Source organism: Streptomyces sp. AC512_CC834, from assembly GCF_019049325.1.
Classification (GTDB): domain Bacteria; phylum Actinomycetota; class Actinomycetes; order Streptomycetales; family Streptomycetaceae; genus Streptomyces.
The window spans coordinates 1-57,671 of record NZ_JAGMUO010000035.1 but is presented as its reverse complement, the minus strand read 5'-3'; the positions used below and the strand labels follow the sequence as shown (position 1 = coordinate 57,671).

Below are 57,671 nucleotides of genomic sequence, written 5' to 3'. Positions count from 1 at the left end.
CGCTGCGGCCGTGGCTGAGGCCGCACTGCGGCAGCAGCGTCCAGTGGTCATGCTGACATCCGACATCGACGACATGACCAAGCTTTGCGGGGACCGGGTCCGGCTCGTGGCCGTGTGAGGCGGCCATCGTGTGCACTTTCACCTGACGACTTCGGGTTCCGGTATCGAAAGGCGAGACGGGGCTGACCGGCATGTGACCGGCCGGTAAGGTCTATTGCCGTGTCCAAGCCCCTCAGCCTCTCCTTCGACCCCATCGCCCGTGCCGACGAGCACTGGCAGCAGCGCTGGGGCGGCGTGCCCTCCATGGCCGCCATCACCTCGATCATGCGGGCGCAACAGATCCTGCTGGCCGAGGTCGACGCGGTCGTCAAGCCGTACGGGCTGACGTTCGCGCGGTACGAGGCGCTGGTGCTGCTCACCTTCTCCAAGGCGGGCGAACTGCCGATGTCCAAGATCGGCGAGCGCCTCATGGTGCACCCCACCTCGGTGACGAACACCGTCGACCGCCTGGTGCGGTCCGGCCTGGTGGACAAGCGCCCCAATCCCAACGACGGGCGCGGCACGCTCGCCTCCATCACCGACAAGGGCCGCGAGGTCGTCGAGGCGGCCACCCGTGACCTGATGGGGATGGACTTCGGCCTGGGCGCGTACGACGCCGAGGAGTGCGGCGAGATCTTCGCGATGCTCAGGCCGCTGCGGGTGGCCGCGGGGGACTTCGAGGAGGACTAGACCGGCTGCTCGGAGCGTCCTAGTCGAAGAAGGACGTCAGCCGCTCGGCCGCGTCGGGCGCGAGGCCCATCTTCTCCATCCGCGCCGACCCTTCCGCGATCTCCGCCGTACGGTCGAACATCTCTGCCTCGTAGGCGGTGACGGCCGCAGCAGGATCGTCGTTGTTCTCCGTGATGGCCCGGGCCAGCAGGATGCCGTCCAGCATCGCCTGATTGGCGCCGTCACCCACCGGGGGCATCAGGTGTGCGGCGTCTCCCAGGAGAGTGACATCCGGGCGTGACTGCCACCGGGTGCCGACCGGCAGGGCGTCGATGTTTCGCCCGATGAGCGATCCGGGGTCGCAGGCGTCGATCAGTCCGGTCAACTCAGGGGCCCAGTCGGGGAACAGGCCGTGCAGACGCGCCACGGTGTCGGCCCATTCGGCGTTGCCGAAGTGCTGCCGGTCGATCCAGCCGGCGTCGGTGCGGATCGTCACCGAGACGCGGATGCTGCCGTCGCCGGACCGCTGCGCTCCCAGGTTCAGGTTGTTGCCCAGGGCCATGAGGCTGCCCGGTCCGACGAACTCCGCCACGTGCGGCTGACGCCGATCGGCGTCAAGGATCGTCAGTTGGAGGTAGGCCGACAGGTGGGCCGGCTGCGCGTCCGTGAGAAGGGCGCGGATGCGGGAGCGCCCGCCGTCCGCGCCGACGAGGAGATCGCAGTCGGTCCGGCTGCCGTCGGCGAAGAACAGCCGGTGGCCGCCGGCGGACAGCTCCTCGGTGCCGGTCAGTTGACGTCCCCAGCTCATGGCGCTGTCCGGCACCCTGGACATCAGCAGCTTCCGCAGAGCGCCACGGTCGATCTCCGGCCGGCTGCCGCTGCCCGGCTCGGGGGCGTGTTCCATCACGGTGTTGCCGGCCGGGTCGAGAATCCGCAGGGCCTCGCCCTCGGGCCGGGCCTCGGCCTGAAACGCGTCGGCCAACCCCAGCTCCTCCAGAGCGCGCTGCCCCGACTCGGGGTGCAGATCGAGTGAGCCGCCTTGCGCGCGGGCGTCGATGCCGGTGTCCCGCTCGTACACGGTGGCCGCTGTCCCCTGCCGGTCGAGCATCCCCGCCAGCACCAGTCCGCCGATCCCGCCGCCGACGACAGCGATCCGCGGCTTCTTGTTCACATCGTTCACATCGTTCACATCGATCGCGTCCATGTGTCCTCCAGTCATCCGGTTTCCGTACAGCGTACGGAAATTACCGTACACCGTACGGAACGATCACCGCGTACGGTGGGGCTGTGGAGCTGATCTGGGAGCGCCCCGAACCGCGCGGCCGCACGGCAGCCCCCGTCGACCGGCGCCGGATCGTGGCGACCGCTGTCGCCCTGGCCGACGCCGAGGGACTGTCCGGGCTGTCGATGCGCAAGGTCGGCGCCGAACTACAGGTCAGCCCGATGCGGCTGTACGGCTACGTCGCCACCAAGGACGAACTGCTCGATCTGATGGCCGACGCCGTCTACGGCGAGATCGCGGCCGCACTCGACGACTCCCCCGAGTGGGAGGAGGCTCTCCTCGCGATCGCCGTCACCACCCGGGACCGCGCCCTGCGGCACGAGTGGTTCGTCGAGCTGATCGGCGGCAGACCACACCTGGGCCCGAACGCCCTGACGGTGATGGAGGCCACCGCCGCCGCCCTGGCTCGCGCCCTGGGACCGGACGGCGCCGACCGTGTCATGGTGGCCCTCGGTGTCTTCAACGCCTATCTCGTCGGCGCAGTCCGCAACGAGGTCAGCGAACGGCGCGTCAGCCGGGAGAGCGGCGCGGAAAAGACGCAGTGGCAGGCGTCGGTCGGGGCCTACCTCGGTCGTCAGCTCGCGACCGGGCGCTATCCGACGACGGAGCGGATTCTCCACGGGAAACCGCAGGGCGACCCCGCCGAGACGTTCGCCGAGGAAGTCGCCGTCATCGTCCGCGGCGTAACCCACACCGGGTGACCTCGGAGTCCGCCTGATACCGCCTCCGCCTCCGCCTCCGCCTCCGTCTTCGACTGCGTGCAGGTCGAAGTCATCGCTGTCACAGGTGCCGGCAGCGGCGGCATCGATGACAGGGCAGAGGGATCGGGCGGCGGTGCCTCGGCCTCCACCACCGCCTGGTCGACCATCGCGAGACCGTCGGCGAAGTCTCCACCGTTGAGGAGCGTGCCGGCCTGATCCCGGGCGGCGAGAGCACGGGCCAACGCGTTCGCCCGCTCCGCCGCCTGCTGCTGCTTGACCACCGCCAATTCCGCCGGCGTCATCCACCGGTGCCGCGCGGCAAGCCAGCAGATGGCGCTGTAGACGTCGGCGACCCGCGCCCAGTGCTCCGGGAGGCCCGTCGCATGCGCGCGGTTCTGCACCCCATGCAGCAGACCGGGCAACCGCTGCGTCACTCGGGCCAGGTCGGCCCGAAAGCGTTGGACAATGCCGCGCCCATGCCCTGTGTCAGCGGGCGGTCGCCTCGCTCGATCTTTCCGAGCACGCCCGGCCCAGGGGTGGCGCTCTTTACCCACGCGATGCCCTTGTGCACTTCCTGTGCGCCTTCGCCCACTCACTGTGTCGTTGACTGCCGGAGGGTGCCACTCGCTGATCACCCACTGGTCACCACCGGTTACTAGCGCACCGCTGCCGCTCGACGGGTGACCCGGGGCAAGATCTCCCGGAACGGACGGTTACGCTCGGACGCATGAAAAAGAGCGTGCTGACCCGCTACCGGGTCATGGCGTATGTCACTGGTGTGCTGCTGATCGCGCTGTGCCTCGGCATGATCGCCAAGTATGTCCTGGATCTGGGCGGCGCCGCCGACTTCACCCAGGTCGTCAGCATCGCCCACGGCTGGCTGTACGTGATCTATCTGGTCTTCGCCTTCGACCTGGGGTCCAAGGCGAAGTGGCCGGTGAAGAAGCAGCTCTGGGTGCTGCTCGCCGGGACCGTTCCGACGGCCGCCTTCTTCGTGGAGCGCCGGATCAGCCGGGAGCTGGAGGTCAAGGTCGCCGCCACCGAGGCGCCCGCCGCCGTCAAGGCGTAACCAGGAGCTCACCGGTTCTCTCACCGCCGTACGGGCACCCGTACGGCGGCCCCCCATCGACATTTACTTGGACGTCCTAGTAAATTGGGGGTATGGACGCTCACGCCATAGAGGAGGGCCGCCTTCGCTGGCAGGCCCGGTACGACGCGGCGCGCAAGCGCGACGCGGACTTCACCACGCTCTCCGGAGACCCCGTGGCGCCGGTGTACGGTCCCCGGCCGGGGGACGAGTACGAGGGCTTCGAGCGGATCGGCTGGCCGGGGGAGTACCCCTTCACCCGGGGCCTGCATCCGACCGGGTACCGAGGGCGTACGTGGACCATCCGGCAGTTCGCCGGCTTCGGCAACGCCGAGCAGACCAACGAGCGCTACAAGATGATCCTCCGGAACGGGGGAGGCGGTCTGTCCGTCGCCTTCGACATGCCGACCCTGATGGGCCGCGACTCCGACGACCCGCGCTCGCTCGGCGAGGTCGGGCACTGCGGGGTGGCCATCGACTCGGCCGCCGACATGGAGGTGCTGTTCCAGGACATCCCGCTCGGCGACGTGACGACCTCCATGACGATCAGCGGGCCCGCCGTGCCCGTGTTCTGCATGTACCTGGTCGCCGCCGAACGGCAGGGCGTCGACGCGTCCGTCCTCAACGGCACGCTGCAGACCGACATCTTCAAGGAGTACATCGCCCAGAAGGAGTGGCTCTTCCAGCCCGAGCCGCACCTGCGGCTCATCGGCGACCTCATGGAGTACTGCGCGGCCGGCATCCCCGCCTACAAGCCGCTCTCCGTCTCCGGGTACCACATCCGCGAGGCCGGTTCGACGGCCGCGCAGGAGCTGGCGTACACGCTGGCGGACGGCTTCGGGTACGTGGAGCTGGGGCTCAGCCGCGGCCTTGACGTGGACGTCTTCGCGCCCGGCCTCTCCTTCTTCTTCGACGCGCACCTCGACTTCTTCGAGGAGATCGCCAAGTTCCGCGCGGCGCGCAGGATCTGGGCACGGTGGATGCGCGACGTGTACGGGGCGCAGACCGACAAGGCGCAGTGGCTGCGGTTCCACACCCAGACCGCCGGCGTCTCGCTCACCGCCCAGCAGCCGTACAACAACGTCGTGCGCACCGCCGTGGAGGCGCTGGCTGCCGTGCTCGGCGGCACCAACTCCCTGCACACCAACGCACTCGACGAGACCCTCGCCCTGCCCAGCGAGCAGGCCGCGGAGATCGCCCTGCGCACCCAGCAGGTGCTGATGGAGGAGACCGGCGTCGGCAATGTCGCCGACCCGCTGGGCGGTTCCTGGTTCATCGAGCAGTTGACGGACCGCATCGAGGCCGACGCCGAGAAGATCTTCGAGCAGATCAAGGAGCGCGGGCTGCGCGCCCACCCCGACGGGCAGCACCCCGTCGGGCCGATCACCTCCGGTCTCCTGCGCGGCATCGAGGACGGCTGGTTCACCGGCGAGATCGCCGAGTCCGCGTTCCGCTACCAGCAGGCGCTTGAGAAGGACGACAAGAGGGTCGTCGGCGTCAACGTCCACACCGGCTCCGTCACCGGCGACCTGGAGATCCTGCGGGTCAGCCACGAGGTCGAGCGCGAGCAGGTGCGGGCCCTGGGCGAGCGCAAGACCGCCCGCGACGACGCGGCCGTACGCACCGCCCTGGACGGCATGCTCGCCGCGGCCCGCTCCGGCGGCAACATGATCGGACCGATGCTGGACGCGGTGCGCGCCGAGGCGACGCTGGGCGAGATCTGCGGCGTGCTGCGCGACGAGTGGGGGGTGTACACGGAGCCGGCGGGGTTCTGAGGGGGGGGGAGGGGGTCGACGCCGGGGGTGCCCCCCTACGGACCGCCTGATACGCCTCGCCCTCTACGCACCCGAGGCGCGGAACGTGCGCCGGTACGCCGACGGGGCGACCCCGGCCTCCGCCGCCAGGTGCCGTCGCAGCGAGGTGGCGGTGGCGAAGCCGACCTCGTGGGCGACCCGTTCCACCGGCAGGTCGCTGGACTCCAGCAGGTGCCGCGCCCGCCGCAGCCGCTGCTGCGTCAGCCAGCGGCCGGGGCTCAGGCCGGTCTCCTCCCGGAAGCGCCGGGCGAAGGTGCGAGTGCTCATCGCCGCGTGTGCGGCCAGCTCGGCCAGCGAGAGGGGCTGTGCCAGCCGGTGCAGCGCCCAGTCGCGGGTCGGACCGGTGCCGGTCGCGCTTGCCGGTGGCAGCGGCCGCTCGATGTACTGCGCCTGCCCGCCGTCCCGGTACGGCGGCACGACGCAGCGACGCGCGACCTCGCCCGCCACCTCGCTGCCGTGATCCTGGCGCACCAGATGCAGGCAGACGTCGACGCCGCTCGCCGCGCCCGCGGAGGTCAGCAGGTCGCCGTGGTCGACGAAGAGCACGTCGGCGTCCAGCTCGACCCGGGGGAACAGCTCCCGGAAGTGGTCGGCGAGCGCCCAGTGGGTGGTGGCCCGGCGCCCGTCCAGCAGACCGGCGGCGGCCAGCAGGAAGGCGCCGGTGCAGATGGACACCAGCCGGGTGCCGGGGCGGACGCGGGACAGAGCGGCGAGGGCCCGCGGGTCCGGGGTGGCGGCCGAGGCGGCGGTGACGGCGTACGGGGGGACGACCACGGTGTCCGCCCCGGCCAGCACCTCGGGACCGTGTCCGGGCGTGACGGTCAGGTCCGAGTCGGTGCGCACGGGCCGACCGTCCACGCTCGCGGACAGCACCTCGTAGCGGCCGTCGGCCGACCCCAGGACCCGGTGTGGGATGCCGAGTTCGAAGGGGTAGACGCCGTCCAGGGCGAGGACGACGACCCGGTGGGCGCCGGGCCGCGGGTCCGGGCGCATGCAGCGCTCCAGTTCGGCCGCGCGGGCGGCGGAGTCGATGAGCATGGCAGAAATGTATCGGAAGATGACCTTCTTGCCATCGCCCCGGGCTGCACCGTACGGCCAGGATCGGGGCATGACCTCGACGGACACCTCTGCGAACCCCGCCTCCCCGGACCCGGCTGCCTCCCCGGACGCCGCCCCCGTGATGCTCGCCCTGCACCAGACGACCCTCGGCGGGCCCGAGGTGCTGCGGCTGACCGAGCTGCCCCGGCCCGCACCCGGCCCCGGCGAGATCCTCGTCGCCGTGCACGCGGCCGGCCTCAACCCCACGGACTTCAAGCACCGCGCCCTGAGCATCTTCCTGCCGCCCCCGCCGCTGACCCTCGGCTGGGACGTCTCCGGCACCATCGTGCAGACCGGCTTCGGCGTCACTCTCTTCCGGCCCGGCGACGAAGTGTTCGGCATGCTGCCCTACCCGCACGGGGCCGGCTCCCACGCCGAGTACGTGACCGGACCGGCCCGTGCCTTCGCCGTCAAGCCCGCCGGGATCGACCACATCCAGGCGGCCGCCCTGCCGCTGGCCGCGCTCACCGCCTGGCAGGCCCTCGTCGACACCGCGGACCTCCGGGCCGGGCAGCGCGTGCTGATCCACGCGGCGGCCGGAGGCGTCGGTCACCTCGCCGTACAGCTCGCCAAGGAGCGCGGCGCGCACGTCACCGGGACGGCGAGCGCCCCCAAGCACGACTTCCTGCGCGAGCTGGGGGCCGACGCCTGCGTCGACCACCGCACCGAGGACTTCACCGACACCGCCGAGCGCTACGACGTCGTCCTCGACGCCCTCGGCGGGGAGACCGCCACCCGGTCCGTGGGCGTGCTCCGCCCCGGCGGCGTCGTCGTGTCCCTGCTGCCGGGGGACGCGGACACCGGGGCCGCGGCCGAGAAGGCCGGGGTTCGTGCCGTCGGCCTGCTCGTCGAGCACGACCGGGCCGGGATGCGCGCCATCGCCGAACTCGTCGAACGTGGCCGCCTGCGCGCCCACGTCTCCGGCACTTTCCCGCTCGCCGAAGGCGCCCGGGCGCACGCCCAGGGAGAGACAGGTCGCACCACGGGAAAGCTGGTCGTCACCGTGCGCTGAGCGGCTCGGGCCGACCGCGTCCTACGGGGGCGCGGCCGGTTGTGGGTTCGGCACGGTCTCCGTGTTCTCCTCGGCCGCGCCGGCCAGACCCCACAGCAGCACCTGTGTCGGGCCCCGCACCCACTGCCCGTCCGAGACCCGGGCGCTGACCAGTGTGCGGTGCACCACCGCGCTTGCCACCACGTCGAAGATGAGGTCCGCCGCGCAGGCGGCCTCGGCCGGGTAGGTCTCGGGGGCTGGTTGCTCGGGGCGTCCCCCGACGACGCGCTGTGCGAGCATCCGCGCGTCGATCGTCGAGCGGCAGAAGCTGGGCATGGGGCGAGGTGGCACCCCCTTCGACGCGGTTCCGCCTCTTTGGTAACAAGGCGATCAAGAGTGATTGCTATTTGTCCTCTATGTCGCCACCTGTGAGCGTTCGTGAAGATCCTTTGACCTTCCCGTGAAAGATCATTCGTGGCAGGGTCGGATGCGTAAGCGGCGGCGCCGGCTCGTGGGAGGGGCGAGTGCTGGCGCATGCCGTGAAGTGTCGTGTCGCGGGGGGCGGTGCGCGTCTTTTGCTCTGCCTGTCATGCCCATGGTTGATGCTGCCGAACGACACCGCGACAGTTGGGCAGACACGAATGCCATCGGTCAGAGACGTCGGCAGACGCCGACGACGTATGCGCGATGCCGCACGAAGAAGCATCGGCGGAACGGCCCTCGTCACCGCAGCAGCCGTCCTCATGGGCTTGGTACAGGCTCCACCGGCCGCAGCCGACACGGCACCAGAGGAAGATACGGGACTCACCCGCAACAGCATCGGTACGGAACGCCGACTCGATCGCTGTCTCACCGGGGTGGCACTTCACTTCGGTGGCGCCGAAATGAAGGCCAAGGCCATTGAGGGGCTGACCGGCACACCCGATGAACTTCGGGCCATCGTGGGCGATGTCGGCTGGATCGGGCTCGAGCCACTCGGCCAGGCGCGAGACGCCGACACCGCTGCCGCCGGCGACTACGCCGACGCGTCCAAGGCCCGTGCGGCGGCACTGGACGAGGCCAACAAGCCGTATGTCGAATCCGCCTACACCAGCGACGACATGGAGTGGGACCCGCCGGAGTTCGACGCCGACATCCTGCAGTTCACGCTGCACACACAGGACGAACTGGCGAATCGGCTCGGCTGGGACGGGCACAGCAACGCCGGTGCCGAAGCTGTCGCCCGCGCCAGGGAGATCGCAGAGGAGAACGACGGCAAGGACTCCTGGAACGACACCGCCGTCGCGGACATGCTCCGCGATGAGGAACTCAACAACATCGACTTTTCGCTGGGCACCACGGCCAGCGACATCGCGTCCTACCTGAGGCACGGCGGTTTCCTGACACAGGCTCCCGTCGAGGGATCGGCTGAGTATCGCGTCGAGGTCGAGGCTCTCAAGCAGGCCTGGGCCGCATGCGACAGCCAGAACCCTGTCGACGCCCGCCGTGTACTCAACGGCCTGGTGATGACCGCCATGGCCGAGTGGGAGATGGAGTACGCGTCCCAGGCGGCCCCTCGCGGAACCATCATCCAGGCGGAGGCCGACGCGGCTGCCGCCACCCGCGAGGCCACCGACGACATGATCGAGGCCATCGGGCAGGCCTGGCTGGCAGACCAGATTCTCACCTGGCAGAAGTACTGGCAGGACACGCTGGCTGTCGACCCCGAGGCTCTCGGGCAGCCCGACCAGGCGCTCTACGACCAGGCCGACGCAGACCTGGCCGCAGCGCGCGACAAGATCGCCACACTGGTCACTTCCGCCGACCAACATGCGGAGACCGCTGGCACCTCCGCGCAGAGCGCCGTAACCGCCCAGCAGGAAGCGTGGGCGATCGCCGACACCAACCATGTGCCGCGCGGCCGTGGCCTCATGTACGCCCAGCAGTCGGTACAGGTCGCCCGAGCATCCAGCGCTGCGGCCGATGCTGCCGCGAAGGCGACCCGGACGGCGCTGGATGCCGCCAATGCCACCGTCGCCGACAGCGACACGCTGCTGGCCAAGGCGCAGACCGAATCGCATGCGGTGAACACCGAGTTCCGCCGTGTTGCCGCACAGGAGGCCGCCGCCCAGGCAAAGGCTGCCGCTGACACAGCGGAGGCTCAGGCCAAGGCTGCCACCGACAGTGCCACGACGGCGAAGACCGCTCAGAGCACCGCGGAGGACGAGGCCGAGCAAGCCCGCACGGCCGCTGCCACGGCGCAGAGCCAGCGAGCCAAGGCCGAGCTTGAGCACGCCACGGCTGTCGCATCGCGGGTCACCGCGGCCACCGAACGCGCCAAGGCCAAGGAGGCCGAGACCGAGGCGACGAACCAAAAGACCGCAGCGGAGACGGCCAAGACGGCGGCTGCGACGGCCGCCACTGACGCCAAGACCAAACGGACGACCGCGGACGAGAAGGCGAAGGACGCGCAGACTGCCCGGGAGAAGGCTTTCGCGGCCCTGCGCAACAAGCAGGCCACCGCAGCCCGCGCCGCTGCGCTCGAAGCTGCGGCATCAGCCGCCGAGGGTACAGAAGCGGCTGGTGAGACCCGGGAAGCCGCCGACAAGGCGCGTACCGCCGCCGGGCAGGCAGCCACTGCCGCCACTACGGCGCAGACAGCCGCGGACGAGGCCACCGGTGCTGCGGTAACCGCCCGCTCCGCCGCAACCAAGGCCGAAGGCACCGCGAAGCGCGCCCAGGCCAACGCAGACAAGGCGTGGTCCGCTTACCTGGACGCAACTGGCGCCGCCGCGACTGCGCACGCCGCGGCAGCCGAGGCACTTGATGCGGCGCAGGATGCCGCCTTCCGCGCCGACTCGGCAGCCACCGCTTCGGAGAACGCCACTGAACTCTCCAAGAAGGCGGCAGAGGAATCCACCACTGCCGCCTCTGAGGCCGACGCCGCTGTCAAGACGGTAGGCACGGCGGTGGGCCGCGCCTACGCTGCGGGGCAGTCCGCACTTGCCGCTAGGGACAGCGCCACCCAAGCGATAGCCGCGTCCAACAACGCGATCGCCGTCGGCACTCCGTACAAGGAGACGGACAGCTCGGCGGCGTTCGCCGTACTCGTCGGCCAGTCGTCGAAGACACTGGCGGAGCAGCAGGCTGCTGCCGCGGAGGCGAAGGCGACCGAGGCGACCGAGGCCGCACAGACTGCCCAGCAGGCCGCAGAGCAGGCCCTGGGCGATGCCAAGATCGCGGCAGAAGCTGCCGCCCAGGCCGCCAGTGACTCGGTGCGTGCCGTCGAGGCCGTCGCCAGAGCCCAGACATCTGCGACCGAGGCCACAACCGCGCAACAGGCCGCGGACAAGGCCGCCGGTACTGCCTCCGATCATGCTCAGCAAGCCGGTGACGACGCTGTGAGCGCCCGCCTCACCGCCAACGAGACGGAAACTGAGGCTGCGGCGGCCGACCGCGAGGCCACAGAGGCCGAGCGCGACGCCGCTCGGGCCGCTCAGGCTGCCGACCGTGCTTCCAGCGCCTCCGCGGATGCTGATGCCGACGCCACGAAGGCGGAACAGGACGCCAAGGAGGCCGAAGCCAAGGCGGCTGACGCCGATGCCGACAGCAATGCGGCGGAGGACGCCGCGGAGCAGGCCGAACAGGAACAGCGGGAACAGAACGAGGCCGAGCACAAGGACGCTTTGGAGGACGGCAGCACGCCCGTCGCGGGCGGTGCCGGCAACTGGCCCGCCCTCGGAGAGCGGGAGGAGCAGATCCTCCTTGACGCCTGCGGTCAGACCTGCGTCGACGAGTACCGAGCCGCGCTCGCTGCCGTCTCCGTGAACGTTGTGGAGTGGACCGGGAACCATGGCGGTCAGATCCTTCTCGACCAGCTCGGCGTCGCCAAGGTCAAGCAGTGCCTGGCCGAGGATGACGTTGAGAGCTGTCTGTGGTCCCTCGTCGACATTCCCGCCTCCGCGGTCATCGTCGGCCGGATCCCCGCGCTCGCCGAAGCCATTGAGAAGGTCAGCACTGGTATCAGGCAGATCTTCGTCGACGCCGACAACGCCCAACGCAAGCTGACCGAGCTGACCGAGCTGATCAGCAGTGTCCGCAGCACTCCCCGTCTGGAGCAGTGCGTCGCGGGAGTCGCCCTGCATGCGGGCGGCTCCAACATGAAGGCCAAGGCCATCGAAGGCCTGACTGGCACCGCTGACGAACTGCACACCATCGTCGGTGACATCGGCTGGATCGGGCTCGAACCCCTGGGCCGTGCAAAAGCTCAGGACGTCGCGGACGCGATCGCCTACCGGGACGTGTTCACCGGTCGCAAGACCGGTCTGGAGGATGCGAACCGCCCTTACGCGCTCAGCTCGTTCAGCGACGACATCACGCTGCATGCCCCCGAGTTCGGAGCGGAGGTGTTGCAGTTCACCCTGTTCACTCAGGAAGAGCTGGCGAACCGGCTGGGCTGGGACGGGCACACCAACGCCGGCTCGGAAGCGATCGCGCGGGCCAAGGAGGTGACCGAGGAAAACCGAGGCAAGGACGCTTGGAACGACTACGCGGCGGACATCATGCTGCGCGAGTCGAACCTGAACAACACCCGCTTCTCAGGCGGCACCACCGCCAGCGACATCGCGTCCTATCTCAAGCACGGCGGCTTCGTCACCAAGGCTCCCACCGAAGGCTCGGTGGAGTTCCGTCTGGAAGTGGAGAACCTCAAGCAGTCCTGGGCATCGTGCGACAGCGCGGACCCGATCGATCCCCGCAACAAGCTGAGCGCGGTCGTCTCTCAGGCGAGCGCCGAGTGGAACTCGGAGTACGCGGCCCAGGCCGCGCCGCGCGCCGCGATCCTGCAGGCCGAGGCCGACGCCTCGGCAGCCACGCGAGCTGCCACGGACGACATGATCGAGGCCATCGGTCAGGCGTGGCTCGCCGAGCAGATCCTGCTCTGGCAGAAGTACTGGCACGACGAGCTCAAGGCTGACCCGGACAACATCCTCAAGCCCAAGCAGGCCCTGTTCGAACAGGCCGACACGGACTTGGCCAAGGCACGAGGCAAGGTGGCGGCGCTCGTCACCACCGCCAAGGAACAGGCCACCGCCGCGTCCGCCGCCGCCACCCGTACGGTGACGGCCCAGCAGCAGGCCTACGAGATCGCCGACGCCAACAACGTTCCGCGCGGGCGTGGTCTGACCTACGCCCAGCAGTCGGTCCAGGTCGCCCGCGCGTCGGGGGCGGCAGCGCAGGCGGCGGCCAAGACCACGGAAACGGCCCTCAATGCGGCCAACGCCACCGTCTCTGAGACGAAGGCATTGCTGGCGCTGGCCAAGACCGAGGCCCACGCGGTGAACACCGAGTTCCGCCGTGTCGCCGCTCAGGAGGCCGCGAAGCAGGCAAAGGCTGCCGCAGACAGCGCCGACAAGCAGGCGTCAGAGGCTGAGACCAACGCCGCGACCGCCAAGGCCGCACAGGCCACGGCGGAGAAGGAGGAAGGAGAGGCCCGGCAAGCGGCGGCTACGGCGCAGGGACAGCGCGCGGTCGCGGAACTGGAGCGGGCCAACGCGGCGGCGGCGAGGGCAACTGCCGCGAGTGAGCGTGGCAAGGCCGGCGAGGCCGAGCAACGGGCGCAGGAACAGCGCATGGTCGCTGGCACTGCCAAGGACGCTGCCGTCTCGGCGGGTGAGGCTGCATTCTCGGATATGGAAGGAGCATTCCAAGCCGAGACGGATGCGAGGACTGCCCGTGACAAGGCAGTGCAGGCGGAAAAGGACAAGAACGCTCTGCTCGCCCGTGCAACGGCTGCGGAAGCGGCGGCGGCCGCAGCCGAGGGGACGGACTATGCGACGGAGGCACGGGAGAACGCCGTAGTGGCGCGCGCTGCGGCCAATGAGGCGACCAAGGCAGCTGCTGCCGCATGGGACGCGGCAGACGAGGCCACAACCGCAGCGAAGAACGCGCGCGCCGCAGCCACACGGGCCAACGCAGCGGCCGAACGCTCCCGGTCGGCTTCGGACGGCGCGTGGGCTGCCTACATGACCGCGACTGGCTCCGCAGCCAATGCCCACGCCGCAGCGGCCGAGGCGATCGACGCGTCGGAGGCAGCCGCCACAAACGCCAAGAACGCCGAGGCCGACTCCAAAAAGGCGGCAGAGGCCGCGGTGACCGCCAAGACTGAAGCGGTGGCCGCTAAGAGCGAAGCGGTCGAGACCGCGAAGTGGGCCGCCAAGACCGCGGGTTACGCGTACGCCACTGCGCTGTCCGCCACTGCGGCGCGGGACACCGCCATCCAGGTGGCGACACCGGCAAACGAGGCCATCGGCCTCGGTACCCCGTACCAGCAGACTGATGCCTCCGCCGCGTTCGCCGTGCTGAGTGGCCAGAGTGCGTTGACCCTGTCCGAGCAGCAGGCAGTGGCAGCCGAGGCCAGGCAAGCCGAGGCAGCGGAGTTCGCCATCGAGGCACAGCGCCTGGCGGAGCAGGCCGAGGCCGACGACAAACTGGCGGCCGAAGCGGCGGCTTCCGCGGCCAAGGACAGCGAGCGCGCGGCACGCGCGGTCAAGCGTGCCCAGACGGCGGCGAAGGAGGCCTCCACAGCGGCCAAGGCGGCACAGACGGCCGCGGACAACTCGTCCGCGTACGCGCAGCAGGCCGGCGACGAGGCGTTCTATGCGGGATTCGCCGCGAATGAGGCGGAGTCCGACGCGACCGCGGCCGACCGCGAGGCCACGGAAGCGGAGCACGACGCGGCGAGCGCACGAGCGGCGGCCACCGCTGCCGACCAGGACGCCACGGCCGCCCGTGGGGTTGCTACTGAAGCGGAGCAGAACGCCACGAAGGCCGAGCAGTCGGCGGCCAATGCCCAGGGATACGCGAACGAGGCCGAGGACGCCGCGGCCCGTGCCGAGGAGGAGGAACGGAAGGAACTGGAGGCTGAGCACAAGGCCGCCATGGCAGGTGGCGACACGCCAATCCTGGGAGGAAGCGGCTCCTGGGCCGACCTCAGTGCTTCAGACGAGGAGATCCTTCTCGCGGAGTGCGGCCAGCAGTGCGTCGACGACTATCGCGCGGCCATGAAGGCCGTGTCCATGACCGTGGTCGAGTGGATCAAGGCGAACGGCGCCGACATCCTGCTGGAGCTCGTCGGTGTCAATGACTTGAAGCGTTGCCTCGGTGAGGGGGACGTGGAGAGCTGCCTGTGGACCCTCGTCAATGTCGCCGCCATCGCGGTGGTGTTCCTGAAGTTCAAGGCGGTCAGCAAGGCGATCGCCACGGTCAGTTCGGGCATCGGAAAGTTCTTCGACAAGGCTGAGTGGGGCAAGCGCACACTCAATCGGCTTCGTAAACTGATCGAGGAAGTTCGTAAGGCTGGTCACAAGGCCCCGTTCTGCCTAGTCAAGGCCGCCACGGGTGTGAGTGTCCGCACTTCTGGGAGCAAGGTCGCCACCGGCACTTACGCCGGGTACCGTTCCGGTGGCGCAGTGGTCACTGCAGCCGATGATGGGGCTCCTTGCCTCAAGGCAGTTACGGCCGGAAGGAACTTCAGGACCCACTATCTAAAGCATAGGGCGTTGATGGAGAAGATTCTCAACAAGAAGTACCCGAAGTGGAAGGAAGACGAGGGGGCGGCCTTCCTCTCCGATCTCTTCGAGCTGATACGGTCTGGTCGACTGCGCTATGAGGGCCTCGGCACTCTGAAGAAGGACCAGCCAGCAGGGTTGATCTTCCGCGGTGAAGGGGTGACCCTCGTTCTGGAGACCAACGGCAATTTCTGGACTCTACTTGAAGCTGGCATGGCGCTCGACAAGACAGTCCGCATGGTGACCTGAGATCAGCTAGGAGTGCAGTGGTGGGCGACCTGAAGAAGCTTCTTGAGCTAGTAGAAGGAATGACTGCCTGGGACGTCTATGTTCCTGGTTTCCTTGACCGAGACAACGGAATTCCTAAATTCATGCCGCTGTCAGACAGGGTGTACATCGCTCTGGAGGATGGTTATTTGAGCATGGAATCGGTCGCCGGTGGGGGGCAACTTGCTTTGCATCGGGTGCTCGAGCCAGTAGCGCCTGCTGCCCTTGATGGAGAGGACGAGGAGTTCACCTTGTGTTCCTACGGTCAACTCTTTCTTCAGGGAACCCCCACTCCACTCCCCTTCACGCGGATTCGAGCGGTTGTCAACAGTGACTCGGACTCCCAGCGGGCAGTGTTCCGTTGCGTGGAATTCACCTTCGGTGGTTCGTTCGTCCTATTCGCTGACCCCGCCTACTATTTCGGTGTCCATCTGGAAGGTGTTGGGGCGTACGAGCGTTGGTTGCGGAGCGATCCGGCAGTGTCAGAGTCGTCGGGTCCGATTCGTGAGCTGACCTGGGTGCGTTGACAGCCGAGAGCACGAAGAAGGGCCAGCCCGTGAGTGGGTGGCCCTTCTTCAGGTGTGCTCGTGTACGAGGCTCCAGTCAGCCCAACTGCTTCAACTGTTCCTCGATCACCGACTTCGGAATAGCGCCATTCTCCGCCTTCAGCATGTTCACCCCGTAGAACGTCAAAACCACTCCGTCCTTCCGTACCACCGTGTACGTCATTGGCACGGATTGCTTCGCAACCACGCTGGTGATGCGGTAACTCAACGCTTCGTCGCCGAGCTTCGGGGATCTGATGGTCTTGACGTTCTTGTAGGACAGGCCAAGGGTCTTGAAGCCATCACCGCACTTCTTCAGCGAGGTGCGCAGATCCGACATGACTTGCTCGGCGTTCTTCTTCGAGAGGGTGGAAAGCCACATCGAGCCCACCGTGGCGTTCTTCACGTCGGTGGGATCGAGAGAGCGGTGAACCGTACTGAACGCCTCGATGTGCGTGTAACCGCCAGCCAGACTGGCCAGCGGTTGGCATTCGGACTTGTTCGCCTTCATATCTTTGCCTGCCTCGACCTCCGCCTTGGCAACTGTCTTGAAGTCGAATCCCTCGCGCTTACCGGAGAGTGCGGCATCCTCCAGAGCTTGTGGGGTGATGGCTCCTGCCTTCTCGGCCTCCGCGTTGGCCTTGGCTTGCGCACTCGAGGTGGGTGCTGTGCTCGTCTTCGCCTTCTTGCTGTCGTCGGATCCTTCGGAGTCACTGCAGGCGGATATTGTGAGCAAGCCTGAAACAATCATGGTGACCGGGAGGGCTCTGCGGAGTCTCATACTTTTTTCCTGACGCAACTTGACGACGGTTGAGGCAATGGCAGGAAAATTCTACAGATATGAGCGCCTAATCTTTATCACGGTTTGGCTACGTCCGGCGCTGTGGCGCCGGACAGTCCCAGTAGCAGAATCCGGGTCATGCCCCGCACCCAGTCGATGTCCGCCGGTTCCGCGCTCACCAGGGTGCGGTGTACCACGGCGCCCGCGACAATGTCGAAGATCAGGTCGGCAGTACGGGGTTCCGTGCCTGGGTCCGGCTCGGGTGGCAGCTCCCCGCGAGCCTGCGCACGTGCGCGACCCTCCAGCACCAGGCGCTTCTGCCGCTCGACGATCGCCGTGCGGATGCGCTCGCGCAGCGCGTCGTCGCGTGTGGACTCGGCCACCACCGCCATCAGGCCGCTCTTGGCCTCCGGCCGGGCCAGGATCGCCGCGAACTGGAGCACCACGCCCTCGATGTCGGCGGCGAGGGAGCCGCGGTCGGGGAGCCGCAGTTCGTCGAAGAGCTCCGCAACCGCGTCGACCACCAGCTCGTTCTTGCCCGCCCAGCGGCGATAGAGCGTCGTCTTGGCAACCCCGGCCCGCGTGGCGACATCTCCCAGGGTGAGCTTCGACCAGCCGAGGTCGACCAGGGCGGCCCGCGTCGCGGCCAGGATCGCGGTGTCCGCCGCGGCGCTGCGCGGGCGTCCGGCACGTCCGGCGGGGCTGCTGCTCTGCATCCCCCGACCTTAACCGGCGGGTAACACGTGGCCGCTCGTGAGACAGATCACCGCGGCGGGGTGTCGCGCCAGGGTGTTCCGACGGGCAGTCATGGCATTACGCTACGACTCGTAGCGAAAGCACGGGTGCGCCCGTGCCCCAGCGACGACCACGGGCGTGGGGTGGGGACCCGGCGCCGAACGGCACACGCAGCACAGCACAGCCCACACGCGGAACAGCACACATACGGGCGGGCTTTCGACCCGCTTTTCACACGCGCGCGCAGGACGGGGGAGGATAGACCCATGCAGCCACGGAACATGTCCATGAGCGGGGTCGTCGACCTCGCCGCGGTGAAGCAGGCCCAGGAGGCCAAGACCAAGGCGGAGCAGGCCCGCGCCGAGGCCGCCCGTCACGGGGGAGCGGGAGCCGTCTCCCCGGCCGACCTCGTCATCGACGTCGACGAGGCCGGCTTCGAGAGTGAAGTCCTGCAGCGGTCCACCGAGGTCCCGGTCGTCATCGACTTCTGGGCCGAGTGGTGCGAGCCCTGCAAGCAGTTGAGCCCGGTCCTGGAGCGGCTCGCCGTCGAGTACAACGGGCGCTTCCTCCTCGCCAGGGTCGACGTCGACGCCAACCAGATGCTGATGCAGCAGTTCGGCGTCCAGGGCATCCCGGCCGTGTTCGCGGTCGTCGCCGGGCAGGCGCTGCCGCTCTTCCAGGGTGCCGCGGGCGAGGCGCAGATCCGCCAGACCCTGGACCAACTGGTGCAGGTCGGCGAGGAGCGCTTCGGCCTGACCGGTCTCGTCGTCGACCCCGAGGCGGAGCCCGGCGCCGAGCAGCCCGCCGCCGCCCCCGAGCGTCCGGCCGGGCCGCACGACGCGGCGCTCGAGGCCGCCGTGCAGGCGCTGGACGCGGGCGACCTGGGCGGCGCGGTCCAGACGTACAAGAACGTGCTGGCCGAGGACCCGGGCAACACGGAGGCCAAACTGGGTCTGGCGCAGGCCGAGTTGCTCCAGCGGGTGCAGAACGCCGACCCGCAGAAGGTCCGTCAGGAGGCCGCCGACAAGCCGGGTGACGCCCAGGCGCAGATCGCCGCCGCCGACCTGGATCTGGTGGGCGGTCACGTGGAGGACGCCTTCGGGCGCCTCGTAGACGCGGTGCGCGTCACGGCCGGAGACGACCGCAACGCCGTACGGCTGCGGTTGCTGGAGCTGTTCGAGGTGGTCGGCGCCGACGATCCGCGGGTGACCGCGGCGCGCCGGGCGCTGGCCCGCGCCCTGTTCTAGTCGGCGTCTTAAACGCCGTCGGCGTGTTGCGCGTGTGAAGGAGCTGTCGACGAGGCGTCACTGCGGCCGCGCTTTACCAAAACTTGGTAATCGCGGCCGCTGTTACTGCCAGTAAGTCGAGGCCGTCGATCTGTCGGACTCTGTCCATCGATCAATAGTTTTGTTCCGCCCCCATGGCACACCCAGCGTCGCCGTTCGGGGCCGGTGCGTCGGCCCGCGGTCATCCGGCTGCTACTAGCGAGTAACGAACCCCCTTGTGTCGGCGGCGAGAATGCACCACGATCGGCGACGCTCGGTCCATTCCCGTACCCCGACAGCCGGTCGGGTGGCGGGGGTTCCTGGGTCCCCACCGAGCAGGGTCGGCGGCAGTGATGCCGGCCCTTGGGCAGGGGGGTCTTCGCTCATTCCGGCGGAGCCTGCCCAGCAGGGTTGTGCGTGATGCGTGTCAGGCGCGACCAGTGGTTGTCGCTCGGGGGTGATCGCCGGTTGTTCGGGCGCGTTGTACGTGTCGCCGAGGACAGGCGCTCTCCTTCCCGAGGACGTAGCACTTCTCCCATCCCTGCCAGACCGAGCCACCGAACCGGAGGCCGGCCGAGGCCAGGAGATGTACGTCCGAGAAGGAGGAAATATGGAGTCCCAGGTGCGTGGCGGGACCAGATGGAAGCGGTTCGCTGTGGTGATGGTGCCCAGCGTCGCCGCGACGGCTGCGATAGGTGTCGCGCTCGCGCAGGGCGCTCTCGCGGCCTCGTTCAGCGTGTCCGGTCAGTCGTTCAAGGTGACGGCGGACAAGCTCGACGGCACGGGCTTCTCGCAGTACGGAGCGATCGACACGGGCTACACGCTGAAGGGCGACAAGGCGGCCCACCCCGTCGCCGTTTCGGCGTTCGAGTCTGCGGACATCACGAACATGTGCCAGTCCGTGGTGACCCCGGGCCTGCCGTTCATCGGCTCGGTCACCCTCACCCTCAATGCCGGTGGCAAGGGAACCCCGGTCCACGCGGAGAATCTCTACATCGATGTCGAGGACCTCTCCGCGGACGCCACGTTCAAGGACATCGACATTGGCGTGGCTGCCGGGGAGATGGAGAACGGCCCCGGCCCCGGTATGAAGGGTGGCAAGGAGAGGGCCAACAAGTACGGGTTCGGCCAACAGGCCAAGAGGGCCATCCTCACCGACGTGAAGCAGACGGCGTGGGCGACCACCGCCGGAACCTTCAAGCTCAGCGATCTGAAGATGTCGCTGTCCAAGGGCGTCAAGGAGTGCTACTAAGCACTCGCTGACGGGCGGGGGCGCCGATGGCTTCCCCGCCCGTCCACTTCCCTGCCGCGCCCATGCGCGCGGCCCCATCTCCACCACAGCAAAGCCGTACCAGGGAGCTGTTTTCCATGAGCGCCGAGACTCCTGCCGCCGACGGCCAGTTCACCCGCCGAAGGGTGCAGTTCCGTGCCTGGCGGGGCACGCGGCCGTTCTGGGCCGGCCTGTTTGTCGCCCTCGGCGGCTTTCCGATCATGTACTTCCCGTACGCGAATCTCCAGATCGGCCACCTGACACTGGCGATGTCCACGACCGCGGGTGCCGGGTCGCTGATCATCGGCGTGCTGCTGGTCGTCCTGGGTGTCAGCCTGTGGTTCCAGAAGCACATCCGGGTCTTCGCGGGCGTCGCGGCGATTCTCCTGGGACTCGTCTCCATCCCGGTGTCCAACTTCGGTGGTTTCCTCATCGGCTTCCTGTTCGCGCTGCTCGGCGGAGCCATGGCCGTGTCGTGGGCGCCGGGCGAGCCGCCGCAGGCCGAACCGCCGCTGGAGAACAAGGGGACGGACGACGCGCCCGAGGGCGTGGTCCCCACCGCCGCGGCCGACGACACCGCGTTCCCCGGCTTCCCGGAGCCCGGCACCCCGGCGCCCGACGCCTCGGTGCCGAAGCCGCGGGGCGGGATGGACGACGCGAATCCCTCCCTTGCCTTCATGGCGCCGGGGGCGCACGACCTGTCAGGAACGAGCCCGGCCAACGGGGCGAACGGGAGGCACAGTGCCGGCTGACGAGGTGACCCGCGGGACTGACGTGGAGTCGTCCCGTGTGAGAACCGGGCCGCGCCACGCGGCACCCAAGAAGCCGTTGTTCACCAGGTTCCACATGCCGGCCGGCAAGGCGATAGCCATCGCGGCGATGCCCACGGCCGTGCTCATGGGGATGGGGTTCACGCCGACGCTGGCCCTCGCCGACGGCAACGACGCGGCGCCGACCTCCAACAGCCTGACGGCCGACGAGTACAAGGACTGCGTGGCGGCCCTCGAGGACGCCGAGAAGGACCCGTCCGGGTCGCCCACACCGTCGCCCTCGGCGACCGACGGGGCCGACGACGGCAAGGACGACACGAAGGAGCCCAGCCCCTCGGACTCCGCCGGGAGTTCCGGCGAGGACGCGGGCGCGGACAAGGGTGAGTCCTCTTCGTCGGATTCAGGTTCCGACGACGAGGGCGACAAGGCCGGCGACGGTGACAAGGCCGACCCGACCCCGAGTCCCTCCGCGTCGCAGAGCCAGGAGGCGTCCGGCGCGAGCGCCGCGGAGCCGTCCCCCTCCGAGTCGGAGGACAAGGGCGGTCTCCTGGACGGCCTCGGCGACACCCTCGAGGATCTCTTCACCGGCGGCAAGAAGGCCGAGGAGAGCCCGAGTCCCACGTCGACCCCCTCGGCGTCCGAGAGCGCCTCGGGCGACGCGTCCGACCCCGTGAAGGAGACCACCGACAAGGTCACCGGCACGGTGAAGGACACCGTCTCCGGCGTGACGGACACGGCGTCGAAGGCGGCCGAGGGCACCGAGGAGACGGTGGACAAGGCGGCCGAGGCGGCCAAGAAGGCGGCCGAGGAGGCCAAGGAGGACGCGGAGAAGGCCAAGGACGACGCCACGGCCTCGCCCAGCCCCAGCGCCTCCGAGAGCGCCGCCACGGACCCCGACGACTGCCCGGCCGCCACCGACGACGAGGGCGGCGTCGACAACAAGGTGCCGCTGCCCGACGACCCCTGGTACCTCAACGCCAGCTCGCTGCTGCTGAAGGGTGCCTCCTACAAGGGCGTCGTCGAGGTGAAGACGGCCAACGGCACCACCAAGAAGGTGCTGAAGTACGTCATATCCGACGGCACCGACATCGGCGACCTGCACCAGACGGTCAAGGACAAGCAGGCCGGCAAGACCTACCACGTGCAGGCGGCCGAGGGCTCTACGTCCACGATCCGCGACGGCGAGACGGTGATGTACACCGAGAGCATCTCGGGCAACCTGCTCGGGCTGATCCCGATCACCTTCGACCCGGAGCACCCGCCGCCGCTGGACATCCCGCTGATCTACTTCACGAACGTGAAGATCGTCCAGGCCGGCCAGTTCGGCGGCACGCTCCACATTCCGGGACTGCACCAGTACACGACGGACTGACGCACGACGGACTGACGCACGACCGGCCCACGCACGACAGAGGGCGCCCCCGTCGCAGGGGGCGCCCTCTGTGCGTACGACGGGACGGGTGAGCGTCAGCCGCGCCGCGTCTCGCCCAGGTGGTGCACGCGGACCATGTTGGTGGTGCCGGGCACGCCGGGGGGCGAACCGGCGGTGATCACGACGATGTCGCCGTCGTGGAACCGGCCCAGGCGCATCGTCTCCTGGTCCACCAGGTCGACCATCTCGTCGGTGCTGTTCACGAACGGCACCACGTGCGGCTCCACGCCCCAACTGAGCGCAAGCTGGTTGCGGGTGGACTCGTCGGTGGTGAAGGCGAGGATCGGCTGCGCCGCGCGGTAGCGGGACAGCCGGCGGGCGGTGTCACCGGACTGGGTGAAGGCCACCAGGCCCTTGCCGCCGAGGAAGTCGGCGATCTCGGCGGCGGCACGGGCCACCGAACCGCCCTGCGTGCGCGGCTTCTTGCCCGGCACCAGCGGCTGCAGGCCCTTGGAGAGCAGCTCCTGCTCGGCGGCCGTGACGATCTTCGACATCGTCTTGACCGTCTCGATCGGGTACGCGCCCACCGACGACTCCGCCGACAGCATGACCGCGTCCGCGCCGTCCAGGATCGCGTTGGCGACGTCGGAGGCCTCGGCGCGGGTCGGACGGGAGTTGGTGATCATCGACTCCATCATCTGGGTCGCCACGATCACCGGCTTGGCGTTGCGCCGGCACAGCTCGATCAGGCGCTTCTGCACCATGGGGACCTTCTCGAGCGGGTACTCGACGGCCAGGTCGCCGCGGGCGACCATGACGGCGTCGAAGGCCGCGACCACGTCCACCATGTTCTCGACCGCCTGCGGCTTCTCCACCTTGGCGATGACGGGAACGCGGCGGCCCTCCTCGTCCATGACGCGGTGCACGTCGGCGACGTCCTTGGCGTCCCGGACGAAGGACAGGGCGACCATGTCGCAGCCCATGCGAAGGGCGAAACGCAGGTCCTCGATGTCCTTCTCGGACAGCGCGGGCACGTTCACCGCGGCGCCGGGCAGGTTGATGCCCTTGTGGTCGGAGATGACGCCGCCCTCGATGACGATCGCCTTCACCCGGGGGCCCTCGACACCGGTGACCTTCAGCTCGACGTTGCCGTCGTTGATGAGCACCTGGTCGCCCTTGGTGACATCGCCGGGCAGGCCCTTGTACGTCGTGCCGCAGATCGTCCTGTCGCCCTGCACGTCCTCGGTGGTGATGGTGAACTCGTCACCGCGCACCAGCTCGACGGGGCCCTCCGCGAAGGTCTCCAGGCGGATCTTCGGTCCCTGGAGGTCGGCGAGGACACCCACGGCCCTGCCGGTCTCCTTGGCGGCGGCCCGGACACGGTCGTAACGCCCCTGGTGCTCGGCGTGGCTGCCGTGGCTGAAGTTGAAGCGGGCCACGTTCATGCCGGCTTCGATCAGCGTGACGAGCTGCTCGTGGGAGTCGACCGCGGGGCCGAGAGTACAGACGATTTTCGAACGGCGCATGGGGCGATCCTATCGGTTTGTTTCGCTGCGGAATATTCCGTCTGGCGGAAAATACAAAAGGGCGGGATGCCGCTCAGGTGAGATGGAGATTCCCCGATTCAATTACCAGCGCGTAGGTCTGTGTCGCGATCTCCATTTCCTCGTCGGTCGGTACCACGGCCACCGCCACCCGGGCCCCCGCGGGCGAGACCAGCCTGGCCCCGTCACCGCGTACGGCGTTCAGCTCGCCGTCGACCGCCAGTCCGAGCCCGTCAAGGCCCGCCAGGGCGGCAGCCCGCACCGGCGCCGAGTTCTCGCCGACCCCCGCCGTGAACGCCACGGCGTCCACGCGCCCGAGAACGGCGTAATAGGCACCGATGTACTTCTTGAGCCGGTGAATGTAGATGTCGAACGCCAGCCGCGCCCGCTCGTCGCCGGCGTCGACCCGGCGGCGGATCTCCCGCATGTCGTTGTCGCCGCACAGTCCGATCAGACCGCTCCTCTTGTTGAGAAGAGTGTCGATCTCGTCGGCGGACATTTCCCCAACGCGCATCAAATGGAAGATGACGGCCGGGTCCATGTCTCCCGAGCGCGTACCCATCACGAGCCCCTCCAAAGGCGTCAGCCCCATGGAGGTGTCCACGCACCGCCCGCCCCGCACGGCCGAGGCGGACGCCCCGTTGCCCAGGTGCAGCACGATGACGTTCACGTCCTCGGGCGCCCGGCCGAGGAGCCGCGCGGTCTCGCGGGAGACGTACGCGTGCGAGGTGCCGTGGAAGCCGTAGCGGCGGATGCGGTGGGCGTCGGCGGTCTCGACGTCGATCGCGTAGCGGGCCGCGGCCTCCGGCATCGTCGTGTGGAAGGCGGTGTCGAACACGGCGACCTGCGGCAGGTCGGGGCGCAGGGCCTGCGCGGTGCGGATGCCGGTGAGATTGGCCGGGTTGTGCAGCGGGGCGACCGGGATGAGCCGCTCGATCTCGGCGAGCACGGCGTCGTCGATCACGGTCGGCTCGGTGAAGTGCTTCCCGCCGTGCACCACCCGGTGCCCGATCGCGGCCAGCTCCGGCGAGTCCAGGCCGAGGCCGTCCTTGGCCAGCTCCGCCGCCACCGCCTTGAGCGCGGCGTCGTGGTCGGGGACGGCCCCGCTCCACCCCCGGCTCTCACCACCCGCCGGCGTGTGCGTCAGCCGGGAGGTGTCCTCACCGATCCGCTCGACGAGACCCACCGCCAGCCGTTCGCCGCCGCGCATGTCGGTCATGTCGATGAGCTGGTACTTCACCGACGAGGAGCCGGAGTTGAGGACGAGGACGCGGGTGCCGCCGCTCACAGGCCGGACGCTCACGGGTCGGACGCTCACGGGTCGGGTGCTCACAGGTCGGACGCCTTCTCGGTCGGGGACTCGGTCGGGGACTCGCCGGGGGACTCCCTGGGGGACTGCTGGGCCTGGATCGCCGTGATGGCGACGGTGTTGACGATGTCCTGCACGAGCGCGCCCCGGGACAGGTCGTTGACCGGCTTGCGCAGACCCTGGAGCACCGGGCCCACGGCGATGGCGCCGGCCGAGCGCTGCACCGCCTTGTAGGTGTTGTTGCCGGTGTTCAGGTCCGGGAAGATCAGCACGCTGGCCTGCCCGGCGACCGCCGAGCCGGGCAGCTTGGTCGCGGCCACCGACGGTTCGACCGCGGCGTCGTACTGGATCGGCCCCTCGACGCTGAGGTCCGGGCGGCGCGAGCGGACCAGCTCCGTCGCCTCGCGCACCTTGTCGACGTCCGCGCCGGAACCGGACGTGCCCGTCGAGTACGACAGCATCGCGATCCGCGGCTCCACCCCGAACCGCGCCGCCGTCGACGCCGACTGCGCCGCGATGTCGGCGAGCTGCTCCGCGTTCGGGTCCGGGTTGACCGCGCAGTCGCCGTAGACCAGGACCTTGTCGGCCAGGCACATGAAGAAGACGGAGGAGACGATGGCGGCGTCCGGCTTGGTCTTGATGACCTCGAAGGCTGGCCGGATGGTCGCCGTCGTCGAGTGCACGGACCCCGACACCATGCCGTCGGCGAACCCTTCCTGCACCATCAGCGTGCCGAAGTAGTTCACGTCGGAGACCACGTCGTACGCCAGCTCCACGGTCACGCCCCTGTGGGCGCGCAGGGCGGCGTACCTCTCGGCGAAGGAGTCGCGCAGCTCGCTCGCGGCCGGGTCGACCAGCTCGGCGCCCGCGAGGTCGATGCCCAGGTCGGCGGCCTTCTTGCGGATCTGCTCGACCGGGCCAAGCAGCGTCAGCTCGCACACGCCGCGGCGCAGCAGCACCTCCGCCGCGTGCAGCACCCGGTCCTCGGTGCCCTCCGGGAGGACGACCCGGCGCAGGTCGGAGCGGGCCTGCTCGAGCAGCTTGTGCTCGAACATCATCGGCGTGACACGGTCGCTGCTGGGGGCGGAGACCCGCTTGTTCAGCTCGGCGGTGTCGACGTAGCGCTCGAACAGGCCGAGCGCGGTCTCCGCCTTGCGCGGGGTGGCCGCGTTCAGCTTGCCCTCCAGGGAGAACAGCCGCTCGGCGGTGGGGAAGCTGGTGCCGGGCACCGACAGCACCGGCGTGCCGGGGGCCAGGCGGGCGGCGAGGGTGAGGATGCCCGCGCCGGGCACCTCGTCCAGGGTCAGCAGGACCCCGGCTATCGGCGGGGTCCCGGCGCTGTGCGCGGCGAGCGAGCCGACCACCAGGTCGGCGCGGTCGCCGGGGGTGATGACCAGGCAGCCGGGCGTCAGGGCGCCCAGCAGGTTGGGCAGCATGGCCCCGCCGAAGACGAAGTCCAGCGCGTCGCGGGCGAGCCCGGAGTCGTCGCCGAGGACCACCCGGGCGCCCAGGGCGTGCGCGATCTGGGAGACCGTCGGCGCGGACAGGGCGGGCTCGTCCGGCACCACCCAGCACGGCACCGGCAGCCGGTGCTCGAGCCGCTCGGCGATCTCGTCGCGGTCCTCGCGCGCGACCCGGTTGGTCACCATGGCCAGGACGTCGCAGCCCAGCCCGTCGTAGGCGCGGAAGGCGTTGCGGGTCTCCGCGAGCACCGACTCGGAGCTCTGGCCGCGACCGCCGACGACGGGGAGGACCGAGGCGCCGAACTCGTTGGCGAGCCGCGCGTTCAGCGACAGCTCGTCCGGGAACTGGGTGTCGGCGTAGTCCGTGCCGAGGACGAGGACGACGTCGTAGTCCCGCGCGACCAGGTGGAACCGGTCGACCAGCGCGGACACCAGTTCGTCCACGCCCTGTTCCGCCTGGAGGACGGACGCCTCCTGGTAGTCCATGCCGTAGACCGTCGCCGGGTCCTGCGCGAGCCGGTAGCGGGCGCGCAGCAGCTCGAAGAGCCGGTCGGGCCCGTCGTGTACCAGGGGACGGAAGACGCCGACCCGGTCGACCTGCCGGGTGAGCAGCTCCATCACCCCCAGTTCGACGACCTGGCGGCCGTCGCCGCGGTCGATACCGGTCACGTACACGCTGCGCGTCACGCGGGCTCTCCGTTTCGTCTGGGTGAGCGTTTCGTCGGGGTGCGGAACCCTCTTGACAGTACCTTTGGCGACGGTTAAGGCGCCCGTCAGCGTCTGCCGTCGCCCCGCCGGTCGCCCCGCCGGTCGCCCCGCCGGTCGCCCCGCCGGTCGCCCCGCCGGTCGCCCCGCCGGTCGTCCACCGTCGTCCACTGCCGTCCGGGCCGTGAAACAATTGGATCGGCTCACCGGTGTCAAAAGCGAGCAGGAGACACAGCACGATGCGTATCGGAGTTCTCACCGCAGGCGGCGACTGCCCCGGCCTGAACGCAGTGATCCGGTCGGTCGTGCACCGAGCGGTCGACAATTACGGCGACGAGGTCATCGGCTTCGAGGACGGCTACGCGGGCCTGCTCGACGGCCGCTACCGCACCCTCGACCTCAACGCGGTCAGCGGCATCCTGGCCCGCGGCGGCACCATCCTCGGCTCCTCCCGCCTGGAGCGCGACCGGCTCCGCGAGGCCTGCGAGAACGCCTCGGACATGATCCAGAACTTCGGCATCGACGCCCTGATCCCCATCGGCGGCGAGGGCACGCTCACTGCGGCCCGGATGCTCGCCGACGCCGGCCTGTCGGTGGTCGGCGTGCCGAAGACCATCGACAACGACATCTCCTCCACCGACCGCACCTTCGGCTTCGACACGGCCGTCGGCGTGGCCACCGAGGCGATGGACCGCCTCAAGACCACCGCCGAGTCCCACCAGCGCGTGATGGTCGTCGAGGTCATGGGCCGGCACGCCGGCTGGATCGCCCTGGAGTCCGGCATGGCCGCCGGCGCCCACGGCATCTGCCTGCCCGAGCGCCCCTTCGACCCCGCCGACCTGGTCAAGATGGTCGAGGAGCGCTTCGCCCGCGGCAAGAAGTTCGCCGTCATCTGCGTCGCCGAGGGAGCCCACCCCGCCGAGGGCTCCATGGACTACGGCAAGGGCGCCATCGACAAGTTCGGCCATGAGCGCTTCCAGGGCATCGGCACCGCCCTCGCCTACGAGCTGGAGCGCAGGCTCGGCAAGGAGGCCAAGCCGGTCATCCTGGGCCACGTCCAGCGCGGCGGCGTACCGACCGCGTACGACCGTGTCCTCGCCACCCGCTTCGGCTGGCACGCGGTGGAGGCCGCACACCAGGGCGGGTTCGGCCGGATGACGGCGCTGCGCGGCACGGACGTAGTGATGGTCCCGCTGGCGGAGGCGGTCACCGAGCTGAAGACGGTCCCGAAGGACCGGATGGACGAGGCGGAGTCGGTGTTCTAGGCAGTACGTGATCGGCCACGAACCGGACCCTGTTCAGCCGGGCTCAGTCGATCTTCTTGATCACCCGGGCAGGCACTCCCGCGACCACGGTGCCGGCAGGAACATCACGAGTGACCACCGCACCGGCAGCGACCACCGCACCGGCACCGATGGTCACCCCCTGCGTGATCACGGCAGCCGTCCCGATCCAGACGTCGTCCTCGATGACGATCGGGGCGAAGGAGAGGTACTCGCGGCGCTCGGCCAGGGGCAGTGGATGGCCGCCCGTGATGAGGTTGACCTTCGGGGCGATCATGACGCCGTTCCCGATACGGATGCCTCCCTTGTCCATGAAGGTGCATCCCTGGTTGACGAAGACGTTCTCCCCGAACGTCGTGTTCAGCCCGTACTCGGTAAAGAACGGTGGGTAGATCGTCACCGATTCCGGCAGCGGACCACCGAACACAACAGAAAGTAGTTCCGCGCGGCCTTGGTCGTCGCTGAACGGAAGCACGTTCAGTCGAGACGTCGCATCGGTCACCTCCACGATCCGCTCCGCATGGCGCGCGAACTCAGGCGTCTGGACATACATAACCTGCTCTGTGCGAGTAGACATGCGCTGATCCCATCACCGCGCAGAGCGCGGGATCAAACAACCCCGCACCGCACCATCAACAACCAATGGTTGTGGAAGTAGGGTGGAAGCGTGGATGCTGAAGCGCTGCGGACGTTCGTGGCCGTCGCTGAGACCGGCCAGTTCCAGGCTACGGCCGACGAGCTGGGGATCAGCCAGCAGGCGGTCTCCAAGCGGATCGCGGCCCTGGAGAGGCATGTCGGGGTCACGCTCCTGGTGCGGACATCCCGAGGCTCCCGGCTGAGCGTGGACGGGCAGGTCTTCCTGCCGCACGCCAAGGATGTCCTGGCGGCCATCGAGCAGGCCGAGCGGGCCGTGCGCCCCGGAAGCCGCCCCTTGCGCGTCGACGTCCTCAATCGGCGCATCTCCCCGGCCCAGGCCGTCTACCGGTTCTACCGCTCCCACCCCGAGACTGACCTGGACGCGGTCACGCTGAGCAAGGAGAACGCCGCACAGGCCGCTCAGGCGGTGCTGGAAGGGACCGTCGACGCGTCCTTCCGTGCACTGCCGGCAGACCAGGTCCCGGCCGGGATCAGCGCCGAACGACTCCTGGACGCACCGCTGGAGCTCCTGGTCGGACCCGGCCACCCGCTGGCCGACGCGCCCTGGGTCAGTCCTGCGGACCTGGCCGGCCACCGCATCTGGATCCCCGGGATCAGGCCGGGCACAGAGTGGGCTGCGTTCTACCAGGCGCTGTCCGAGGCCTTCGGCCTGAGTATCGACGCGCTCGGCCCCAACTTCGGCGACGAGGCACTGATGGACGCGCTGGCCGACTCGGCCGCTCTGGCCACCCTCGTCGGCAGCGGGGACCGGTACCTGTGGCCCCAGAACCACGACCTGCGGCGCATCCCGTTGCACGACCCGACCCCGGTCTACCCGCACCTGCTGCTGTTCCGCAGCGGAGACCAGCACCCTGTGCTTACCGCGCTACGCGACCATCTGCGCACCGCAGGCCCGCGAACCCCGCACGACGTGTGGGCGCCGGACTGGGCAGATCGTTGACCGGACGACCGAAGGCATGGGCTTCCGCGGACTCACGGATGCCGATCCACCGCCGACCAGAAGTGCTCCACGATCCGGTCGAGGAAGTCCCGGCCTCCGGCGCCGGCATCCCCGGTGCCGCCGCCCCAGCTAAGGGTGGCGGTCATGCGGCCCTGGTAGTCCTGGTGCAGCACCTGGAGGACGTTCTCCAGGACGCGCCGGTCCAGCGGGGCCAGCTTGGCGATCGGGCGGACACAGCCCTGCCAGCGGGTGGTCACGGCACTCGTCAGCAGGTCGGCCAGCTTCTCCTCGCGCCCCGTGACGGTCACGAAGTCGGGCAGCGAGAGGCCGAGCACGTCGGCGAGCTGGGCCGACTGGCGGTCGGTGCCGCGCCAGTCGTCCGCTTCCTCCATCCGCTGGTACGCCGGGAGCCCGAGACCGACCGCACGCGCCACGTCCTCGGGCGCCAGACCACGGGCGACCCGGTGCTCGCGCAGGGACTGCGGCCGGCCGATCAGCTCACCCGGCGAGCACCACAGCACCCCGGCGAGCGCGGTGAGCTCCGGACCCGCGGGGGCGGCCGTCCCCCGCTCCCAGGCGACGACGAGATCCGGGGTGACGTACGGCAGCCCGTACGAGACGCGTATGCCGTGGGCGACGTGCTCGGGGCTCATGTTGAGGGCGGCACGCAGCCGACGGGCGGCGAGGGCGTTGAACGGGGGACCCGACTGGCTCGGGTGGGATGAGGGTCGGCGCACGCGCCACACCGTAGAGGTCCGGAGCGATGCTGACTACGGGCTGTTCGGCCAGCGATACGGATTGTGGGAACGTACGGCTGGCTGTTCCTCGAGCGGACAGAGCCGGTCCTCCACGGGTGGCCGCTGCACAGGAGGAGCGGTTCGCTTCCCCTGGACATGTCCTGGGGAAGCGAACCGCAGTTGTGAGCGGGAGGCCAGGGCGCCTCAGCTCAAGTGGTGCGTGCTCACGGCGCCGACGAACGAGGACCAGGAGGCGGCCGGTACCACGAGGGCGGGGCCGGCCTTGTCCTTGGAGTCGCGGATGCCGACCTGACTGGCCAGGTCCGTGATCTCAACGCAAGCTCCGCCGGTGTCGTTGCTGTACGACGACTTGAACCAGGCGGACTCGGGCGCCACGTCTGAGGATGCGGTGTTGGTATTGATGGCTATGCCCACTCTCGTGCTAGTTGTTGCAGGAACCCGGCCGTTCGCGCCGGAGGTAGGGCGCTGTCGCGCATGGCGTCGAACCGGCGGACGTTCCGCTGGACCTCCAGCCGCTCGTCCGTCACGGAGATGGTGTTCGACATGTCGACCTGTACGACAGGGGCAAGGTTCTCGGAGAAGTCCAATAGGATGAAGTTGTTTTCCGAGCGGTAGGTGACGACGTCGTGGGGCAGGACCTGGATGGTCACGTTGTCCAGTTCGCCCAGCTCCGCGATCTCCTTGTACTGGGCCAGCATCACCTCGGAGCCGCCCACCGTCCGACGGACGGCCGTCTCGTCCATGATGACGCGGAGCTTCATCGGGTTCTCCGAGCGAGTGATCAGTTCCTTTCGCTCCAGTCTCAGCCGGACGTTCTGTTCGACGTACTCGGTCGTCGTCTCCTCGACCGGCTTGGCGATCTGGTAAAGGGCTCGCGCGTAACCCTCTGTCTGGAAGAGTCCGAACACGAAGGCCGGCTGCCAGGCGCGCATGATGGTGGCGTCCTGCTCCAGACCGCGGTACGTCGGCATCTTCGACGGCATGTACGCCTTGTACGGCGTCCACGGCTCCTTGCTCAGGGACTCCCTGTGTAGCTGTAGCAGCGTCTCCAGGTCTTCCTTCGGCAAGTCGGGGGCCAGGTGGTCGATCAGGGTCTCGAGGTCACTCACACGCGGCAGGTCGTTCTCGCCGATCTCCACGCGCGCGAGTTTCGTGTACGAGAAGCCCAGTGCCCTCGCCACCTCTTGGAGGGTCTCGCCTCTCTTGTCCCTGAGCTTGCGCAACTCCTTGCCCAGCTCCCTGCGTCGAAAGGTCGCTCCGCGCTTTGCCGCCACTGCGTAACCCTTTCCCCAACCCTGTCGGTGCCCAACATGCCCTGTGCCCGGCGTCGTTGCGGGTCGTGTTCCTGAGTGTGCCACCGTCTGCAGGCCCTTGAGTAACCCCTTGCCGGTGCTTGGGCATGTGCCAATTCTAAGGCTCTTGCGAATGGCCTTGCATAGTAAATCGCACATCCAGCACGGTAGTTGTGCGAGCAGATCGCAGCTCCCCCCACCCCCTGACGAGCCGAGGCCGAGCCATGCGCCAGAGCACCACCGCCCGACACAGCGGGCACGACTGGACTGACCCGGAGCCTCAGGTGACGGCTCCCACGTCCACCACACCGTTCGCTGTCGAACCACAGATGCCAAACCCTCGTGCTTTCGAGGTGGCCTTCGCCCCGGACAAGGCCGCCGTCGGCCGGATGCGCCGGCTCACGGCGGCCTTCCTGCGGCTGTGCAACGTGCGCGGCACGCCGGCCGACAATGCCGTGCTCGCCGTCTCCGAGCTGGTCACCAACGGCATCCAGCACGGTTGCGGAGACATCGGGCTGCGGGTCCGGTACCGCACCGGCGAACTACGCATCGAGGTGACCGACGGGAGCTCCTCCCCGGCCGAACTGCGCACCGCCGAGGACAACGAGGAATCCGGGCGTGGCCTGTTTCTCGTCGCGGTCCTCGCATCGGACTGGGGCGTCAGTGACGACGGCAGAACGACGTGGTGCGCCTTCCGTATCCCCACGGGCACGTCGTGATGGCAGCCGAGATCGCGTCCTGGCCCAGCCCCCGGCGTTTCGCCTGGCGTTTCGCCTGGCGGTCCAACCATCCATTCCCCGATCTGGAGAGTGCCTTGCTCACAGCACCGGCTTTCCGCAGCATCGAAGGTGCCTACGTCGCCCTGATACGGCTGGCGACCACGGAGCCAGAACAGCGCATCGACGCCCGCGGCAACGCGGCCCGCGAGGTCATCGGCGTCAGCTTCCGGCTGACCGACCCGAGGCAGCGCCTGCCGTACCTGGCCGAACGGAGGGTCAACCCGGTCTTTCAGTTCGCCGAAGCTTTCTCGTACCTCGCCGCCCCCATGATCTGGAGATGATCAGCTACCGGGATCGATTCGCCGGGCATCGGGCTTCAGTCCGGTGGTGGAGCGAGTCTCGTGATGGCGGCGTGGAGCACTGCGGTGGTGTTCCCGAGGAGACGGACAGTGCAGTCACTGGCAGGGTGAGGTGGGGAACGAGTGTTCCCGGTTACAGCGGGTATTGCCTGTTCGTACGATCGTCGCATGCAGCTTCGGTACGCGTTTCGCGTGTATCCGGATGCCGGTCAGCGGGTCGCGTTGGCGAGGGCGTTCGGGTGTGCGCGGGTGGTGTTCAACGACGCGGTTCGTGCCCGTGAGGACGCCCGCAGGGCTGGCCTGCCGTTCCCGACGGCGGCCGTGCTGTCCCGGAAGCTGATCACCGAGGCGAAGCGGACGGCCGAGCGGTCGTGGCTGGGTGAGGTGTCCTCGGTGGTGCTCCAGCAGTCCCTGCGGGACGCCGAGGCCGCGTACCGCAACTTCTTCGCCTCCCTCAAAGGCACCCGCAAGGGCACACGGGTCGGCCCGCCCCGTTTCAAGTCCCGCAAGGACAATCGGCAGTCGATCCGGTTCACCGTCAACGCTCGCTGGAGTATCACCGACACTGGCCGTCTGAACCTGCCGAAGATTGGCGCGGTGAAGGTGAAGTGGTCCCGCACCCTGCCCACCATCCCCACCTCCGTCACTGTGATCAAGGATGCGGCTGGGCGGTATTTCGCCTCCTTCGTCGTCGGCACCGACGCCGCCGCCGACAATGCGCGCATGCCCGAAACCGACCGCACCATCGGCATTGATCTCGGCCTCACACACTTCGCGGTCCTCTCCGACGGCACGAAGATCGACTCCCCGCGTTTTCTGCGGCGTGCGGAGAAGAAGCTGAAGAAGGCCCAGCGGGAGCTGTCCCGCAAACAGAAGGGATCGAAGAACCGTGACAAGGCCCGCCTGAAGGTCGCCCGCGACCATGCCAAGGTGTCCGACGCGCGCCGCGAGTTCCACCACCAGCTCTCCACGAAGCTGATCTCCGATAACCAAGGAATCGCCGTGGAGGACCTGTCGGTGGCGGGACTGGCCCGCACACGGCTGGCCAAGTCCGTGCACGACGCCGGATGGTCCTCGTTCATCAGCATGCTGGAGTACAAAGCTGAACGGTACGGCCGCACCCTGGTCACGATCGGTCGGTTCGAACCGACCTCCCAGACCTGCTCCACCTGCGGCAACGTGGACGGGCCCAAACCCCTGCACGTGAGGGAATGGACCTGCACCGCCTGCGGCACCGTCCACGACCGGGACCACAACGCCGCGATCAACATCAGACGGCGGCATCGGCCTGCGGAGCGCCGGTAGGACCAGGAGCAATCCCGGCACAGCGCGAAGAAACAGGAAGCCACGGACTCCCGACCGATGCCCGTGCCGCGTAGCGGGACAGGGCTTGGCAGGGAAGGCCAAAATCTTTGGGCTTCAGCCCGAGGAGCAAGTCAATACGCGCCGTCCATGTGAGCAGCATCGATGGCGTGAGCCTCGGCGGGTCCGTCTACGGAAACATGCCCTTCAACGCCGACGACGGTGATGGGCGGTCGCCGTTCGACCGGGTCGTGGAGCTCCTACACAGGGGGCCGGACAGTAAGCGAGGCTACTTCCTGCGGCGTGGCTTCGGTGCTTCGGATTCCAGTGCCACGACCGGACCAAGCCCCACCACTACCGCCAGCACGGCCGGGCATCCATCGGCTGGGAGGCGGAGGACGGACCCGACACGTCATGAACTTCGCCACCTGGCCGGCTCTGCTCGTCGTCGACGTCGAAGGCAACGGCACCAACCCGCCGGATCTCGTGGAAGTCGCCGCGTTGCCCGTTCGGGACGGCCGACCGGACAAGAGCACCGCGGGCTGGTGGCTGACCCGTCCGAACCGACCCGTCACCCCCTTCGCGACCCGCGTGCACGGGCTGACCAACGACGACTTGGCCGAGCAGCCGGCATGGGCGGAGATCGCGAACCAGGTGCGCGCCTTCCTGGGCGGAGCCTGGATCTGCGCGCACAACGCACACACCGACTACCGCGTGCTGGGCGCGCACCTCTCCGGCTGGCAGCCCGCCGGTGTGCTGGACACCCTCCGGCTGGCCAAGGTCACATACCCGGACCTGGGCAAGTACAGCCTCGACGCCCTCATCGAGTACGTGCGGCCCGACCTGAGCGAGGCCCCTGGCGCCCGGCACCGGGCGGCGTTCGACGCCTTCGCCACGGCGCGGCTCCTCACTGCCATGGCCTCCCGCTTCGACACCTGGGACCAGCTCATCGCCGTGGCCGTGCCGCCAGGCCTCCCCGGTGCACCCGAACCAGCAAGGGACCCCACCCTGTGGTGACTTCCTCCCAGCCCATCCGGATCGCCGTACGCCCGCCCCCGGTACTCACCCCTTCACCGCCCCGCCCAGCGCGAACCCCCCGCCCAGCCGTCGGGAGATCAGCACGTACAGCAGGACGACCGGTGTCGAGTAGACGATCGAGAACGCCGCGAGCTGCCCGTACGCCACCATGCCCCGGTTGCCGAAGAAGTCGTTGATGCTGACCGAGGCGGGCATCTGGTCCGGGGTGAGCAGCAGCATGAAGGGGACGAAGAAGTTGCCCCACATCATCACGAACGAGAACACGGTCACCACCGCCACCCCCGGCCCCATCAACGGCAGCACGATCCGCAGCAGCGACTGGAAGGACGACGCTCCGTCCGTCCACGCCGCCTCCTCCAGCTCCTTCGGCACGCCGTCCATGAAGTTCTTCATCAGCCAGATCGCGAAGGGCAGTTGCGAGGCGGCGAAGAAGAAGATCGTCCCCTGCATGGTGTCGATCATGTTCACCCGCACGAACAGGGCGTAGACCGGCACCATGATCGCCGTGATCGGCAGGCTGGTCGCGAACAGGATCGTCAGCAGGAACGGCCGGTTCAGGCGGGAGCGGAAACGGGAGAGCGGGTACGCCGCCAGTACCGCGCACACCACCGTCAGCAGGGTCCCGCCGCCGCACAGGATCAGGCTGTTGAGCAGCGGGGTGAAGGTGATCTCCGGGGTGAGGATCGCGTCGAAGTTGTCCAGCGTCACCCCGTCGGGCACCTTCACCCTGAGGCCCGCGTGCGGGTCCAGGGAGGACAGCACCACCCAGGCAAGCGGCAGTACGAAGGCCGCGGCCGCCACCAGCAGTCCGGCGTCGGCGGCCGTCCGGCGCCGGTTGCGCCGGGAGGCGGGCGTCATCGCCATGTCAGACCTCCGTCCGCAGCAGGCGCAGGTACACGATCGAGAACAGCGAGCCGATCAGCAACAGCAGCAGCGCCACCGCCGTCCCGTAGCCGATCAGGCTGTTCTGGAAGGCCTGTTCGTACATGAACAGCGGCAGCGTCTGGCTCTTGCCGCTCGGTCCGCCCCGCGTCATCACCCAGATCAGCCCGAAGACCGACAGCGTCTGCAGGGTGTTGAGCATCAGGTTGGTGCCGATGGAGCGCCGGATCATCGGCAGCGTGATGTGCCACATCCGGCGCCAGCCGCTCGCGCCGTCGACCTCGGCGGCCTCGGTGACCTCCTTGGGGATGTCGTTCAGCGCGGCCGAGTACACGAGCATCGAGAACGCCGTGCCCCGCCACACGTTGGCGAAGGACACCGCCAGGATCGGCAGCGTGAACAGACAGTTCTGGGAAGGCAGATGGAGCCAGTCCAGGATGGCGTTGAGGGTGCCCTCGCGGCGGAAGAAGGCGTAGAGCAGGAACCCCGCCACCACCTCCGGCAGCACCCAGGCCGTGACCACGATGCCGCCGGTGAGCGTACGCACCGGCTTCGACGCCCGCTGCATCAGCGAGGCCAGCGCGAGCCCCAGGGTGTTCTGGCCGATCAGCGACGACAGCACCGTGAACACCAGGGTCAGCCATACGGCGTTCAGGAACGCCTCGTCCCGGAAGGCGCGGGTGAAGTTGTCGAAGCCGACGAAGGACGACTGCGCCTGCCCGGTGAGCTGGAGGTCGGTGAAGGCGATGACGACGCAGTACGCGATCGGACCGGCGAGGAAGAGCAGCAGCAGGACGACGGCGGGGGAGACCGGCAGGGCGCGGTACAGGGAGCGGCGGACGGTGCCGGTCCGCGCGCCGGAGGGGGCCGGGGAAGCCGGGGTCTTACCGACCTCCGGCCCCGCGTGCTCCGGCGCGGTCGCCGTCACTTGCTCACCACCTGGTTGTCGGTGGCCTCCTTGAGCGCCTCGTCGTAGTCGCCGGCCGCTTCCTCGACCGACTTGTCGCCGGTGGTCACACCCTCCATCGCCTCCTGGATGGCGACGGACACCTTCGGATACGCCGGGTAGGCGGGCCGGTAGTGGGTGTCGGCGACGAGGTCGGTGAAGAACTTGATGCCGGGCTGGGCGTCGACGTACGCGGGGTCGTTCGCGACGTCCTTGCGCACCGCGATGCCGGAGTTGGCGATGTACCACTTCTGGGCGTTGGCCTTGGTCTGCATCGTCTTGATGAACTCGAAGGCCAGGTCCGGATTGCCCGCCTTGGCCGGGATGGACCAGGTCCAGCCGCCGGACATGCTCACCCGGCCCGGAGCCTGCCCGTTCTGCGTGGGCATGGCGGCGAGGCCCAGCTCCTTCGACCACTCGGGCCACTCGTGCCCGCTGCCCTCCAGCCAGTCCTGCGGCAGCCAGGAGCCGTCGAGCGCGATCCCGAGCTTGCCCTGCGGAAGCAGCTCACCGCGCACCCTCGTGCCGAAGTTGGGGTCGAGGGCGTCGGAGACCTCCGGGCCGAGCTTCTCCTTGTACACGGTCTCGACGAACGCGAGGGAGTCCTTGAAGCCCTGCCCCGCCGTGATCCACTTCTTGCTGCCCTTGTCGTACAGCGGGTCGGAGCCGCCGTCGCCCGTGCCGTACAGCAGCATCTCGAAGCCCTGCATGGTGGCGGCCTCGCCGGCGGGCTTGCCGGTGTACACGTTGAGTGGCGTGACGCCGGGGACCTTCTCCTTGATGGTGCGGGCGGCGTCGAGGACCTCGTCCCACGTCTTCGGCTGCCAGTCGGCGGGCAGCCCGGCCTTGGCGAAGACGTCCTTGCTGAACCACAGCCCGCGGGTGTCGGTACCGTCCGGCACGCCGTACGTCTTGCCGTCCTCGCCCTTGGCCGCGGCCTTCGCTGTGTCGATGAACTGGTCCCAGTCCTTCCACTTGGCGAGGTAGTCGTCGAGCGGCTTCAAGTACCCGCTGGTGATGTCGGAGTTGATGAGGAACGTGTCCTCGTAGACCAGGTCCGGCGCGGTCTTGGGAGAGCGGAGCATCTGCTGGAGCTTGGTGTAGTACTCCGAGTCCGGCGCCTTGATGGGGACGAGGTCGACCTTCTTCCCCGGGTTGGCCTTCTCGAACTGCTTCTTGATGTCGGCGAGATAGGTGTCCATCACCTTGATGGAGTTGTCCGTCGACTGCTTGAAGGAGACCTTCACCGTGTCCGGATCGTCGCCGGAACCGCTGCCGCAGGCGGCGAGGGCGGTGGAGGCGAGCGCGGTGAGGGTGAACAGGGCGGTGAACCGGACGGTGGGACGCACGGGCATGACCTCCTGCGGGCGCACGACACTGTGGCCTGGACGGCTGCGTGGCGAACGTAAGAGGAATGGTCTAGTCAGGTCAATGAGTGTGCGCCGGATTTGGAGCCGGGGTGGCGTTCTTCGGCGATCCATTGGGCGAGGGATGCCAGTGTGGTTTCGGCGCTGTCCGCCATGTAGTCGCGCAGTGCTTCGAGGTCCGAGCGGGTGGTGCCCAGCACCGGGTCGAGGCGCAGGAGCTGCCAGGACTGCTGGACGAGGGTTCCCCGCCCCTGGGGGCGGAAGGTCCAGCTCCATCGCACGATGCCGTCGTCGGCGCCGCCGACGACGAAGGCGAAGGCGGTGCCGGGGTCCGCCCGCGTGATCTGGGAGCGGGTGGTCCACTGCCTGCCGTCCCTGTGGTTGCGGCCGCTGAACCAGGCGCCGACCCGGGGTCCGCCGTCCTGGTCGAAGGCGACATCGGTGGCGTTGGGGCTCCATCGGTGAATCGCGGACACGTCGCTGACCAGACCGTAGACCCGTGCGGGGGCGGCGTCGGCCCATGCCCGCCTGGTGAAGGAGAAGCCCGCCGCTTTCATGGTCTCGACGGGGGCGTGTTCGCGGTTCGCGTTCGCGGTGCTCAAGGCGTCCTCCTGGACGAGTGCGGGATGCCGTGAGGCCCAGTTCATCGCCGCTCGTGCGGGGGCGCCAGACCCGCTGGTGCCTATCCACGGCAGGGAGAGGCTGCGCGTCGCGGGCCGGTCCATACTCGGAGCCATGAACGGGACATCACAGCTCGGGGACTTCCTGCGGACGCGGCGCTCCCGCCTTCGACCCGACGAGGCCGGGGTGCCCACGTACGGCGAACGCCGGCGGGTGCCGGGTCTTCGCCGTGAGGAGCTGGCGCTGCTGGCAGGGGTGAGCGCCTCCTACTACGCCCGCCTGGAGCAGGGGCACTCGCTGGGCGCCTCGCCGGAGGTACTGGACGCGCTCGCCCGGGCCCTGCGGCTGGACGAGTCCGAGTGCCGGCACCTGCACGACCTGGCCCGACCGGTCAAGCCCCGGAGCGGGCGGCGCCCCGCGCCGGAGCGTGTGACGGAGGCGACCGTCCAACTGCTGGGGGCGCTCGGGGACGTTCCCGCGATCGTGATCGGCCGGCGCAGTGACGTCCTGGCGTGGAACCCGCTGGGCCACGCGCTGTTCGCCGGGCACCTCGGCTTCGATGACCCGGACGTACCGGCGAAGCGCCCCAACATGGCCAGGCTGGTGTTCACCGACGCCCATACCCGCGGTCTGTACGCGGACTGGCCGGGCAAGGCCAGGGCGGTGGTGGGGAATCTGCGCCTGGTGGCGGGCCGGTACCCGCACGACTCCGCGCTGCACACGCTGCTGGGTGAGCTGAGCGCGAAGAGCGAGGACTTCGCCTCGATGTGGGCCGACCACCGGGTCAAGGCCTGCGCGGTGGCCGAGTACGAGATGCGGCACCCGCTGGTCGGCTCGCTGACCGTGATGCAGCAGACCCTGAGCCAGGGGCCGGGCCCCAGCGTCGTCGTCGCCACCACGGCGGCGGGCTCACCCTCGCGAGCCGCCCTGGAACTCCTCGCCCAGGCCATCACCCGGGCCGTCCCCGCCAGTTCGGGCAGTCGGCTCAGCACCGGCTGACCGCGCACGCCCGTCCCGCACACACCCGGCCCGCACGCCTGCCCCCGCGCACACCTGTCCCCCGCGCACGCCTGTCCCGCACGCCTGATCCCCGCACGCCCGTCCCGCACACCATCCCGCCCTCCGGTCGGCACCCGCGCGTGCCGGTCCTGGCCGGGCATCCCTCCACCCTCCACCCTCATGCGTCGGCGTGCCGCTGCCGCATGCCCGAAAGCAGTGAAGGAACTTCCCCATCGTGTTCACCAAGCTCTCCAAGGCCGCCGTGTCGGCCGTCGTCCTGGCCGCCGCGGTCGCGATGGCCGCTCCGGCCCCGGCGTCGGCCGCCTCCGCCCCGCTCAGCCATGCGCGTACCACCGTGCACTTCGACCTGGCCAAGGGCCAGACGCCGGAGAACATCGCCCTGGGTCCGCACGGCACCTCGTACGTCACCCTCGCCAAGGCCCGCCAGGTCGCCGAGGTCTCCCGCGGCGGCGGCGTACGGATCCTGGCCACCCTGCCCGAGCCCGCCGACGGCGGCGTCAACACGCCGGCCATGGGCCTCCCGCTGACCACCGGCGTCGTCCGCGCCGAGGACGGCACCCTGTACTTCCTCTACGCCACCGGCACCGCGGACCTGACCGGCGTATGGCGCCTGAGCCCGGGCGGCCGGCCGCAGCGCATCGCCGCACTGCCCGCCACCGGCCTGCCCAACGGCCTGGCCCTGGACCCCCGCACCCGCACGCTGTACGTCACCGATTCCGTCCTCGGCACCGTCTGGCGCGTGCCCGTCTCCGGCGGCACCGCCACCGCCTGGTCCACCGACCCGGCGCTGGCCCCCGCCGGGTTCCTCGGCGCCAACGGCCTGAAGATCCACAACGGGGCGCTCTGGGCGACCAATCTCGACGCGGGCACCGTCGTACGCATCCCGATCCGGGCCGACGGGCGCGCCGGCACCGCCCGGGTCACCGCCACCGGTCTGACCGGGATCGACGACTTCGCCTTCACCGGCCGCGGCGACCAGATCATCGCCGCCCTCAACACCGCCAACGAGGTCGCCCTGATCCGGCCCAACGGCACCCGCACCACCGTCCTGACCGCCACCGACGGCCTCCAGGGCCCGACCTCCATCGCGCTGCGCGGCAAGACCGTCCACGTCATGAGCGCCGCCTACGTCACAGCGGAGGACCCCAACCTCATCCTCGCCCGCCTGGGCTGCTGAGCCCCGCTCGGCTCGGCACCGCGCCCGTCAGCGCACCCCGGCCGGGGGCACACCGGCTCCCCGGCCGGCACCGATCAGCACCGATCAGCACCGATACACACCGATAAGCACCGATCAGCACGCACCTTACGGAGAACCTGATGACCGACCTGCACGAGATCATCCTGGGCGACGTCACCGTCACCCGCGTCGAGGAAACGCACGGGCCGATCATGCCCGCCGACCAGTTCTTCCCCGACCTGCCCGAGCAGGCATGGAAGGACCACCGGGACATGCTCGTCCCCGATCACCTGGGCGCGGACGACGCCATGGTCCACGTCGCCATGCAGACCTGGCTGCTGCGCAGCGAGGGCCGCACCATCCTGATCGACACCGGCGTCGGCAACGACAAGTCCCGGCCGGCCGTCGCAGCGTGGGACCACCAGCAGCTCGACTACCTCGGCAACCTGGCCCGGGCCGGTGTGCGGCCCGAGGACGTCGACCTCGTGGTCAACACCCACCTGCACGTCGACCACGTCGGCTGGAACACCCGCCTCGTCGACGGCGCCTGGACACCGACCTTCCCCAACGCCACCTACCTGATGCCCCGGGCCGACTTCGAGCGCTGGAACCCGGCGACCCACCCGGACATCGCCGGCGGTGTCAACGAGAACGTCTTCGAGGACAGCATCGCCCCCGTCCACGCCGCCGGCCAGGTCCTGCTGTGGGAGGACAGCCACACCATCGACGCCCACCTGCGCCTGGAGGCGGCGCCCGGGCACACCCCCGGCTCCAGCGTGATCAACCTGGCCTCCGGCAGCGACCGCGCGGTGTTCGCCGGTGACCTGCTGCACACCCCGCTGCAGCTCATGGAGCCCGAGCACAATAGCTGCTTCTGCGAGGACCCGGTCGCCTCCCGCGCCACCCGCCACAAGATCCTCGGTCGGGCCGCCGACCACAACGCCCTGATACTGCCCGCCCACTTCGCCGGCCACGGCGCACTGGAAGTCCAGCGCTCAGCCGCCACCTTCACCATCAAGCAGTGGGCCCCCTTCAGCCGCCTCTGACACCGCCTCTGATCCGACACCGCCTCCGATCCGACACTGCTCTGACCTGACCGAAAGCACGGGCCGACCATGCAACCCCCTGCCGAGCCCGTCGTGAACACCGCAAGTGGCGCCGTCCGCGGACGGCGCCACCGGGGCACGACCGTCTTCTTCGACATCCCCTACGCCGCACCCCCCACGGGCCGTGCCCGCTTCCAGGCACCCCGCCCCCACGCCCCGTGGCCCGCGGTACGTGACGCCACCGAGCCGGGGCCCACCGCCCCGCAGGCCAAGCGCGACGCCTTCGGGACCCTGGACATGTCCCCGTACTTCGGCCCTGGATGGATCAAGGGGGAGGACTACCTCACCCTTACCGTCCAGGCACCCGAGGACACGGGCCCCGACCTGCCCGTCATGGTCTTCGTCCACGGGGGCGGCTTCACCGCCGGCTCCACCCGCGCGCCCCTGTACGACGGCAGCGCCTTCGCCCGCGACGGCGTCGTGCTCGTCACCGTCAACTACCGCCTGGGCATCCCCGGGTTCCTCCGCCTTTCCGGAGCGCCGGACAACCGCGGACTGCTCGACGTCGTCGCCGCGCTGCGCTGGGTCCAGCACAACATCGACGCGTTCGGCGGCGACCCGGGCAACGTGACCCTGTGCGGCCAGTCCGCCGGAGCGATCATCGTCGGCGCAGTCCTGGCCGCCGCACCCGACACAGTCACCGCACCCGACGCACCCGCCACCGGACTCTTCCGGCGCGCGATCGTCCAGAGCGGAAGCGCCGAGGGATCCTTCACACCCGAACAGGCCGCCCGTACCACCCACGCAGCCGCCCGCGCCCTGGGCATCCCACCCCGCCTCGACGCCTTCGCGGCCGTGAGCGACGAACAATTCGTCGCGATCATGCCCGACCTCGCGGGCCTCGACCTCACCACCCCCACCCACTTCGACCCGCTGGCCGGGATCACCCCGTTCAGTGTCGTCGCGGACCGGCGAGACGCCCACGCCGTCCCGGCCGGCCACGGTATCGACCTGCTGGTCGGCGGCAACTCCGAGGAAGGGAACCTCTACCTCGCCCCTCTGGACCTCCTGACCGCGTCCACCTCCGCCGACGTGAACGCCATCGCCGCCCGCACCCACCACGCCCCCGCCGGCCTCGTCGCGGCCTACCGCGCCCGGCATCCGCAGGCCACCGTCGGCGAACTGCGCTCCGCCATCCTGGGCGACGCGCTCTTCGGCAACGGCACCCGCCGCCTCACCGAGGCCCACGCCCAAGCCCACGCCCACGCCACAAGCGGTGCGCGCACATACGCCTACGAGTTCGCCTGGCGCTCAAACGCCCTGCACGGACGACTGGGCGCCACCCACACCATGGAACTCCCCTTCGTCTTCCACACCACCCACCTGCCGCGGCTCCACGGCCCCCACGCACTGCTGGGAACCGGCCACCTGCCCGCGGACCTGGCGCAGCGGATGCACACGGCCTGGACCTCCTTCGCCCGCACCGGCGACCCCGGCTGGGACACGTACGACACGGAGCGGCGCGCCACCATGCGCATCGCCCAGGACTGGACCCTCACCCACGACCCGCGTGCCGCGGAACGCCGGGCCTGGCACCACTGACCCGGCGGTTGCGACACCGGTACGGCGCATGGCGGGACGGGCCTCGTTGGGCAGCAGCCCAACGAGGCCGAGCAGGCCTACAGGACGCCACGGCTCACCGGCCCCGCACCCACCGGTACACCAGCTCCGGACGCCCGACCTGCCCGTACAGCGGGCTGCGCCCCGCCCGCCCCGCGTCCACCAGGTGCTCCAGGTAGCGGCGGGCGGTGATGCGCGAGATGCCCACCGCCTCGGCCACCCCGGCCGCCGTGAGGCCCTCGGCGGAGCCGCGCAGCGCGCCCGTCACCCGCTCCAGGGTCGGCCCGCTCAGGCCCTTGGGCAGGGCCGCCGGGCCGGGGGCCCGCAGGGTGGCCAGGGCCCGGTCCACCTCGTCCTGGCCGCTCGCCTCCCCGGCGGTGCCCCGGAACTCCGCGTATCGCACCAGCCGGTCGCGCAGGGTGGCGAAGGTGAACGGCTTCAGCACGTACTGGACGACGCCCAGCGACACGCCCTCGCGCACCACCGTCAGATCCCGCGCCGACGTCACCGCTATCACGTCGGTGTGATGCCCCGCCGCCCGCAGCGAACGGGCTAGCTGCAACCCGTGCACGTCCGGCAGGTGCAGGTCGAGCAGGAGCAGGTCCACCGGCGTACGGTCCAGCATCCGCCGCGCCTCCGCCCCGGTGTGCGCCTTCCCGACGGCCACGAACCCCGGCACCCGGCCGACATACATCACGTGCGCGTCGGCGGCGACCGGGTCGTCCTCGACGACCAGGACCCGGATGGGCTGCGCGGCGGTGCTCATAGGGCACCCCCGGCGCCCGGTCTGCCCGCCGCGGTGACCGGTGTCGCTCCGTCGCCCAGCGGCAGCCGTGCCTCGAAGCGGGCGCCGCCGCTCTCGGCCTCCGCCACGGTCAGGGTGCCGTCGTGCCGCCGTACCGCCTGCCGGACCAGCGCCAGCCCCAGGCCGCGCCCGCCCTCGCCGGCCGGCTTGGTCGAGTAGCCCCGCTGGAAGACCAGGTCGGCATGGGCGGGATCGACCCCGGCGCCGGTGTCCGACACCCGCAGCACCAGCTCGGAGCCACCGCCCTCGGGCGCTTCCGTGTACGCCGCCACCGTCACCCGCGACGGCACCGCGCCCTGGGCCGCGTCCACCGCGTTGTCCACCAGGTTGCCCAGGATCGTCACCAGGTCCCGGGCGGGCAGCGACGGTGGCAGCAGCCCGTCGTCCAGTCGGCTGTCCTGCGACACCACCAGCTCCACTCCCCGTTCGTTGGCCTGCGCCGTCTTGCCCAGCAGCAGCGCCGCAAGCACCGGCTCGCTCACCGCCGCCACCACCTGGTCGGTGAGCGCCTGCGCCAGCTCCAGTTCCGACGTCGCGAACTCCACGGCCTCCTCCGCCCGCCCCAGCTCGATCAGCGAGACGACCGTGTGCAGCCGGTTCGCGGCCTCGTGCGCCTGCGAGCGCAGCGCCTGGGTGAAGCCGCGCTCGGAGTCCAGCTCGCCCGTCAGCGACTGCAGCTCGGTCACGTCCCGTAGGGTCACCACCGTGCCCCGGCGCTCACCGCCGGAGACCGGCGAGGTGTTCACCACCAGCACCCGTTCCGCCGCCAGATGCACCTCGTCCACCCGCGGCTCCGACGCCAGCAGCGCCCCCGTCAGCGGCGACGGCAGCCCCAGCTCCGCGACCGAGGCGCCGACCACGTCACCGCTCACGCCGAGCAGCTCCCGTCCACCGTCGTTGATCAGTGCGACACGGTACTGCCCGTCCAGCATCAGCAGTCCCTCCCGCACCGCGTGCAGCGCCGCCTGATGGTAGTCGTGCATCCGGCTCAGCTCGTCCGCGTTCATCCCGTGCGTGTGCCGGCGCAGCCGCGCGTTGACCACGTACGTACCGACCGCGCCGAGCAGCAGCGCCCCGGCCGCCACCCCCGTCAGGGCCGTGAGCTGCTCCCGCGCCCGCTTGCTGATCTCCTCGACCTTGATCCCGGCACTGACCAGTCCCACGATCCGGCCGTCGTCCACGATGGGCGTGACCGCCCGCACCGAGGGCCCGAGCGTGCCCGTGTAGGTCTCCGTGAAGGTCTCACCCCGCTGCGCGCGCTCGATGTGCCCCACGAAGGGATGGCCGATTCGTTGCGGGTCGGGGTGGGTCCAGCGGATCCCCTTCGGATTCATGATCGTCACGAAGTCCACGTCGGTGTCCCGCATGACCCGTATCGCATACGGCTGGAGGCGCGCCGTCGGGTCCGCCGTGCGGATCGCCTCCGCCACGGACGGCGAGTCGGCGATGGCCAGCGACACCGCCCTGGCCTGCCGCCCGGCCGCCTCCTCGGTCTGCCCCCGGTCGCTGATGTAGGTGAACAGCGCGTACCCGACCACGACGACCGCTATGAGCACGGCCTGCATGGCGAAGAGCTGCCCGGCCAGGCTGCGGGGTCTCGGGACGCGGAGGTGCATGCCGCCAGTCTCCCTCCTGGCTTGATTGTGAACTAAATGAACGCAAGGGTGACCGCGCTCACACACCGGGAGATAGTCACCGCATCCCCGATACAAACCCCCGGACGTGAGCCGCACGCCGGTGAGTACCGACGACGTCGTCAAGGAGGGCAGCCGTGACCAGCAACGCCGCTACCGCACCTGCCGCACCCAAAGCCAAACGGGACCGCACGCACTACCTCTACATCGCGGTGATCATCGCGGTCGCCCTCGGCATCGCGGTCGGCCTGATCGCCCCGGACTTCGCGACCGAGCTGAAGCCGCTCGGCACCGGCTTCGTGAACCTGATCAAGATGATGATCTCCCCGATCATCTTCTGCACGATCGTGCTGGGCATCGGCTCGGTCCGCAAGGCCGCCAAGGTCGGCGCGGTGGGCGGCATCGCCCTCGGCTACTTCCTGGTGATGTCGCTGGTGGCGCTCGCCATCGGCCTGATCGTCGGCAACATCCTGGACCCGGGCACGGGCCTCGCGGTCACCGACGCCGTCAAGGACACCGGGCAGGCGCAGGTCGACGCGGAGGCCAAGGGCACCGTCGACTTCCTGATGGGCATCATCCCGACGACGATCGTCTCGGCGTTCACCGCGGGCGAGGTCCTGCAGACCCTGCTGATCGCCCTGCTCAGCGGCTTCGCCCTGCAGGCCATGGGCAAGGCCGGACAGCCCGTCCTGCGCGGCATCGAGCACATCCAGCGGCTGGTCTTCCGCGTCCTGGCGATGATCATGTGGGCGGCCCCGGTCGGCGCCTTCGGCGCCATCGCCGCGGTCACCGGATCGGCCGGCGTCGACGCCCTGAAGAGCCTGGCCGTGCTGATGCTCGGCTTCTACGCGACCTGCGTCATCTTCCTCTTCCTGGTCCTTGGCACGGTGCTGCGCGTCGTCGCCGGGATCAACGTCTTCTCGCTCTTCAAGTACCTGGGCCGCGAGTTCCTGCTGATCCTGTCCACCTCCTCCTCGGAGTCGGCGCTGCCGCGCCTCATCGCCAAGATGGAGCACCTGGGCGTCAGCAAGCCGGTGGTCGGCATCACCGTCCCGACCGGCTACTCGTTCAACCTCGACGGCACCATGATCTACATGACCATGGCCTCGCTGTTCATCTCGGACGCCATGGGTACGCCGATGTCGATCGGTGAGCAGATCCCGCTGCTGCTCTTCCTGCTGGTGGCCTCCAAGGGCGCCGCCGGTGTCTCCGGCGCCGGTCTCGCCACGCTGGCCGGCGGCCTGTCCTCGCACAAGCCCGCCCTGGTGGACGGCATCGGCCTGATCGTCGGCATCGACCGTTTCATGAGCGAGGCCCGCGCCCTGACCAACTTCGGCGGCAACGCCGTGGCCACTGTCCTGATCGGCACCTGGACCAAGGAGATCGACAAGGAGCGGGTGAACGAGGTGCTCGCCGGCCGGGTCCCGTTCGACGAGAAGACCCTGCTGGACGACGACCACGGCGTCGCGGACGCCGACGGAGACAGCGACAGCGACGGCGACGGCACGCGCGACCTGCCCGAGCAGGGCGGCGAGAAGGAGCTGGCGAAGGCCTGAGGCCCGCGCCACACCCCACACGCCGGCCCACGCCGCCACACTCCGGGCGGCTGAGGTACTCCCCCCGTTGCTCAGCCGTCCGGTCCCCCGAAGAAGCCCCGCGCCACCCCCCGGCGCGGGGCTTCTTGCCTTCGCGGGGCTTCTTGCCTTGACGTCCGGGTCAAGGCTTACGTTCGTCCACATGCGAATCGGCGAGCTGGCCGCACGGGCCGGGACCACCACGCGGACGCTGCGGTACTACGAGTCGCGGGGCCTGCTGCCCGCGCGGCGGGGCGACAACGGTTACCGGACCTACGACGAGGAGGACCTGAAGCTGCTGCGGCAGATCAGGACCCTCCAGGACTTCGGGTTCGACCTGGAGGAGACCCGCCCCTTCGTGGAGTGCCTGCGCGCCGGGCATCCCGAGGGCGACTCGTGCCCGGCGTCCCTGGTGGTCTACCGGCGCAAGCTGGCGGAGCTGGACACGCTGATCGAGCAGCTCACGGCGGTGCGGGCGCAGGTCGGTGCGCAGCTCGCGCGGGCCGAGGCGGCGGTTCCGGGGGGTCCGGAGCCCAAGTGCGAACTGGGAGGACACGCATGAGGAGAGGACACGCATGACGACGATCGCAGGGGTGCCCGAGGTGACGGACGCGGACTTCGCGACCGAGGTGATCGGGGCGGAGCTGCCCGTCCTGGTCGAGTTCACCGCGGACTGGTGCCCGCCGTGCCGGCAGATGGCCCCGGTGCTCAGTGCCCTGGCCGAGGAGGAGGGCGACCGGCTGCGGGTGGTGCAGCTCAACGTCGACCAGAATCCGGAGACCACGAACGCGTACAAAGTGCTGTCGATGCCGACGTTCATGGTGTTCCGCGGGGGTGAGCCGGTGAAGTCGATGGTCGGCTCCCGGCCCAAGCGGCGGCTCGTCGAGGAGCTGGCCGACCTCCTCTGACCAGCACGGGACACGAGAAATCCCCCGAGCGCAATTGCGCTCGGGGGATTTCTTTGCGTATATTCGATGATTCATGACTTCAGAAAAAGATGAGGTCACGAAGAAGTCCAGTGAGCACAGTATATGCGGCCGGGAGTGGAATTGTCAAACACCGAATTTCCGGACGATGAATTGCGGCACGAGCAGGAATTCATCGACGGACTGTACGCACGCGTGGACGCGCTGCGCGGCGACACCGAGGTCTCGGTGACCCGGGCGCTGGCGCAGGGCAACACCCCCCAGCAGGCCAGGCTGGAGCGGGACATCCTGGTCGCCGAGCGCTCCGGGCTGCTCGCCGCGCTCAACGCGGTGGACGGCTCCCTCTGCTTCGGCCGGATCGACCTCACCTCCGGGGACACCCACCACATCGGCCGGATCGGACTGCGCACCGACGACGCCGAACGCACCCCGGTCCTGATCGACTGGCGGGCCGACGTCGCCCGCCCCTTCTACCTGGCCACCGGCCACACCCCGATGGGCCTGCGCCGCCGCCGGCACATCACCAGCGACGGCCGCACGGTCACCGACCTGCACGACGAGATCCTCGACCTCGGCGACGAGACCCGCACCGGCCACGAGGACCCGTCCGGCGACACCGTGCTGCTGGCCGCGCTGAACTCCGCGCGCACCGGCCGCATGGGCGACATCGTGCAGACCATCCAGGCCGACCAGGACCGCATCATCCGCGCCCCGCACCGCGGCGTCCTCGTCGTCGAGGGCGGCCCCGGCACCGGCAAGACCGCCGTCGCCCTGCACCGCGCCGCCTACCTGCTCTACGAGCACCGCGCCCTGCTCGCCAAGCGCGCCGTCCTCATCGTCGGCCCCAACCCGGCCTTCCTCGGCTACATCGGCGAGGTGCTGCCCTCGCTCGGCGAGACCGGCGTGCTCCTCGCCACGGTCGGCGAGCTGTTCCCCGGCGTGAAGGCCACCGCCACGGACACCCCCGGGGCGGCGGCCGTCAAGGGCCGCGCCGACATGGCCGACGTCCTCGCCGAGGTGGTCCGCGACCGGCAGGCGCTGCCCGACCCGGTGATCGCGATCGAGCACGACCGCGAGATCCTCATGCTGGACGACGACCTGGTCAACGTCGCCCGCGAACGCACCCGCGCCGCGAAGCTGCCGCACAACGCGGCCCGCGAGCACTTCGAGGGCCACATCCTCAACACCCTCACCGACATGGTCGCCGAACGCATCGGCACCGACCCCTACGACGGCGGCAACCTCCTCGACCCCAGCGACATCACCCAGATCCGCGACGAACTCGCCGACAACCCCGAGGTCTGGTCCGCCATCGACCGGCTGTGGCCCCGCATCACCCCGCGCCGCCTGGTCGCCGACTTCCTCGCCGCCCCCGAGGGCTTCCTGGACGCCGAGGACGCCGCCGCCGTCCGCCGCCCGGTCACCCGGCGCTGGACCGTCGCCGACGTACCCCTGCTGGACGAGGCGGCCGAACTGCTCGGCGTGGACGACCGGATCGCCCGCTCCCTGGCCGAACGCGAGCGGGAGGAGCAGATCGCCTACGCGCAGGGCGTCCTTGACGTGTCGTACGCGTCCCGGACCTACGAGTTCGACGACAAGGACGAGGAGGCCGCCGAGGTCCTGTCGGCGCACGACATCATCGACGCCGAGCGCTTCGCCGAACGCCAGGAGGAGGACGACCACCGCAGCGCCGCCGAACGCGCCGCGGCCGACCGCACCTGGGCGTTCGGGCACATCATCGTGGACGAGGCGCAGGAGCTGTCCCCGATGGCCTGGCGGCTGCTGATGCGCCGCTGCCCGACCCGCTCGATGACCCTGGTCGGCGACCCGGCGCAGACCGCGGAGGCGGCCGGTGTCGGCTCCTGGTCCAAGATCCTCGCCCCGTACGTCGAGGACCGCTTCAAGCACACCCGCCTGGGCGTCAACTACCGCACCCCGGCCGAGATCATGGACGTGGCGGCGGCCGTCGTCCGCGCCGACGACCCGGCCTTCGAGCCGCCGAGTTCGGTGCGCTCGACGGGCGTACGCCCCTGGATCCGCGCCACCGGCGACCTTCCGTCCGCCGTCGCCGAGGCCGCCCGGGAGCTGACCCCCGAGGAGGGCCGCCTCGCCATCATCGCCCCGCGCGAGCTGCACCGCGTCCTCGCGGCCCGGCTCGACGGCGTGACGGCGGACGCCGAGCCGGACCTCACACACCGCGTCGTCCTGCTCGACCCGCGCCAGTCCAAGGGCCTGGAGTTCGACTCCGTCCTGGTCGTCGAACCCGGCCGCTACGGCACCAGCGACCTGTACGTCGCCCTCACCCGCGCCACCCAGCACCTAGGCGTCCTGCACAGCGAGCCGCTGCCGAAGGGGCTGGTGGACGCGGACTGACGGTCTGGAGAGACGCTCAGGCCGGGCGCAGCCACACCGTCGCCAGGGGCGGCAGGGTCAGCCGGACGCTCGCCGGGCGGCCGTGCCACCCCTGCGGCTCCGGCTTGACCGGGTCGGGGTTGCCCACATCGCCGCCGCCGTACCGCGCGGCGTCGGTGTTGAGCACCTCGTGCCAGGCCGGGACGTCGTCGGGGACGCCGAGGCGGTAGTCGGGGCGGATTACCGGGGCGAAGTTCGACACCGCGAGCAGCGGCGTGCCGTCGGTGTCCAGCCGCAGGAACGCCAGCACGTCGTCCTCGGCGGCGTCCCCGACCACCCAGGCGAACCCGGAGGGGTGGGTGTCGCGCCGCCACAGCGCGGGCGTGGCCCGGTAGACGGTGTTCAGGTCCCGCACCAGGTCGCGCACGCCCCGGTGGTCCGCCGACGCGCCGTACTCCGGGTCGAGCAGCCACCAGTCGGGCCCGTGTGCCTCGGACCACTCCGCGCCCTGGGCGAACTCCTGCCCCATGAAGAGCAGTTGCTTGCCGGGATGGGCCCACATGAAGCCCAGGTACGCGCGCTCGTTCGCGCGCTGCTGCCACCAGTCGCCCGGCATCTTCGACACCAGGGACTTCTTGCCGTGCACCACCTCGTCGTGGGATATCGGCAGCACGTAGTTCTCGCTGTACGCGTACACCATGGAGAAGGTCATGTCGCCGTGGTGGTACTTGCGGTGCACCGGCTCCCGGCTCATGTACTCGAGCGAGTCGTGCATCCAGCCCATGTTCCACTTCAGCCCGAACCCGAGCCCGCCGAAGCCGCTCGGCCCCATGTGGTGGGTGGCCCGCGTGACCCCGTCCCAGGCCGTCGACTCCTCCGCGACGGTCACCACGCCCGGCACCCGCCGGTACACCGTCGCGTTCATCTCCTGGAGGAACGCCACCGCGTCCAGGTTCTCCCGGCCGCCGTGCTCGTTCGGCGTCCACTGGCCCGGCTCGCGCGAGTAGTCCAGGTACAGCATCGAGGCGACCGCGTCGACGCGCAGCCCGTCGATGTGGAACTCCTCGCACCAGTACACGGCGTTGGCGACCAGGAAGTTGCGCACCTCCCGGCGTCCGAAGTCGAACTCCAGCGTCCCCCAGTCCGGGTGCGCGGCCCGCAGCGGATCGGAGTGCTCGTACAGCGGACGCCCGTCGAACTCGGCCAGCGCCCAGTCGTCGCGCGGGAAGTGCGCCGGCACCCAGTCCATCAGGACGCCGATGCCGGCCCGGTGCAGCCGGTCCACCAGGTACTTGAAGTCGTCGGGGTCGCCCAGCCGGGCCGTGGGCGCGTAGAAGCCGGTGACCTGGTAGCCCCACGAGCCGCCGAAGGGGTGCTCGGACACCGGCATCAGCTCGACGTGCGTGAAGCCGAGGTCGGCCACGTAGGCCGGGAGCTGTTCGGCCAGTTGACGGTACGTCAGGCCCGGGCGCCAGGAGGGCAGGTGGATCTCGTACGCCGACAGCGGTGCCTCGTGCGCGGGCGCGTCCGCGCGGCGGGCCAGCCACTCCCCGTCGCCCCACGTGTAGTCGGAGGCGTGCACGACCGAGGAGGTGGCCGGCGGGACCTCCGTACGGCGGGCCAGCGGATCGGCGCGGAAGGTGCGCGAGCCGTCGGGCCGGGTGATCTCGAACTTGTACAGCTCGCCCGCGCCGACGCCGGGCAGGAACAGCTCCCACACGCCGGCCGAACCGAGCGAGCGCATCGGATGGCCCGTGCCGTCCCAGAAGTTGAAGCCGCCGGCCACCCGGACCCCGCGCGCGTTCGGCGCCCACACCGCGAAGCGGGTGCCCGCGACGCCCTCGTGGGTCGTCGGATGCGCGCCGAGCGCCTGCCACAGTTGCTCGTGCCGGCCCTCGCCGATCAGGTGCAGGTCCAGGTCGCCCAGGGTGGGCAGGAAGCGGTACGGGTCCTCGGTCTCCTGGACCGTCCCCTCGTACGCCACCAGGAGCCGGTGGAGGGGGACCTCACTCAGTGGCACAAGGCCGGAGAAGAACCCGTCCCCGTCGTTGTGCAGCTCGACGCGCAGTTTCCCGGACAGCACGGTCACCGCCAGGGCGTACGGCCGAAACGCCCGGAACGCGACGCCGCCGGGCACCCGGTGGGCGCCGAGCACGGCGTGCGGCTCGTGGTGGGTGCCGGCGAGCAGCCGCTCCCGGTCGCCGGCGTCCAGGCAGGGAGAGACGGCGACCTCGACGGCGGCCTCCCGGGGTACGGCCTTCTTCACGGCTGCCTTCTTCGTGCCGGCCTTCTTCACTGCCTTCGCGGACTTCGCGGCCTTCTTCGCAGCCGTCTTCTCGGGGTCGGGGCCGCTGGACGAGGGGCGGGGGGTCACGGGCGGGGCCTCCTGGACGAGGTGGGATCAAGACGGGGTGTCATGCCGGTTCGGGCGCGGTCAGGCGGCGCACCGCGGCCAGGGGCACCGGCAGCCAGTCGGGGCGGTGCCTGGCCTCGTACAGGACTTCGTAGACCGCCTTGTCCGTCTCGTGGGCGCGGAGCATCACCGGGTCGGTGCGCGGGTCGCCGTCGGCCACCTCCGCGTACCCGGTGCAGTACGCGGCCCGGCAGGACTCGGCCCAGCCCGGCACGGGCGCGTCGGCCGAGTGCGCCGCGTAGTCGAAGGAGCGCAGCATCCCGGCGACGTCCCGCACCGGCGGCTGCGGCATCCTCCGCTCGGCCAGCGGCTTCGCGGGTTCCCCCTCGAAGTCGATCAGCGACCACAGCCCGTCGGGCGAGCGCAGGCACTGGCCGAGGTGCAGGTCGCCGTGGACACGCTGCGCGGTCCAGGTACGGCCCTCGGCGGCGAGGTCCACCAGCGCCGTGAACGCCGTACGCAGCGCGGGCGCGTACGACCGGAGCAGCGGCACGGCACGGGCGGCCTCCTCCAGCCGCTCGATCATGCCGTCGGCGAGCTGCCGCACCTGGGCGGGGCCGAGGGTGACGGTCGGCAGGGCGCGGGCCAGCGCGGTGTGCACCTCGGCGGTGGCCCGCCCCAGCGCCCGGGCCTCGGCGACGAAGTCCTCGCCCTTGGCCAGCTCGCGCAGCGCCAGTTCCCAACCGTCGGTCGCGCCCTGCAGGTACGGCTGGAGCACGCCAAGGACCCAGGTCCGGCCGGCCAGGTCCGCCACCATCCAGCCCGTCGGCGCCGGCACCCGGGGGCAGCCCTCGCGGGCCAGGGCCAGCGGCAGTTCCAGATCGGGGTTGACGCCGGGCACGATCCGGCGCAACAGCTTGAGAATGAACGTATCTCCATACACGACCGACGAGTTCGACTGCTCAGCGGTCATCAGCCGCGGCACGAGGCCGGTACGTATCTCCCGGTCCTTCTCCCAGCCCTCTTCGCGCTCGAAACGAAGCCCGCCGATGCGGGCCCGGGAGCGCAGCGCCTCCAGGAGCACCTCGGCGGGCCGGGTGTCCTGGAGGGCGTCGTAGGCGGTGCGCCCGGCCGCCGGACCCTCGGTCACATGCCCGATCAGCGCGGGCGAGAGTCGGGGCGGCAGCGCCTCGCGCGTGCCTATGAGGAGCTGGTAGCAGTCGCCCGGCTCCTCGGGCGCGCCCGAGGCAGGAGCGGGCTGCTGATGCGCGCGCACCAGTACGTGGTGGAGGCCGAGGCGGGAGTCGGCGGGGAGCAGCTCGGTGGCGGCGACCAGCGAGAAGCCGGTGACCGGGCGCCCCTTGCCCGCGAACCAGCGCTGCCGCGGCAGCCACTCCCGCAGCAGTGGATCAAGTGACGCCAGGAGGCCCGGCGGGCTTGTGACGGTGCGTATGACGGCTTCCGACATGGCGTGGCGTCCTCTCCCCGGATCGTCGGGGTGGTTACTGATGCGTGCCCCGGGCGGCGCGACGGAAACAGCCCCGCCCGGGGGGCCGGGGCTCGGCCTAGACGGCGTCCCTGCGGAGCCGGAACCAGTAGAAGCCGTGCCCGCCGAGGGTCAGCAGGTACGGCAGGTCGCCGACCGCCGGGAAGCGGACCCCGCCGAACAGCTCGACCGGGTGGCGTCCGCCGAAGGCACTGAGGTCGAGTTCCGTGGGCTGCGCGAACCGGGAGAAGTTGTGGACGCACAGGACCAGGTCGTCCTCGTATTCACGCAGGAAGGCCAGGACCGCGGGGTTGGAGGACGGCAGCTCGGTGTAGGTGCCCAGGCCGAAGGCCACGTTCTGCTTGCGGATCTCGATCATGCGGCGGGTCCAGTGCAGCAAGGACGAGGGCGAGGCCATGGCGGCCTCGACGTTCGTCACCTGGTAGCCGTAGACCGGGTCCATGATCGTGGGCAGGAACAGGCGGCCCGGGTCGGACGACGAGAAGCCCGCGTTGCGGTCCGGGGTCCACTGCATCGGGGTGCGTACGGCGTCGCGGTCGCCGAGCCAGATGTTGTCGCCCATGCCGATCTCGTCGCCGTAGTAGAGGATCGGCGAGCCGGGCAGGGAGAGCAGCAGCGCGGTGAACAGCTCGATCTGGTCGCGGTCGTTGTCCAGCAGGGTGGCGAGCCGCCGGCGGATGCCGATGTTGGCGCGCATGCGCGGGTCCTTGGCGTACTCCGCGTACATGTAGTCGCGTTCCTCGTCGGTGACCATTTCCAGGGTCAGCTCGTCGTGGTTGCGCAGGAAGATGCCCCACTGGCAGCCGGACGGGATCGCGGGGGTCTTGGCGAGGATTTCGGAGACCGGGTAGCGGGACTCGCGGCGCACCGCCATGAAGATGCGCGGCATGACCGGGAAGTGGAAGGCCATGTGGCACTCGTCGCCGCCGGCGGAATAGTCCCCGAAGTAGTCGACGACGTCCTCCGGCCACTGGTTGGCCTCGGCCAGCACCACCGTGTCCGGGTACTGCGCGTCGATCTCCTTGCGCACCCGCTTCAGGAACTCGTGCGTGCGCGGCAGGTTCTCGCAGTTGGTGCCCTCCTCCTGGTAGAGGTACGGCACCGCGTCCAGGCGGAACCCGTCGATGCCCAGGTCCAGCCAGAACTTCAGCCCGGAGATCATCTCCTCCTGCACGGCCGGGTTCTCGTAGTTGAGGTCCGGCTGGTGGGAGAAGAAGCGGTGCCAGTAGTACTGCTTGCGCACCGGGTCGTACGTCCAGTTCGACGCCTCGGTGTCGACGAAGATGATCCGCGCGTCCTGGAACTGCTTGTCGTCGTCGGCCCAGACGTAGTAGTCGCCGTAGGGGCCGTCGGGGTTGCGGCGCGACTCCTGGAACCACGGGTGCTGGTCGCTGGTGTGGTTCATGACGAAGTCGATGATCACGCGCATGCCGCGCTGGTGGGCGGCGTCCACGAACTCCACGAAGTCGGCGAGGTCCCCGAACTCGGGCAGCACGGCGGCGTAGTCGGAGACGTCGTAACCGCCGTCGCGCAGCGGTGACTTGAAGAAGGGCGGGAGCCACAGGCAGTCCACGCCCAGCCATTGCAGGTAGTCCAGCTTGGCGGTCAGGCCCTTGAGGTCGCCGACGCCGTCGCCGTTGCTGTCCTGGAAGGAACGGACGAGGACCTCGTAGAAGACGGCTCGTTTGAACCAGTCCGGGTCCCGGTCCTTGGCGGGGGTGTCCTCGAAGGTGTCCGGCACGGGCTCGTTGACGATCATGTGGTGGGTGACCCTCCGGTTTGCGGGTGGGACGGTCGCAGAACCGTGCAGACGTGCGCGGGCGTCCGGCCCGGCTCCAGGCGCACATAGGTGGCCCTGCCCCAGTGGTAGGTCTCGCCGGTCAGCTCGTCGCGCACCGGCACCGACTCGTGCCAGTCCAGGCCGAGTTGCGGCATGTCCAACGAGACCGTCGCCTCCTGGGTGTGGTGGGGGTCGAGGTTGGCGACCACCAGAACCGTGTTCGAGCCCTGCCGCTTCGAGTAGGCGATCACCTCCTCCTTGTCCGTGGGATGGAAGTGCAGATCGCGCAGTTGGTGGAGTGCCGGGTTCGCGCGCCGGATGGTGTTGAGGCGGGTGATGAGGGGGGCGATGGTGGTGCCCTGGTGGGTGGCGGTGGTCCAGTCGCGGGGTTTGAGCTGGTATTTCTCGGAGTCGAGGTATTCCTCGCTGCCCGGGCGCAGGGGGGTGTGTTCGCAGAGT

At 69.8% G+C, this 57,671-nt stretch carries 46 protein-coding genes and 2 pseudogenes (1 of these 48 running past the window's edge); 26 read left to right on the top strand and 22 right to left on the bottom strand.

Annotated features, from left to right (window positions below):
- Both KUM40_RS15460 and KUM40_RS15455 read left to right on the top strand, forming a co-directional pair.
- Nucleotides 1-118 carry the 3' portion of a DNA-binding protein gene (locus tag KUM40_RS15460; protein ID WP_217166539.1) on the top strand. Its footprint begins 296 nt before the window's first position, so only the last 118 of its 414 coding nucleotides appear in the window; its start codon lies beyond the left edge, outside the window; it ends in the stop codon at nt 116-118.
- A 101-nt stretch (nt 119-219) separates the two neighbouring features.
- Entirely contained in the window at nt 220-729 is a 510-nt protein-coding gene (locus tag KUM40_RS15455; RefSeq protein WP_217166538.1) for a MarR family winged helix-turn-helix transcriptional regulator, read from the top strand.
- A gap of 19 nt (nt 730-748) precedes the next feature.
- Here KUM40_RS15455 and KUM40_RS15450 read toward each other — a convergent pair whose 3' ends face one another.
- Complete coding sequence (locus tag KUM40_RS15450; RefSeq protein WP_217166537.1) at nt 749-1,912, bottom strand: NAD(P)/FAD-dependent oxidoreductase; 1,164 nt, start codon at nt 1,910-1,912, stop codon at nt 749-751.
- 83 nt (nt 1,913-1,995) lie between these two features.
- Here KUM40_RS15450 and KUM40_RS15445 point away from each other — a divergent pair, with 83 nt between their 5' ends.
- From KUM40_RS15445 to KUM40_RS15435, 3 genes are all read left to right on the top strand, one after another.
- Nucleotides 1,996-2,691 carry a TetR/AcrR family transcriptional regulator gene (locus KUM40_RS15445; protein WP_217166536.1) on the top strand — a complete coding sequence of 232 codons (696 nt, stop codon included), beginning with the start codon at nt 1,996-1,998 and terminating at the stop codon, nt 2,689-2,691.
- A 727-nt stretch (nt 2,692-3,418) separates the two neighbouring features.
- Nucleotides 3,419-3,760, top strand: a complete 342-nt coding sequence (locus KUM40_RS15440) for a DUF3817 domain-containing protein (RefSeq protein ID WP_217166535.1) — start codon at nt 3,419-3,421, stop codon at nt 3,758-3,760.
- Between the two features lie 92 nt (nt 3,761-3,852).
- The gene (locus tag KUM40_RS15435; RefSeq protein ID WP_217166534.1) at nt 3,853-5,553 is read left to right on the top strand and encodes a methylmalonyl-CoA mutase; all 1,701 of its coding nucleotides are present in this window, start codon (nt 3,853-3,855) and stop codon (nt 5,551-5,553) included.
- Between the two features lie 63 nt (nt 5,554-5,616).
- On the opposite strand, the gene KUM40_RS15430 is transcribed toward KUM40_RS15435, so the two are convergent.
- The gene (locus KUM40_RS15430; protein ID WP_254395153.1) at nt 5,617-6,630 is read right to left on the bottom strand and encodes a GlxA family transcriptional regulator; all 1,014 of its coding nucleotides are present in this window, start codon (nt 6,628-6,630) and stop codon (nt 5,617-5,619) included.
- 70 nt (nt 6,631-6,700) lie between these two features.
- Between KUM40_RS15430 and KUM40_RS15425 the strand changes: the two genes are divergently transcribed.
- Nucleotides 6,701-7,702, top strand: a complete 1,002-nt coding sequence (locus tag KUM40_RS15425) for an NADP-dependent oxidoreductase (protein WP_217166533.1) — start codon at nt 6,701-6,703, stop codon at nt 7,700-7,702.
- 21 nt (nt 7,703-7,723) lie between these two features.
- On the opposite strand, the gene KUM40_RS15420 is transcribed toward KUM40_RS15425, so the two are convergent.
- Nucleotides 7,724-8,017 carry a hypothetical protein gene (locus KUM40_RS15420; protein WP_308401156.1) on the bottom strand — a complete coding sequence of 98 codons (294 nt, stop codon included), beginning with the start codon at nt 8,015-8,017 and terminating at the stop codon, nt 7,724-7,726.
- Between the two features lie 344 nt (nt 8,018-8,361).
- On the opposite strand from KUM40_RS15420, the gene KUM40_RS15415 reads away from it, so the two are divergent.
- Both KUM40_RS15415 and KUM40_RS15410 read left to right on the top strand, forming a co-directional pair.
- Nucleotides 8,362-15,477, top strand: coding sequence for a hypothetical protein (locus tag KUM40_RS15415; protein ID WP_217166532.1), 7,116 nt, complete (start codon nt 8,362-8,364; stop codon nt 15,475-15,477).
- A gap of 20 nt (nt 15,478-15,497) precedes the next feature.
- Entirely contained in the window at nt 15,498-16,022 is a 525-nt protein-coding gene (locus tag KUM40_RS15410; RefSeq protein WP_217166531.1) for a hypothetical protein, read from the top strand.
- Between the two features lie 76 nt (nt 16,023-16,098).
- Here KUM40_RS15410 and KUM40_RS15405 read toward each other — a convergent pair whose 3' ends face one another.
- Together KUM40_RS15405 and KUM40_RS15400 are read right to left on the bottom strand one after the other, a co-directional pair.
- On the bottom strand, nt 16,099-16,776 hold the full coding sequence (locus tag KUM40_RS15405; protein ID WP_254395152.1) for a hypothetical protein: 678 nt from the start codon (nt 16,774-16,776) through the stop codon (nt 16,099-16,101).
- Between the two features lie 122 nt (nt 16,777-16,898).
- Nucleotides 16,899-17,537 (bottom strand): TetR/AcrR family transcriptional regulator, encoded by a 639-nt coding sequence (locus KUM40_RS15400; protein WP_217166530.1) that lies wholly within the window; start codon nt 17,535-17,537, stop codon nt 16,899-16,901.
- A 285-nt stretch (nt 17,538-17,822) separates the two neighbouring features.
- Between KUM40_RS15400 and KUM40_RS15395 the strand changes: the two genes are divergently transcribed.
- From KUM40_RS15395 to KUM40_RS15380, 4 genes are all read left to right on the top strand, one after another.
- Complete coding sequence (locus KUM40_RS15395; protein WP_217166529.1) at nt 17,823-18,803, top strand: tetratricopeptide repeat protein; 981 nt, start codon at nt 17,823-17,825, stop codon at nt 18,801-18,803.
- A 628-nt stretch (nt 18,804-19,431) separates the two neighbouring features.
- The gene (locus KUM40_RS15390) at nt 19,432-20,073 is read left to right on the top strand and encodes a DUF6230 family protein (RefSeq protein ID WP_217166528.1); all 642 of its coding nucleotides are present in this window, start codon (nt 19,432-19,434) and stop codon (nt 20,071-20,073) included.
- Nucleotides 20,074-20,189: 116 nt separating this feature from the next.
- Nucleotides 20,190-20,843, top strand: a complete 654-nt coding sequence (locus KUM40_RS15385; protein WP_217166527.1) for a DUF6114 domain-containing protein — start codon at nt 20,190-20,192, stop codon at nt 20,841-20,843.
- Nucleotides 20,833-22,233 (top strand): hypothetical protein, encoded by a 1,401-nt coding sequence (locus KUM40_RS15380; protein ID WP_217166526.1) that lies wholly within the window; start codon nt 20,833-20,835, stop codon nt 22,231-22,233. The genes KUM40_RS15385 and KUM40_RS15380 overlap by 11 nt, the downstream gene beginning before the upstream one ends.
- A gap of 95 nt (nt 22,234-22,328) precedes the next feature.
- On the opposite strand, the gene pyk is transcribed toward KUM40_RS15380, so the two are convergent.
- From pyk to pta, 3 genes are all read right to left on the bottom strand, one after another.
- On the bottom strand, nt 22,329-23,759 hold the full coding sequence (gene pyk / locus KUM40_RS15375) for a pyruvate kinase (protein WP_217166525.1): 1,431 nt from the start codon (nt 23,757-23,759) through the stop codon (nt 22,329-22,331).
- 73 nt (nt 23,760-23,832) lie between these two features.
- Complete coding sequence (locus KUM40_RS15370) at nt 23,833-25,080, bottom strand: acetate kinase (RefSeq protein ID WP_308401155.1); 1,248 nt, start codon at nt 25,078-25,080, stop codon at nt 23,833-23,835.
- A gap of 26 nt (nt 25,081-25,106) precedes the next feature.
- Nucleotides 25,107-27,236: a phosphate acetyltransferase gene (pta, locus tag KUM40_RS15365; RefSeq protein ID WP_217166524.1), complete on the bottom strand. Its 2,130-nt coding sequence runs from the start codon at nt 27,234-27,236 to the stop codon at nt 25,107-25,109.
- A 257-nt stretch (nt 27,237-27,493) separates the two neighbouring features.
- Here pta and KUM40_RS15360 point away from each other — a divergent pair, with 257 nt between their 5' ends.
- Nucleotides 27,494-28,519, top strand: a complete 1,026-nt coding sequence (locus KUM40_RS15360; protein ID WP_217166523.1) for an ATP-dependent 6-phosphofructokinase — start codon at nt 27,494-27,496, stop codon at nt 28,517-28,519.
- 43 nt (nt 28,520-28,562) lie between these two features.
- Here KUM40_RS15360 and KUM40_RS15355 read toward each other — a convergent pair whose 3' ends face one another.
- Nucleotides 28,563-29,090, bottom strand: a complete 528-nt coding sequence (locus KUM40_RS15355) for a DapH/DapD/GlmU-related protein (RefSeq protein WP_217166522.1) — start codon at nt 29,088-29,090, stop codon at nt 28,563-28,565.
- 114 nt (nt 29,091-29,204) lie between these two features.
- Here KUM40_RS15355 and KUM40_RS15350 point away from each other — a divergent pair, with 114 nt between their 5' ends.
- Nucleotides 29,205-30,134: a LysR family transcriptional regulator gene (locus KUM40_RS15350; RefSeq protein WP_217166521.1), complete on the top strand. Its 930-nt coding sequence runs from the start codon at nt 29,205-29,207 to the stop codon at nt 30,132-30,134.
- 32 nt (nt 30,135-30,166) lie between these two features.
- Here the strand turns inward: KUM40_RS15350 and KUM40_RS15345 are convergent, their stop codons facing one another.
- From KUM40_RS15345 to KUM40_RS15335, 3 genes are all read right to left on the bottom strand, one after another.
- Nucleotides 30,167-30,880 carry a helix-turn-helix transcriptional regulator gene (locus KUM40_RS15345; RefSeq protein ID WP_217166520.1) on the bottom strand — a complete coding sequence of 238 codons (714 nt, stop codon included), beginning with the start codon at nt 30,878-30,880 and terminating at the stop codon, nt 30,167-30,169.
- A gap of 195 nt (nt 30,881-31,075) precedes the next feature.
- Entirely contained in the window at nt 31,076-31,267 is a 192-nt protein-coding gene (locus KUM40_RS15340; protein WP_217166519.1) for a DUF397 domain-containing protein, read from the bottom strand.
- A gap of 29 nt (nt 31,268-31,296) precedes the next feature.
- On the bottom strand, nt 31,297-32,166 hold the full coding sequence (locus KUM40_RS15335) for a helix-turn-helix transcriptional regulator (protein WP_217166518.1): 870 nt from the start codon (nt 32,164-32,166) through the stop codon (nt 31,297-31,299).
- Nucleotides 32,167-32,513: 347 nt separating this feature from the next.
- Here KUM40_RS15335 and KUM40_RS15330 point away from each other — a divergent pair, with 347 nt between their 5' ends.
- From KUM40_RS15330 to KUM40_RS15315, 4 genes and pseudogenes are all read left to right on the top strand, one after another.
- Complete coding sequence (locus KUM40_RS15330) at nt 32,514-32,903, top strand: ATP-binding protein (protein WP_217166517.1); 390 nt, start codon at nt 32,514-32,516, stop codon at nt 32,901-32,903.
- Between the two features lie 95 nt (nt 32,904-32,998).
- On the top strand, nt 32,999-33,244 hold the full coding sequence (locus KUM40_RS15325) for a hypothetical protein (RefSeq protein WP_217166516.1): 246 nt from the start codon (nt 32,999-33,001) through the stop codon (nt 33,242-33,244).
- Nucleotides 33,245-33,430: 186 nt separating this feature from the next.
- Nucleotides 33,431-34,641, top strand: a pseudogene (locus KUM40_RS15320) (RNA-guided endonuclease InsQ/TnpB family protein).
- 337 nt (nt 34,642-34,978) lie between these two features.
- A complete protein-coding gene (locus KUM40_RS15315) occupies nt 34,979-35,581 on the top strand; it encodes an exonuclease domain-containing protein (protein ID WP_217166515.1) in 603 nt (200 codons plus the stop codon).
- A gap of 45 nt (nt 35,582-35,626) precedes the next feature.
- On the opposite strand, the gene KUM40_RS15310 is transcribed toward KUM40_RS15315, so the two are convergent.
- The 4 genes from KUM40_RS15310 to KUM40_RS15295 form a co-directional block, all read right to left on the bottom strand.
- A complete protein-coding gene (locus tag KUM40_RS15310) occupies nt 35,627-36,466 on the bottom strand; it encodes a carbohydrate ABC transporter permease (protein WP_217166514.1) in 840 nt (279 codons plus the stop codon).
- Between the two features lies 1 nt (nt 36,467).
- Complete coding sequence (locus tag KUM40_RS15305) at nt 36,468-37,412, bottom strand: carbohydrate ABC transporter permease (RefSeq protein WP_217166513.1); 945 nt, start codon at nt 37,410-37,412, stop codon at nt 36,468-36,470.
- A complete protein-coding gene (locus KUM40_RS15300; RefSeq protein WP_217166512.1) occupies nt 37,409-38,785 on the bottom strand; it encodes an extracellular solute-binding protein in 1,377 nt (458 codons plus the stop codon). Before KUM40_RS15300 ends, KUM40_RS15305 begins: the two co-directional genes overlap by 4 nt.
- 68 nt (nt 38,786-38,853) lie before the next feature.
- Nucleotides 38,854-39,399 (bottom strand): SRPBCC family protein, encoded by a 546-nt coding sequence (locus KUM40_RS15295; protein WP_254395151.1) that lies wholly within the window; start codon nt 39,397-39,399, stop codon nt 38,854-38,856.
- A gap of 133 nt (nt 39,400-39,532) precedes the next feature.
- On the opposite strand from KUM40_RS15295, the gene KUM40_RS15290 reads away from it, so the two are divergent.
- From KUM40_RS15290 to KUM40_RS15275, 4 genes are all read left to right on the top strand, one after another.
- Nucleotides 39,533-40,417 carry a helix-turn-helix domain-containing protein gene (locus tag KUM40_RS15290; RefSeq protein ID WP_217166510.1) on the top strand — a complete coding sequence of 295 codons (885 nt, stop codon included), beginning with the start codon at nt 39,533-39,535 and terminating at the stop codon, nt 40,415-40,417.
- 235 nt (nt 40,418-40,652) lie between these two features.
- Nucleotides 40,653-41,615, top strand: coding sequence for an SMP-30/gluconolactonase/LRE family protein (locus KUM40_RS15285; protein ID WP_217166509.1), 963 nt, complete (start codon nt 40,653-40,655; stop codon nt 41,613-41,615).
- 149 nt (nt 41,616-41,764) lie between these two features.
- A complete protein-coding gene (locus tag KUM40_RS15280; protein ID WP_217166616.1) occupies nt 41,765-42,661 on the top strand; it encodes an MBL fold metallo-hydrolase in 897 nt (298 codons plus the stop codon).
- 69 nt (nt 42,662-42,730) lie between these two features.
- Nucleotides 42,731-44,263 (top strand): carboxylesterase/lipase family protein, encoded by a 1,533-nt coding sequence (locus tag KUM40_RS15275; protein WP_217166508.1) that lies wholly within the window; start codon nt 42,731-42,733, stop codon nt 44,261-44,263.
- Nucleotides 44,264-44,357: 94 nt separating this feature from the next.
- Here the strand turns inward: KUM40_RS15275 and KUM40_RS15270 are convergent, their stop codons facing one another.
- Together KUM40_RS15270 and KUM40_RS15265 are read right to left on the bottom strand one after the other, a co-directional pair.
- Nucleotides 44,358-45,047 (bottom strand): response regulator, encoded by a 690-nt coding sequence (locus KUM40_RS15270; protein ID WP_217166507.1) that lies wholly within the window; start codon nt 45,045-45,047, stop codon nt 44,358-44,360.
- Complete coding sequence (locus tag KUM40_RS15265) at nt 45,044-46,702, bottom strand: sensor histidine kinase (RefSeq protein WP_217166506.1); 1,659 nt, start codon at nt 46,700-46,702, stop codon at nt 45,044-45,046. Before KUM40_RS15265 ends, KUM40_RS15270 begins: the two co-directional genes overlap by 4 nt.
- A 155-nt stretch (nt 46,703-46,857) precedes the next feature.
- Between KUM40_RS15265 and KUM40_RS15260 the strand changes: the two genes are divergently transcribed.
- The 4 genes from KUM40_RS15260 (at nt 46,858) to KUM40_RS15245 (ending at nt 51,593) form a co-directional block, all read left to right on the top strand.
- Entirely contained in the window at nt 46,858-48,276 is a 1,419-nt protein-coding gene (locus tag KUM40_RS15260) for a cation:dicarboxylate symporter family transporter (RefSeq protein WP_217166505.1), read from the top strand.
- A 181-nt stretch (nt 48,277-48,457) separates the two neighbouring features.
- A complete protein-coding gene (locus KUM40_RS15255; RefSeq protein ID WP_217166504.1) occupies nt 48,458-48,856 on the top strand; it encodes a MerR family transcriptional regulator in 399 nt (132 codons plus the stop codon).
- Between the two features lie 31 nt (nt 48,857-48,887).
- Nucleotides 48,888-49,202, top strand: coding sequence for a thioredoxin domain-containing protein (locus tag KUM40_RS15250; protein WP_308401161.1), 315 nt, complete (start codon nt 48,888-48,890; stop codon nt 49,200-49,202).
- Nucleotides 49,203-49,325: 123 nt separating this feature from the next.
- Nucleotides 49,326-51,593 (top strand): AAA family ATPase, encoded by a 2,268-nt coding sequence (locus KUM40_RS15245; protein ID WP_217166502.1) that lies wholly within the window; start codon nt 49,326-49,328, stop codon nt 51,591-51,593.
- A 16-nt stretch (nt 51,594-51,609) separates the two neighbouring features.
- Here the strand turns inward: KUM40_RS15245 and glgB are convergent, their stop codons facing one another.
- The 4 genes and pseudogenes from glgB to KUM40_RS15225 all read right to left on the bottom strand — a co-directional run.
- A complete protein-coding gene (glgB, locus tag KUM40_RS15240; protein WP_217166501.1) occupies nt 51,610-53,946 on the bottom strand; it encodes a 1,4-alpha-glucan branching enzyme in 2,337 nt (778 codons plus the stop codon).
- Nucleotides 53,947-53,986: 40 nt separating this feature from the next.
- Nucleotides 53,987-55,393 carry a maltokinase gene (locus KUM40_RS15235; protein ID WP_217166500.1) on the bottom strand — a complete coding sequence of 469 codons (1,407 nt, stop codon included), beginning with the start codon at nt 55,391-55,393 and terminating at the stop codon, nt 53,987-53,989.
- Nucleotides 55,394-55,490: 97 nt separating this feature from the next.
- Entirely contained in the window at nt 55,491-57,191 is a 1,701-nt protein-coding gene (gene treS, locus KUM40_RS15230; protein ID WP_217166499.1) for a maltose alpha-D-glucosyltransferase, read from the bottom strand.
- A pseudogene (locus KUM40_RS15225) lies at nt 57,188-57,671 on the bottom strand (alpha-1,4-glucan--maltose-1-phosphate maltosyltransferase); the annotation flags it as partial. The gene treS and the pseudogene KUM40_RS15225, both read right to left, overlap by 4 nt.

Bases quoted from the DNA above. Each gene is read 5' to 3' on its own strand.
- KUM40_RS15450 (WP_217166537.1), bottom strand. From the start codon at position 1,912: ATGGACGCGATCGATGTGAACGATGTGAACGATGTGAACAAGAAGCCG.
- KUM40_RS15440 (WP_217166535.1), top strand. From the start codon at position 3,419: ATGAAAAAGAGCGTGCTGACCCGCTACCGGGTCATGGCGTATGTCACT.
- KUM40_RS15435 (WP_217166534.1), top strand. From the start codon at position 3,853: ATGGACGCTCACGCCATAGAGGAGGGCCGCCTTCGCTGGCAGGCCCGG.
- KUM40_RS15430 (WP_254395153.1), bottom strand. From the start codon at position 6,630: ATGCTCATCGACTCCGCCGCCCGCGCGGCCGAACTGGAGCGCTGCATG.
- KUM40_RS15425 (WP_217166533.1), top strand. From the start codon at position 6,701: ATGACCTCGACGGACACCTCTGCGAACCCCGCCTCCCCGGACCCGGCT.
- KUM40_RS15420 (WP_308401156.1), bottom strand. From the start codon at position 8,017: ATGCCCAGCTTCTGCCGCTCGACGATCGACGCGCGGATGCTCGCACAG.
- KUM40_RS15415 (WP_217166532.1), top strand. From the start codon at position 8,362: ATGCGCGATGCCGCACGAAGAAGCATCGGCGGAACGGCCCTCGTCACC.
- KUM40_RS15400 (WP_217166530.1), bottom strand. From the start codon at position 17,537: ATGCAGAGCAGCAGCCCCGCCGGACGTGCCGGACGCCCGCGCAGCGCC.
- KUM40_RS15395 (WP_217166529.1), top strand. From the start codon at position 17,823: ATGCAGCCACGGAACATGTCCATGAGCGGGGTCGTCGACCTCGCCGCG.
- KUM40_RS15390 (WP_217166528.1), top strand. From the start codon at position 19,432: ATGGAGTCCCAGGTGCGTGGCGGGACCAGATGGAAGCGGTTCGCTGTG.
- KUM40_RS15385 (WP_217166527.1), top strand. From the start codon at position 20,190: ATGAGCGCCGAGACTCCTGCCGCCGACGGCCAGTTCACCCGCCGAAGG.
- pyk (WP_217166525.1), bottom strand. From the start codon at position 23,759: ATGCGCCGTTCGAAAATCGTCTGTACTCTCGGCCCCGCGGTCGACTCC.
- KUM40_RS15360 (WP_217166523.1), top strand. From the start codon at position 27,494: ATGCGTATCGGAGTTCTCACCGCAGGCGGCGACTGCCCCGGCCTGAAC.
- KUM40_RS15355 (WP_217166522.1), bottom strand. From the start codon at position 29,090: ATGTATGTCCAGACGCCTGAGTTCGCGCGCCATGCGGAGCGGATCGTG.
- KUM40_RS15330 (WP_217166517.1), top strand. From the start codon at position 32,514: ATGCCAAACCCTCGTGCTTTCGAGGTGGCCTTCGCCCCGGACAAGGCC.
- KUM40_RS15315 (WP_217166515.1), top strand. From the start codon at position 34,979: ATGAACTTCGCCACCTGGCCGGCTCTGCTCGTCGTCGACGTCGAAGGC.
- KUM40_RS15310 (WP_217166514.1), bottom strand. From the start codon at position 36,466: ATGGCGATGACGCCCGCCTCCCGGCGCAACCGGCGCCGGACGGCCGCC.
- KUM40_RS15300 (WP_217166512.1), bottom strand. From the start codon at position 38,785: ATGCCCGTGCGTCCCACCGTCCGGTTCACCGCCCTGTTCACCCTCACC.
- KUM40_RS15290 (WP_217166510.1), top strand. From the start codon at position 39,533: ATGAACGGGACATCACAGCTCGGGGACTTCCTGCGGACGCGGCGCTCC.
- KUM40_RS15275 (WP_217166508.1), top strand. From the start codon at position 42,731: ATGCAACCCCCTGCCGAGCCCGTCGTGAACACCGCAAGTGGCGCCGTC.
- KUM40_RS15270 (WP_217166507.1), bottom strand. From the start codon at position 45,047: ATGAGCACCGCCGCGCAGCCCATCCGGGTCCTGGTCGTCGAGGACGAC.
- KUM40_RS15265 (WP_217166506.1), bottom strand. From the start codon at position 46,702: ATGCACCTCCGCGTCCCGAGACCCCGCAGCCTGGCCGGGCAGCTCTTC.
- KUM40_RS15255 (WP_217166504.1), top strand. From the start codon at position 48,458: ATGCGAATCGGCGAGCTGGCCGCACGGGCCGGGACCACCACGCGGACG.
- KUM40_RS15245 (WP_217166502.1), top strand. From the start codon at position 49,326: ATGCGGCCGGGAGTGGAATTGTCAAACACCGAATTTCCGGACGATGAA.
- KUM40_RS15235 (WP_217166500.1), bottom strand. From the start codon at position 55,393: ATGTCGGAAGCCGTCATACGCACCGTCACAAGCCCGCCGGGCCTCCTG.
- treS (WP_217166499.1), bottom strand. From the start codon at position 57,191: ATGATCGTCAACGAGCCCGTGCCGGACACCTTCGAGGACACCCCCGCC.